Source organism: Xanthomonas sp. WHRI 7945 (assembly GCF_035026585.1).
In genome coordinates this window covers 1-57671 of record NZ_JAYIQP010000009.1, presented here as the reverse complement: position 1 = coordinate 57671, position 57671 = coordinate 1, and the positions used below count along the sequence as shown (strand labels likewise).

General features: G+C 66.8%; 27 protein-coding genes and 5 tRNA genes (1 of these 32 running past the window's edge). 22 read left to right on the top strand and 10 right to left on the bottom strand.

The genetic code is table 11. The annotated features are described in order from the left end of the window. The 6 genes in view from VDQ83_RS09295 to VDQ83_RS09270 are tightly spaced (at most 45 nt apart) and all read left to right on the top strand, a layout consistent with a single transcriptional unit that may run on beyond the window. A protein-coding gene (locus VDQ83_RS09295) for a CDP-alcohol phosphatidyltransferase family protein (protein WP_263394623.1) crosses the window boundary here: on the top strand, positions 1–106 show its end. It extends 509 nt beyond the left edge of the window; only the last 106 of its 615 coding nucleotides appear in the window; the start codon falls outside the window, past its left edge; it ends in the stop codon at positions 104–106. A gap of 45 nt (positions 107–151) precedes the next feature. Continuing rightward, on the top strand, positions 152–1333 hold the full coding sequence (phaE, locus tag VDQ83_RS09290) for a class III poly(R)-hydroxyalkanoic acid synthase subunit PhaE (protein ID WP_455434697.1): 1182 nt from the start codon (positions 152–154) through the stop codon (positions 1331–1333). Next, the gene (locus VDQ83_RS09285; RefSeq protein WP_455434696.1) at positions 1330–2406 is read left to right on the top strand and encodes a class III poly(R)-hydroxyalkanoic acid synthase subunit PhaC; all 1077 of its coding nucleotides are present in this window, start codon (positions 1330–1332) and stop codon (positions 2404–2406) included. Before phaE ends, VDQ83_RS09285 begins: the two co-directional genes overlap by 4 nt. A 43-nt stretch (positions 2407–2449) precedes the next feature. Then, positions 2450–2833 (top strand): DUF5329 domain-containing protein, encoded by a 384-nt coding sequence (locus tag VDQ83_RS09280; RefSeq protein ID WP_455434767.1) that lies wholly within the window; start codon positions 2450–2452, stop codon positions 2831–2833. A gap of 28 nt (positions 2834–2861) precedes the next feature. Further along, the gene (locus tag VDQ83_RS09275; RefSeq protein ID WP_455434695.1) at positions 2862–3071 is read left to right on the top strand and encodes a PspC domain-containing protein; all 210 of its coding nucleotides are present in this window, start codon (positions 2862–2864) and stop codon (positions 3069–3071) included. Beyond that, the gene (locus tag VDQ83_RS09270; RefSeq protein ID WP_455434694.1) at positions 3068–3520 is read left to right on the top strand and encodes a hypothetical protein; all 453 of its coding nucleotides are present in this window, start codon (positions 3068–3070) and stop codon (positions 3518–3520) included. Before VDQ83_RS09275 ends, VDQ83_RS09270 begins: the two co-directional genes overlap by 4 nt. Positions 3521–3522: 2 nt before the next feature. On the opposite strand, the gene VDQ83_RS09265 is transcribed toward VDQ83_RS09270, so the two are convergent. Further along, complete coding sequence (locus VDQ83_RS09265; protein ID WP_455434693.1) at positions 3523–4734, bottom strand: NAD(P)/FAD-dependent oxidoreductase; 1212 nt, start codon at positions 4732–4734, stop codon at positions 3523–3525. Between the two features lie 175 nt (positions 4735–4909). On the opposite strand from VDQ83_RS09265, the gene VDQ83_RS09260 reads away from it, so the two are divergent. From VDQ83_RS09260 to VDQ83_RS09250, 3 genes are all read left to right on the top strand, one after another. Next, positions 4910–5125, top strand: a complete 216-nt coding sequence (locus tag VDQ83_RS09260) for a hypothetical protein (protein WP_263394618.1) — start codon at positions 4910–4912, stop codon at positions 5123–5125. Positions 5126–5200: 75 nt separating this feature from the next. After that, the gene (locus VDQ83_RS09255) at positions 5201–6829 is read left to right on the top strand and encodes a hybrid sensor histidine kinase/response regulator (RefSeq protein ID WP_455434692.1); all 1629 of its coding nucleotides are present in this window, start codon (positions 5201–5203) and stop codon (positions 6827–6829) included. Between the two features lie 96 nt (positions 6830–6925). Then, complete coding sequence (locus tag VDQ83_RS09250) at positions 6926–9304, top strand: Tex family protein (RefSeq protein ID WP_263394616.1); 2379 nt, start codon at positions 6926–6928, stop codon at positions 9302–9304. Positions 9305–9376: 72 nt separating this feature from the next. Here VDQ83_RS09250 and VDQ83_RS09245 read toward each other — a convergent pair whose 3' ends face one another. Both VDQ83_RS09245 and VDQ83_RS09240 read right to left on the bottom strand, forming a co-directional pair. Continuing rightward, the gene (locus tag VDQ83_RS09245; RefSeq protein ID WP_455434691.1) at positions 9377–13222 is read right to left on the bottom strand and encodes a PAS domain-containing protein; all 3846 of its coding nucleotides are present in this window, start codon (positions 13220–13222) and stop codon (positions 9377–9379) included. A 118-nt stretch (positions 13223–13340) separates the two neighbouring features. Beyond that, the gene (locus VDQ83_RS09240; RefSeq protein WP_263394614.1) at positions 13341–13721 is read right to left on the bottom strand and encodes a response regulator; all 381 of its coding nucleotides are present in this window, start codon (positions 13719–13721) and stop codon (positions 13341–13343) included. Positions 13722–13855: 134 nt separating this feature from the next. Here VDQ83_RS09240 and VDQ83_RS09235 point away from each other — a divergent pair. The 5 genes from VDQ83_RS09235 (at position 13856) to VDQ83_RS09215 (ending at position 14974) form a co-directional block, all read left to right on the top strand. Further along, positions 13856–13942, top strand: a tRNA-Leu gene (locus tag VDQ83_RS09235). Positions 13943–14472: 530 nt separating this feature from the next. Then, positions 14473–14548: transfer RNA gene (locus tag VDQ83_RS09230), tRNA-Ala, on the top strand. Between the two features lie 48 nt (positions 14549–14596). Next, positions 14597–14672, top strand: a tRNA-Glu gene (locus VDQ83_RS09225). 105 nt (positions 14673–14777) lie between these two features. Then, positions 14778–14853 (top strand) — tRNA-Ala (locus VDQ83_RS09220). A gap of 45 nt (positions 14854–14898) precedes the next feature. Further along, a tRNA-Glu gene (locus VDQ83_RS09215) sits at positions 14899–14974 on the top strand. A 64-nt stretch (positions 14975–15038) separates the two neighbouring features. Here VDQ83_RS09215 and VDQ83_RS09210 read toward each other — a convergent pair. From VDQ83_RS09210 to VDQ83_RS09190, 5 genes are read right to left on the bottom strand one after another with little or no spacing between them, the layout of a single operon-like run. Further along, positions 15039–16916: an esterase/lipase family protein gene (locus tag VDQ83_RS09210; RefSeq protein ID WP_455434766.1), complete on the bottom strand. Its 1878-nt coding sequence runs from the start codon at positions 16914–16916 to the stop codon at positions 15039–15041. Next, a complete protein-coding gene (locus VDQ83_RS09205) occupies positions 16916–19996 on the bottom strand; it encodes an efflux RND transporter permease subunit (RefSeq protein ID WP_455434690.1) in 3081 nt (1026 codons plus the stop codon). The genes VDQ83_RS09210 and VDQ83_RS09205 overlap by 1 nt, the downstream gene beginning before the upstream one ends. Next, the gene (locus VDQ83_RS09200; RefSeq protein ID WP_455434689.1) at positions 19993–21108 is read right to left on the bottom strand and encodes an efflux RND transporter periplasmic adaptor subunit; all 1116 of its coding nucleotides are present in this window, start codon (positions 21106–21108) and stop codon (positions 19993–19995) included. The genes VDQ83_RS09205 and VDQ83_RS09200 overlap by 4 nt, the downstream gene beginning before the upstream one ends. Before the next feature lie 20 nt (positions 21109–21128). Further along, positions 21129–21932, bottom strand: a complete 804-nt coding sequence (locus tag VDQ83_RS09195) for a MipA/OmpV family protein (RefSeq protein WP_455434688.1) — start codon at positions 21930–21932, stop codon at positions 21129–21131. A 23-nt stretch (positions 21933–21955) separates the two neighbouring features. Then, complete coding sequence (locus tag VDQ83_RS09190; protein WP_455434687.1) at positions 21956–23407, bottom strand: efflux transporter outer membrane subunit; 1452 nt, start codon at positions 23405–23407, stop codon at positions 21956–21958. A 111-nt stretch (positions 23408–23518) separates the two neighbouring features. Between VDQ83_RS09190 and VDQ83_RS09185 the strand changes: the two genes are divergently transcribed. The 5 genes from VDQ83_RS09185 (at position 23519) to VDQ83_RS09165 (ending at position 29506) form a co-directional block, all read left to right on the top strand. Continuing rightward, positions 23519–24208, top strand: coding sequence for a response regulator (locus tag VDQ83_RS09185; RefSeq protein ID WP_263394608.1), 690 nt, complete (start codon positions 23519–23521; stop codon positions 24206–24208). Then, positions 24205–25392, top strand: a complete 1188-nt coding sequence (locus VDQ83_RS09180; protein WP_455434686.1) for a sensor histidine kinase — start codon at positions 24205–24207, stop codon at positions 25390–25392. Before VDQ83_RS09185 ends, VDQ83_RS09180 begins: the two co-directional genes overlap by 4 nt. Positions 25393–26073: 681 nt before the next feature. Continuing rightward, positions 26074–26790 carry an ABC transporter ATP-binding protein gene (locus VDQ83_RS09175; RefSeq protein WP_455434685.1) on the top strand — a complete coding sequence of 239 codons (717 nt, stop codon included), beginning with the start codon at positions 26074–26076 and terminating at the stop codon, positions 26788–26790. Positions 26791–26876: 86 nt separating this feature from the next. Next, positions 26877–28193 carry an ABC transporter permease gene (locus VDQ83_RS09170; RefSeq protein ID WP_455434684.1) on the top strand — a complete coding sequence of 439 codons (1317 nt, stop codon included), beginning with the start codon at positions 26877–26879 and terminating at the stop codon, positions 28191–28193. 95 nt (positions 28194–28288) lie between these two features. Further along, positions 28289–29506, top strand: a complete 1218-nt coding sequence (locus tag VDQ83_RS09165; RefSeq protein ID WP_263394604.1) for an ABC transporter permease — start codon at positions 28289–28291, stop codon at positions 29504–29506. A gap of 178 nt (positions 29507–29684) precedes the next feature. Here the strand turns inward: VDQ83_RS09165 and VDQ83_RS09160 are convergent, their stop codons facing one another. Continuing rightward, positions 29685–31415 (bottom strand): cyclic peptide export ABC transporter, encoded by a 1731-nt coding sequence (locus VDQ83_RS09160; RefSeq protein ID WP_455434683.1) that lies wholly within the window; start codon positions 31413–31415, stop codon positions 29685–29687. A 42-nt stretch (positions 31416–31457) separates the two neighbouring features. After that, positions 31458–33896 carry a penicillin acylase family protein gene (locus VDQ83_RS09155; protein WP_455434682.1) on the bottom strand — a complete coding sequence of 813 codons (2439 nt, stop codon included), beginning with the start codon at positions 33894–33896 and terminating at the stop codon, positions 31458–31460. Between the two features lie 485 nt (positions 33897–34381). On the opposite strand from VDQ83_RS09155, the gene VDQ83_RS09150 reads away from it, so the two are divergent. The 3 genes from VDQ83_RS09150 to VDQ83_RS09140 form a co-directional block, all read left to right on the top strand. Continuing rightward, entirely contained in the window at positions 34382–36037 is a 1656-nt protein-coding gene (locus VDQ83_RS09150; protein WP_455434681.1) for a fatty acyl-AMP ligase, read from the top strand. 117 nt (positions 36038–36154) lie between these two features. Beyond that, positions 36155–36439, top strand: a complete 285-nt coding sequence (locus VDQ83_RS09145; RefSeq protein ID WP_455434680.1) for an acyl carrier protein — start codon at positions 36155–36157, stop codon at positions 36437–36439. Beyond that, positions 36436–57671: non-ribosomal peptide synthase/polyketide synthase (locus tag VDQ83_RS09140; protein ID WP_455434679.1), on the top strand; the 21236-nt coding region annotated here is incomplete at its 3' end. The genes VDQ83_RS09145 and VDQ83_RS09140, both read left to right, overlap by 4 nt.

Here is a 57671-nt window from a genome sequence, read left to right as displayed (position 1 = left end):
GGGCCAATGGCGGCTGGGGCCGTGGCTGCTGCACCCGCTGGTGCTGCTGTTCGCGCTGTCCGGTTCGCTGATGATCAGCAAGACCCTGCGTATTCCCAAGCCCTGACCGGGTGCAGTTGCTATCATCCCCGTCTGACCTGGGAGGGTGGCGATGAAGGCTAGCGGCGGCAACGATGCCGGCGATTTCGAGGCGTTGGCGCGGCAGTACTGGGGCGCGTGGAGCGAGGCGCTGCGCCAGGGCGGGGCTGCGCCCGCAGCGCCCGCCGATGGCGCCGCTGGTCCGTGGCGCGAGGCGATCGACACCTGGGCGCAATGGCTGCCGCGCGGCACCGCGCCTCAGACCGAGGATGCGGTGGCGCAGCTGCAGCGACAGGCCGGCGACTGGTTCGGCGCGATGCAGCAGGTGGCCGCGCAGTTCGCCGGGCGCGATGCGGGCAGCGCGGACGTGGCCGCGGCCTGGAAGCAGCAGGTGCAGGGCCAGCGCGAGCAGATGCTGCAATGGCTGCTCGGCACCGCCCGCGGCGCCGGCCAGGCCGGCGTGGATCCGTGGCTGCAGCAGGCGGCGCAATGGCTGCAGGGCTGGCAGCGCGACAGCGGGCCGTGGCTGCAGATGCCGGGCTTCGGCCCGGGCCGCAACCACCATGCGCGCTGGCGCGCGCTGGCCAAGGCGCAGCAGGACTACCAGGCGCAGCTGCAGGCGTACATGGGCCAGTTGCAGGGCGCGATCGACAACGCCTTCGGCGTGTTCGAGGCCAAGCTGCGCGAGCACGAGGATCCCGGCCGCCAGCTGACCAACGCGCGGGCGATGTTCGACCTGTGGATCGACGCCGCCGAGGAAGCCTATGCGGCCTCGGCGTTGTCGGAGGAGTTCCGCGAGGTCTATGCCGGCTTCGCCAACGCGCAGATGCGCCTGCGTTCGCTGCTGCAGCGCGAGACCGAGCAGCTGTGCGAGCAATTGGGCCTGCCGACCCGCAGCGAGCTGGATGCGGCGCATCGGCACATCGCCGATCTGGAGCGGCGGCTGCGGCGGCTGGAGCGCGGTGCCGCGCCGGTCGCGGCGACGGCGAACCCCCAGTCCACCGAGAACGCCGCACCCGCATCGCGTCCGCAGTCGCGCGGCCGGCCTGCCGCTGCTCCCGCGTCCAAGGCGGCGCCAGCCGGCACGCCGGTCAAGGCCGCCGCTAAGCAGCCCACCAAGCGCGCCGCTTCCGCGTCCAAACCGCCGGTCAAGTCCAAACCTGTCGCGCCGTCCAGGTCCGCCGCGGCGTCCAAGCCCGCCGCCAGGCCGGCGCGCGGCAAGCCGGGCGCGGCGCCGCACCGGGGCCGCGCATGAAAGGGCCGTTGAGCTTCAGCAGCGACGACCTGCTGCAGGAAACCCTGGAGCTGCAGCGCAAGCTCATGGAAGGGCTGCGCGTGCTGCCCGGGCTGGACGAGGTGCAGTACGGCGTCACCGAGCGGCAGGAGGTGTGGCGCGACGGCAAGGTGGTGCTGTACCGCTTCGTCGGCAACAAGCCGCCGACCGCGAAGGTGCCGCTGCTGATCGTCTATGCGCTGGTCAACCGCCCGTACATGGTCGACCTGCAGGCCGACCGCTCGCTGGTGCAGGGCCTGCTGGCGCTGGGCGAGGACGTCTACGTGCTGGACTGGGGCTATCCGGACCGGTCCGAGCGCTACCTGACCCTGGAAGACTATCTGCTGCGCTACATCGACGGCGCGGTCGACCACCTGCGCGCGGCCACGGCCGGCGCGCCGGTCAACGTGCTCGGCATCTGCCAGGGCGGCACCTTCTCGCTGTGCTATGCGGCGCTGCAGCCGGCGAAGGTGCGCAACCTGGTGACGATGGTGACCCCGGTGGATTTCCATACCCCGGACAACATGCTGTCCAACTGGGCGCGCCAGGTGGACGTGGATCTGTTCGTGGACACGCTGGGCAACGTGCCGGCGGATCTGATGAACGCCAGCTACCTGATGCTCAAACCGTTCCGGTTGAACCTGCAGAAATACGTCGGGCTGCTGGACATCCTCGACGATCCGCGCGCGCTGGAAGACTTCCTGCGTATGGAAAAATGGATCTTCGATTCGCCCGACCTGGCCGGCGAGACGTTCCGCGAGTTCGTCAAGCAGTTCTACCAGGACAACGCGCTGATGCATGGCCGCGCGCGCATCGGCGACCACGCCGTGGACCTGGCCCGGGTCGACATGCCGGTGCTCAATGTCTATGCCGAGCAGGACCACCTGGTGCCGCCGGACGCATCGCGCGCGCTGCGCGGCCTGGTCGGGAGCGAGGACTACGCCGAGCTCAGCTTCCGTGGCGGCCACATCGGCATCTACGTGTCCGGCCGCGCGCAGCGCGAAGTGCCGGCGGCGCTGCACCGCTGGCTGGCCGAGCGCGATGGCGGAGAATAGACGCATGATGAAACCCACCACGCGATCCGCGCAGCGGCTTGGCATGCGCCTGTTCGCGTTCGGCCTGGCCTGCGTTTGCACGGTCGCGGCCGCAGCCGCGCCGTCGCCGGTCGCCGAGCGCGAGATCAACGCACTGCTGGCGGCCTTGCAGGCCTCGCCGTGCCGGTTCCAGCGCAACGGCAGCTGGTATCCGGCGGCGGAGGCCAAGGCGCACCTGCAGCGCAAGTACGACTACCTGCGCAAGCGCGAGATGGCCGCCACCGCCGAGCAGTTCATCGAGCGCGGCGCCAGCCAAAGCAGTAGCAGCGGGAAGGCTTACCGGGTGGCGTGTCCGGGCCAGCCGGAGCAGGATGCGGCGGCCTGGTTCGCGCAACAGCTGGCGGCGCTGCGCCGTCACGCCCCGTCCGCGGCGGCGCGCCCAGACTGAACGCGCATTTGCCGCAGGAGCCGCCGCCATGTCCCAGCCCAAACCCACCCGTACGCTGTCGCGCTCGCTCGACGAGCGCATGATCGCCGGCGTGATCGGCGGCATCGCGCATCGCTTCGGCTGGAGCGCGACGCTGCTGCGCGTGGTCTACGTGATCGGCTCGATCGCCTCGGCCGCGTTCCCCGGCATCCTGGTCTACCTGATCCTGTGGCTGCTGATTCCCAACGAAGCCGATTGACGCAGCCGGCGACGGCGCTGCGCCGGGCCGGGTTCGTGCTGGGCGCGCTGTGGACCTTGCCCAATACGTTGCTGGGCCTGATCGCCGGACTCGCCGCGATGCTGGTCGGTGCCCGTGCACGCGTCAGCCGGCGCGAGCTGGCACTGGTGTTCGACCGGTTTCCCTGGGGGCCGCGCGGCGCATTGACGCTCGGCAACGTGATCCTGGTCAGCGCCGACGACCTGGACGTGGCCTGCGCCACCTACGAACACGCCGCCGGCCGCTGCCGGCACCCGAACGTACGCCTGGGCGATCACGAGCGCGCGCACGTGCTGCAGTACTTGGTGCTGGGGCCACTGTTCCTGCCGGTGTACTTCGCCTGCGGCGGCGTCCATGTACGCAACCCGCTTGAGCGCGCCGCCGACCGCTACGCGATGCTCGGCCACGGCTGGTGGCCGGGGCGGCGCTGAGTTCAGTCCAATCGCGCGAAACCGAACAGTTGCTTGAGCGGATGCGCGCGGCGCTCGATGTGCGCACGCAGCAGGCTGGCGCCGAGCATGCTGTAGGTGATGCCATTGCCGCCGTAGGCCATCGCGAACTGCATGCGCGGCCCGCGCTGTGGATGCGGGCCGAAGAAGGGCAGGCCGTCTTCGGTTTCGGCGAAGGTGCCGGCCCAGGCGAAGGTGGGCTTCAGGTCCAGGCCCGGCATCGCCTTGGCGATCTTGCGCGACAGCGTGCGCGCCTTGCCGTCGACGCGGGCGTCGCGGCGCAGCGGGATGTCCACGCCGTCGTCCTCGCCGCCGGCGACGATGCGCCCGTTGCCGGTGGTGCGCAGGTACAGGTAGGGGCGCGCGCTTTCCCATACCATCGTGTGCTTCAGCGCGCCGAGCATCGCGTCGTCCAGCGGGTCGCTGACGAATGCGTAGCTGCTGCGGTTGCGGGCCACGCGCGGGTCCAGCCAGCGCTGGCTGGCGTAGCCGGCGGCGATCACCACATGCCCGGCGCGGACCTGCAGGCCCTGCTCGGTATGCAGGGTGGCGCCGCGGCGGCTCAGGTCGATGCGCTCGACGCGGGTGCGGTCGTAGACCCCGACGCCGCGCTTGTGCGCGCGGCCGAGCAGGCGGTAGGTCAGGCGGTAGGGATCCACCCGCGCCGCCTGGCGGCTGAGGATCGCGCCGTGGGCGTCGATGCCGTAGTCGGCGCGCAGCGCCTGCGCATCCAGCCACTCCACCTCGAGCCCGTGGCGCGCGCGCAGCTGCAGTTCCTGCTGCAGTACGCGCACGTGACGGCGGCGGCTGGCGTAGTACAGGCTGTCGTTCCAGCCGAAGTCGACATCGCGCAGCGGCCGCGCCAGCGCCCGCAACTGCTCCACCGCCTGCGCGCAGGAGCGGTAGGCGAGGGCGGCGGCGTCCTCGTCGTAGCGCTTGGCCAGGTCGATCATGTGGGTGTCGATCTCGTACTGCAGCAATGCGGTGCTGGCGGCGGTACTGCCCCAGCCGACGTCGCGTTGTTCCAGCACGACGACCTCGTGGCCGTGCGCGGACAGTTCGTCGGCGATCAGCGCGGCGGTGATGCCGCCGCCGACGATCGCCACATCGCAGCGCAGGTCGCTGCGCAGTTGCGGGAAGGCCTGGATCAGGCCGTTGCGCACGGACCAGAAGGGGTAGCCGCTCTTGAGATCCATGCATGTCCGCCAGGAAGGGGTGCGCGACTACCGGGCATGGGCAGTTAAGCCGGTGTGAGAAAGAAGTAAGTCATCTGCGGGCAAACAGCGACGATTAACCTGCGTGGAGAATCCCCTCACGTGGCGCTGTGTAGGCTGCGCGCCAGTTCCACGAATTCCCAACAGAGGAAGCGTCATGTCGGTCGTTCTGTATATCGGTGGCAGCAAGGATGGCGAGAAGGGCGTGATGCCCTACGGCTTCAGCAAGTCGATGAAGGAAACCGCCTCAGGGCCGGAGATCTACGTCGAACGCGTGCTAGCGGTGAGCGATCGGCAGGTGCGGATCATGGCGCTGGAATCGTTGCAGGACGAAATCGTCGTGGAACGGCTGCACAAGTACTATTCGCGTTGACGCCGGCGTGCGGACCCCGGCGTGGTCGCCCGCATAGGCGGGCCAGCAACGGTTCGCATGGAACTACGATCGACCATGCCAGCACCCGATACCCGTAAGCCATCGCGCGTCACCGTCCACGAAAACACCACCGCCGACCTGTCCGACCACCGCAGCGACATCTTCTTCGCCGCGGTGGAAACCACGCGCATGCCGATGATCGTCACCGATCCCAGGCAGGCGGACAACCCGATCGTGTTCGTCAACCGCGCGTTCGTGGAGATGACCGGCTACAGCAGCGACGAACTGCTCGGCAACAACTGCCGCTTCCTGCAGGGACCGGACACCGATCGCGATACCGTGGACAGCGTGCGCGAGGCGATCGCCACACGCAGCGAAGTCGCCGTGGAGATCCTCAATTACCGCAAGGACGGTTCCAGTTTCTGGAACGCGCTGTTCATCTCGCCGGTCTACAACGAGCACGGCGAGCTGGTCTACTTCTTCGGCTCGCAGCTGGACGTCAGCCGCCGCCGCGATACCGAGGACGCCTTGCGCCAGGCGCAGAAGATGGAGGCGCTGGGCCAGCTGACCGGCGGCATCGCGCACGATTTCAACAACCTGTTGCAGGTCATGTCCGGCTATCTGGAACTGATCGAGCATGCGGTGGAGCGCGAGCCGCTGGATCCGGCGCGGCTGCGCAAGAGCGTGGAGCGCGCGCGCGACGCCGCCGGCCAGGCCGCGCGGCTGACCCAGCAATTGCTGGCCTTCGCGCGCAAGCAGAAACTGGAAGGCCGCGTGCTCAACCTCAATGCGCTGGTCGCCGGCATGAGCGACGTGGCCGAGCGCACGCTGGGCGACGGCATCACCTTCGCGCTGGACCTGGCGGCCGACCTGCGCAACTGCCGGATCGATCCGACCCAGGCCGAGGTGGCGCTGCTCAACATCCTGATCAACGCGCGCGACGCGATGGCCGCGCAGCCTGCGCCGCGCCTGGTCATCCAGACCCGCAACGTGTCGATCCGCGCCGACGAACCCACCACCTACGACAACCTGTTGCCCGGCCACTACGTCTGCGTCTCGGTCACCGACAACGGCAGCGGCATGTCGCCGGACGTGCTGGCCCACGTGCTGGATCCGTTCTTCACCACCAAGGACGAGGGCAAGGGCACCGGCCTGGGCCTGTCGATGGTGTACGGCTTCGCCAAGCAGTCCGGCGGCGCGGTGCGGCTGTATTCGGAAGAGGGCCACGGCACCACGGTGCGGCTGTACTTCCCGATCGACGACAACGTCGAGAACGTCTCGCCGCGCGATTCGCGCACCCGCCGCGCGTTCGACCGGCAGGGCGACGAGACGATCCTGATCGTGGAGGACCGGCCGGACATCGCCGAACTGGCGCGCCTGTTCCTGGAGGACCAGGGCTACGCCACCCATGTCGTGCACAACGCGCGCGAGGCGTTGGAACTGCTCGACACCGGCGTGCACGTGGACCTGCTGTATTCGGACCTGATCATGCCCGGCGGGCTCAACGGGGTGATGCTGGCGCGCGAGGCGCGGCGGCGCCGGCCCAAGCTCAAGGTGTTGCTGACCACCGGCTACGCCGAGTCCTCGATCGAGCGCACCGATGCCGGCGGCGCCGAGTTCGAGGTGCTGTCCAAGCCCTACAACCGGCAGGAGCTGACCCGCAAGGTGCGCATCGTGCTGGACGGGCCGACCGGTGTGAGCTGACGCCGACAGGTCGGCGTGCGCCTGTCAACGGGTTCCCCGATGGCCCGGGCGCTGCGAAAATGCCGGTTTTCCGCAAGGCGGCTCCGGCCGGACGCAATGCACGACACTCAGCTCGCCCAGCAGATCGCCCGTACCATCGCCGAGGAAATCGGCGCCCAGCCCGCGCAGGCGCGCGCCGCGATCGCCTTGCTCGACGAAGGCGCCAGCGTCCCGTTCATCGCGCGCTACCGCAAGGAAGTCACCGGCGGCCTCGACGACACCCAGTTGCGCAACCTGGAAACCCGCCTGACCTATCTGCGCGAGCTGGAAGACCGCCGCGCCGCGGTGCTGGCCAGCATCGACGAACAGGGCAAGCTCAGCGACGAACTGCGCGCGGAGATCGTCGCCGCCGATACCAAGTCGCGGCTGGAAGACCTGTACCTGCCGTACAAGCCCAAGCGCCGCACGCGTGCGCAGATCGCGCGCGAAGCGGGCCTGGAACCGCTGGCCGATGGCCTGCTGGCCGACCCGTCGCTGACGCCGGACAGCTTCGCCGCGAGCTTCGTCGACGCCGACAAGGGCGTGGCCGACGTCAAGGCGGCGCTGGAGGGCGCGCGCGCGATCCTGATGGAGCGCTGGGGCGAAGACGCGGCGTTGGTCGGCGAACTGCGCGGCTGGCTCGGCGACGTCGGCGTGATCCGCGCGCGCGTGGCCGAGGGCAAGGAGCAGGAAGGCGCCAAGTACCGCGACTACTTCGACCATGCCGAAGCGCTGGCCAAGATTCCCTCGCACCGGCTGCTGGCGCTGTTCCGCGCGCGCCGCGAGGAAATCGTGTACCTGGAACTGGATCCGGGCAGCGACGCCGAGGCCGGTCACCAGTACGCCGAGGGCCGTGTCGCGCTGCGCGCCGGCATCGCCAACCAGGGCCGCCCGGGCGACCGCTGGCTGCTCGATGCGTGCCGCCTGACCTGGCGCGCCAAGCTGCACATGCACCTGCTGCTGGACCTGTTCAACCAGGCGCGCGAGAAGGCCGAAGCCGAGGCGATCGCGGTGTTCGGCGACAACCTGCAGGACCTGATGCTGGCCGCGCCGGCCGGCGCGCGGGTGACCCTGGGCCTGGATCCGGGCATCCGCACCGGCTGCAAGATCGCGGTGGTCGATGCCACCGGCAAGCTGCTCGCCACCGACACCATCTATCCGCACGAGCCGCGCAAGCAGTGGGACCAGTCGCTGCACACGCTCAGGCAGCTGTGCACGCAACATGGCGTGGAACTGATCGCGATCGGCAACGGCACCGCCAGCCGCGAGACCGACAGGCTCGCCGCCGACCTGATCAAGCAGAACCCGCAGCTGAAGCTGGAGAAGATCGTGGTCAGCGAGGCCGGCGCGTCGGTGTATTCGGCGTCCGAATTCGCGGCCAAGGAGTTCCCGCAGCTGGACGTGTCGCTGCGCGGCGCGGTGTCAATCGCGCGGCGCCTGCAGGATCCGCTGGCCGAGCTGGTCAAGATCGAGCCGAAGGCGATCGGCGTGGGCCAGTACCAGCACGACGTGGACCAGTACCGCCTGGCGCGGGCGCTGGACGCGCGCGTGGAGGACTGCGTCAACGCGGTCGGCGTCCACGTCAACACCGCCTCGGCGGCGCTGCTGTCGCGCGTGTCCGGGCTGTCGGCCAGCGTGGCCGAGAACATCGTCCGTCACCGCGACGACAACGGCCCGTTCAAGCGCCGCAAGGAGCTGCTGAAGGTGCCGCGGCTGGGCGAGAAGACCTTCGAGCAATGCGCCGGCTTCCTGCGCATCGCCGACGGCGACGAGCCGTTGGACGCCTCGGCGGTGCACCCGGAAGCGTATCCGGTGGTGGAGCGCATCGTCGGCGCCACCGGCAAGCCGATCAAGGCGCTGATCGGCGACGGCGGCTTCCTGCGCGCGCTCAAGCCGGACCAGTTCACCGACGAAAAGTTCGGCGTGCCGACCGTGCGCGACATCCTCAAGGAACTGGAGAAGCCGGGCCGCGATCCGCGTCCGGAGTTCAAGGCCGCGCGCTTCGCCGACGGGGTGGAGGACATCAAGGACCTCAAGCCGGGCATGGTGCTGGAGGGCGTGGTCAGCAACGTCGCCGCGTTCGGTGCGTTCGTCGACATCGGCGTGCACCAGGACGGGCTGGTGCACATCTCCGCGCTGTCCGATAGCTACGTCAAGGATCCGCGTGACGTGGTCAAGGCCGGCGACATCGTCAAGGTCAAGGTGCTGGAAGTGGACGTGGCGCGCAAGCGCATCGCGTTGACCCGGCGCCTGGACGATACGCCGGCGCCGGCGTCGGCGCGCGCCGGCGAGCGCGACGGCGGCGCGCGTCCGGCGGCAGGCGCGCCGCGTCGCGAACGCGATGCGCGCGGCGGCAATGGCGGCAATGGCGGAGGTAACGGCAAGCCGCGCGCCGCGGCCGCGCCGCCGCAGAACAGCGCCCTGGCCGACGCGTTCGCACGCGCCAAGCGCAGCTGAGCGGGCACAGGCGCAGCCGCGTGCCGCTGGCCGGGCCGCGGGACGCACGGCGCGCAGCGTTGCCGCGCCGGCTCAGGCCGGTTCGGTGTGCGCGTTCGGATCCTGCTCGGCGGCGATCTGCGGCTGGGTCAGCGAGGCCGCCAGCGCGATCAGCTTGGCCGGGTCCACCGGCTTGCCCAGATGCGCGTTGAAGCCGGCTTCCAGCGCCAGCGAGCGGTCCTCGCCGCGCACGTACGCGGTCAACGCGATCGCCGGGATGCGGCTGGCCGCACCGGCACCGCGGGCGCGCACGCTGCGGATCAGGCTGTGCCCGTCGCGGCGCGGCATGCCGACGTCGCTGACCAGCAGGTCGTAAGGACGCTCGCGCAGCAGGGATTCGGCGTCGTCGGCGGACACCGCGGCGTCGACCACCGCGCCGACTTGCTGCAGGAAGCGCTGGGTGACGCCGCGCGAATCCATGTCGTCGTCGACGACCAGCACGCGCAGCCCGTTCAGGCGGATCCTGCCGCGCTGCATCGCCGCGGCGGCGAGCGCCGCGCTGTCGCTGCGCCGCGCCGGATCCAGGCCTGGCAGGTCGTTGCGCGGCAGCAGCAGGGTAAAGGTGGCGCCGAGGCCGACCCCTTCGCTGCTGACCGACAGCTGGCCGTGGTGCATTTCCGTCAGTTGCTTGGCGATCGCCAGGCCCAGGCCCAGGCCGCCGGCGCTGCGCGTGCTGCTGGCGTCGGCCTGGCGGAAACGGTCGAATACGTGCGGCAGGAACAGCGGGTCGATGCCGGCGCCGCTGTCGCTGACGCTGATGCGCAGATGGGTGGCGCTATGGTCGAGCGTCACCGTGACCTTGCCCCCGCTAGGGGTGAACTTGATCGCATTGCCGATCAGGTTGGTCAGCACCTGCTGCAGGCGCACCGCGTCGCCGAGATAGGGCAGGGTGGCGCTGTCGCTGCACGGGGTCAGGACGATGTCGATGCCTTTGCGCTCGGCACCGGGCCGAGCCGTATCGATCGCTTCGCCCGCCAGCGCACACAGGTCCAGCTCGGCGGGTTCCAGGCGCACCTTGCCGGACAGGATGGCGCTCATGTCCAGCAGGTCGTCGATGATCTGCGCCTGCGCATGGGCGCTGCGCTCGATCACCTCCAGGCCCCGGGTCAGGTCCTTCTCGCGTACCGCCTCGCCCTGCATCAGCCGCGACCAGCCCAGGATCGCGTTGAGCGGGGTGCGCAGTTCGTGGCTCAGCGTGGCCAGGAATTCGTCCTTCATGCGGCTGGCGCGCTCGGCCTCGCCGCGCGCGCTCTGCTCGGCGGCAAGCAGCTGCTGCAGGCGCAGGTCGGTCTCGCGGCGTTCGATGATGATGCCGGCCAGGTGCGAGGCCGAGCGCGCCAGGTCCTGCTCGTGCGCGGTCGGGTAGTGCACGAACGGGTAGTACAGCGCGACCACGCCCAGGACCTGGCCGTCGCTGGCCAGGATCGGGGTGGAGCAACAGGCGACGATGTCCGCTTCGGCCGCCATCACCAGATACTGCTGCCAGTTCGCGTCCACCCGCACATCGCTGCACAGCACCTGCCGGCGCAGGAACGCGGCGCGTCCGCAGCTGCCGCTGTGCTCGCCGATCGGCAGGCGCTGCACCGTCTTGCGGAACACCGCGGGCATGCTCGGCGCGGCGCCTTCCAGCAGGCATTGGCGGTGTTCGTCGACCAGCATGATGGTGCAGCGCAGGCCCACGTCGCTCTGCGCCTCGATGCCGCGCGCGATGGCTTCGAGCACCGCGGTCAGCGGCTTGCCGGTGGTGATCATCTCCAGCGCCGCGCGTTCGGCGGCGGTGGCGTTCTCGATCCGCTTGCGCTCGGCGATGTCCATCAGCGAGCCGATGAAGCCGAGGAACTGGCCGGCGGCGCTGAAGCGCGGCGTGGCGGTGTCCACGCACCAACGGTATTCGCCGTCGTGGCGGCGCAGCCGGTATTCGATGGTGAACGCGCGGCGATCGGCGGCGGCGCGGGTCAGCGCATGGCCGACGGCGGCGACATCGTCGGCATGGATCTTCTCCATCCAGCCCGAGCCCATCGCCTCCTGCTCGGTCTGCCCAGTGAACAGGAACCACTGGCGGCTGACGTACTCGCAATCGCCGTCGGCGTTGGCCATCCAGATCAGCACCGGCGCGTTGTCGCACAGGTTGCGGAAGCGCAGTTCGCTTTCCTGCAGCCGTTGTTCGACCACGCGCCGATCGTGGATGTCGGTATTGGTGCCGATCCAGCGCACGATCCGGCCGTCGCCGTCGCGGATGGGCAGCGCACGGCCCAGATGCCAGCGGTAGCTGCCGTCGTGGCGGCGCAACGGGTACTCGATCTCGTACGGCCGGCCGCTGTGTACGGCCTCCGGCCAGGCCTGCATCACCCGCGCCAGGCCTTCCTCGGTATGCACGGCGCGCCAGCTGTCGGGGCCGCGGTCGCCGGGCGGCAGCCCGGTGTACTCGTACCAGCGCCGGTTGAAGTAGTCGACATCGCCCTCGGGCGTGGCGGTGAACACGATCTGCGGCATCGCGTCGGCCAGCTCACGCAGGCGCGCCTCGCTGCGTGCCAGGTCCGACTGCGCGCCGGCGCGCTCCATCGATTCCCAGCAGCGCGCCGCGACCAGCCGCACCAGTTCGATTTCCGCCGAGGTCCAGACCCGCGGCTGCACCTGATGCACGCCGATCGCCGCCACCAGGCGGCCGGCCTTGTGCAACGGTGCGGTCAGGATCGCGCGCATGCCCAGGCGCCTGTAGCCGGGATCGTCGAAGCGCAGCGGCGGCGAATGCGCCTCGGTGTCCTGCACCACCCACGGCCGATTCTCGCGCACGCAGTCGAGCAGGTCGCTGCCGAAATCGCTGAAACGCGAGCGGCCGGTCAGGTGCGCGGTACCGTCGACGTAGTCGGCGCGCACGTCGAAGGCGTCCTCGTCGGTGTCGACGATCGCATAGGCGCAGCGGTTCGCCTGCAAGTGCTGGCCGAGCAGCGCGGCACCGGTTTCGCAGATGGCCTCGACGCTGTCAAGGTTCTGCAGCGCATCCTCGAGCATCAGCAGGAAGCTGTCGTGGGCCTGCGCGCGCGCCTGCTCGGTGCGGTCGATCCCGTGCACCAGCACGCCGGTGACGTTGCCCTCGGCGTCGCGCATCGGCTGGTACACGCACTCCAGCGTAGTCTCCGAGACCGCCTCGTGCGGCGTTCGGCGCAGGTTGAAGGTCATCGATTCGCCGGTGAACGGCTGGCCGCTGGTGCGCACGTTGTCGAGCAGGTCGATGAAGCCCTGCTGCAGGATCTCCGGGATCGCCTCGGCCAGCGGCTTGCCGACGACCTCGCGCGGCCCGACCAGTTGCTGGTAGCGCCGATTGACGCTCTCGACCACGTAGTCCGGGCCGCGCAGGATCGCCAGCGCCGCCGGCGACTGCTCGAACGCGTCGGCCATCTGCGTGCGCTGCGCGTCCAGCGCCTTCAACAGCGCATCGCGCTCGCGTTCCAGCCTGATCTGCGCGGTGTCCTCGGTACACACGCACAGCACGCCGCCAATGCCGCCGTGGTCGTCGAAGATCGGGCTATAGGAAAAAGTGAAATACGCCTCTTCGTCGTAGCCGTTGCGCGTCAGCACGAACGGCACGTGCGCGTTCCAGGTCGGCTCGCCGGTCGCCAGCACGCGTTCGGCCTGCAACCCGACCGTGGGCCACACGTCCGGCCACACCTCGGCCGAGGCGCGCCCGAACGCGAAGGGATGGCGCATCCCGAGGATCGGAATGTAGGCGTCGTTGTACAGGTTGATCATCCGCTGGCCCCAGCGGATCACCATCGGGAAGCGCGAGTTCAGGCACAGCGACAGCGCCGAGCGCAGGCTCTGCGGCCATTCCTGCAGCGGCCCCAGTTCGTGGCCGGACCAATCGGTGGCGCACAGCAACGCTCCCGTGGCGCTGTTGGCGGGCAGCCAGACAGGTGGGGCCGAGCGGTCATGGGCGTCGATGGCGGTGTTCCTTGAGTCTATCCCTGCCGTGGGGCAGGCTCCCGACCCGGGATTGTCAAGGCCGCGCGGTCATTTTCGCGTGAGCATCGAGCAGCGCCTTGATCAGCTGTTCCGACAGGTAAGGCTTGGTCAGCACGACCCCGGCGGCGAAGCCGGCAGGCAGCGATTCGGCGGCGACGCCGGTGGCCAGCACATAGGGGATCGCATGCTCGGTGAGCGTGCGTGCGACCGCTTCGCTGGTTTCGCCGGCGGCCAGGCGGAAATCGAGCACCGCGCGGTCCGGTCGCTCCTGCTCGATCAGCGCAAGCGCCTGCCGTACCGACTCGGCCGGGCCCAGCACTTCGGCGCCGGCCTGAGCGAGCTGCAGTTCCAGCAGCGTGGCGTTCATTTCGTCGTTCTCGACCACCAGGATGCGCAGGCCCTGCAATGCCGACATCGCTTGCTCGTTAAGGTTTGGGAACAGAAATTATAGCGGCAGCGGCGACGGCCTCGGCTAGACCCCGATCCCGGCGAAGATGAAGGATTTACCCCTGTCGCAGGCCGATACGGTCGGCTATACTTCGCGGCCGCGCCGAAGTGGCGGAATCGGTAGACGCAGCGGACTCAAAATCCGCCGCCCTTAAAAGCGTGTGGGTTCGAGTCCCACCTTCGGCACCAGGACCTACGGCAGCTTCGGCTGCCGTTTGTTTTTTCGCCGCACGTGTTGCGGCGCCTGCGGCGCTGCCAGGCAGCCCCGGCCACGCAGGACAAGATGGCTTCCGAGTTTCCTTGAGCCGAACCTTCTGCGTGGGAGCCGGGCGATCGTTCGCGCTTGCCGCGCGCGATCGCGTGCAGACGTACGCCGCTTGCAGCTACGGAACCCGCTGTCGCTGCGGATGCGTGTTCGCGCGCGGATGCATTCCTGCGCCGCAGGACCAGGGCCATATGCAGGACCGAAACGGCAGTTGGCCAGCTGCTTGGAATGCGGCGCGCCTGTGCGTCTTCGGTCCGGCGCATGGGTACAACGCATGCGGCATCCGGGTTTTCCAAGGCCGCAATGGATCGCGTTCGACTTGTCGAGCAGGGCGCGATCGACGCTTGCGCCTGCGCACGCGCCGATCGCGCGGCTCGCCACAGTGAAGAAACTTCAAAAAACGCTTGCGCGTGCCGGGCGCCATCGCTAATATTCCGCTCCTCGCAGCACACGTGGGGCCATAGCTCAGCTGGGAGAGCGCTTGCATGGCATGCAAGAGGTCGCCGGTTCGATCCCGGCTGGCTCCACCAACTTTTTCGGGCACTAGGCCTGTCCGCAAAAGCTACATCGTTATCAGCGTCCCCATCGTCTAGAGGCCTAGGACATCACCCTTTCACGGTGGCGACCGGGGTTCGAATCCCCGTGGGGACGCCATTTTATTTGCAAGACATCTGAAGTCCGGCGCTGCCGGACTTTTTTTGTGCGGGATTTGTACATTCCGCGGGAATCGGGTACGATTCCGCTTCTGCCAGTACACGTGGGGCCATAGCTCAGCTGGGAGAGCGCTTGCATGGCATGCAAGAGGTCGCCGGTTCGATCCCGGCTGGCTCCACCAAGTTTTCGGACATAGGCCTGTCCGCAAAGCGGCAACACCATCAGCGTCCCCATCGTCTAGAGGCCTAGGACATCACCCTTTCACGGTGGCGACCGGGGTTCGAATCCCCGTGGGGACGCCATTTCGCAAGAAGACACCCGGCACTGCCGGGTGTTTTTTTGTCTGCGACGCGCCGTGCGTTTTCTTCAACGCAGCAGCTTGCGGATTTCCAGGATGGCTTGCGGAGTTTCCTGCACGCTGTGCCCGGAGGTGATGACGGTTTCCGACGCCGCGCCGTCCAGATGCGCGCTCCAGTAGGGCACGAAGCCGTCGTCGGATCGCGCCAGCGGCACGCGCGGATCGCGGCGGGCGATGATCGAGTGAAAGGTCACCTTCGGCGAGATCTTCAGGTCCGCCGCGGCCTGGACGAAGTCGTCGTGGTCGCTGAGGTTGTCCATGCTGGTCGGCAGCTTGCCGACCAGACCGGTGCCGGCGATGTCCTTGAACTGGTCGAGGATGCGCGCGGGCATGCCGATCAGGCCGCCCACCAGGCTGCCGAGCATGCCGCTCGCTTGCGGGGTTCCGCGATGCGGCGAGGCAAGGAAGATCGCCTCGGAGACTTCCGCCATCGGCTCGAAATGCAGCATCGGCGACAGCCTGTTTCGCAGTGCCTGCTGCGCCTGCGGGTCGAGCGCACCGTCGCCGAACAGGCGCTGCCACAGATGGTCGCCGCCGCTGGAGGACACTATCAACCGCGCCAGCACGCCGCCCATGCTGTGCCCGACCAGCACCATGCCGTGCGCCGAGGCGCTGCGCCGGTGCGGATCGAAATGGTCCAGCGCCTGCTGCAGGCCCTTGCGGATCTCGATGTGGTTGTAGGCGATCGGCAGGTTGGTCGGGTAGTAGACCAGCCAGATCTGATAGCGGGCGCGCAGTTGTTCGTCGCCGAGCAGCTCGTTGGCCAGGTTCACCCAGGCCTCGGGGCTGCTGGCCAGGCCATGCAGCAGCACCAGCACGCGGCGGTTGGGATCGTAGGGCTGGGTCAGGAAGATGTGCGGCCGGTCGATGCCACGGGCCATGCCGAACAGCGTGCGCAACGACTGCGCGGCGAAACCGGAGCGCGCCATCCACACGCCGTGGCCGGCGCTGAAGTTGCCGGCCAGCGGAACGGCGTGGCCGCCCAACGTGGCGTCGGCGCTCAGGTACGGATCGTAGGCTTCCACCCGCACGGCGCGACTGGCCAGCACCTTGGCCAGGCTGTCGCCATCGAAGCGCAGCAGCACGGTCAGGCTCGGCGTCGGCATTTCGCTGTAGGCCGGGCTCGTCTCGTCAGGCGCGCTTGCCGCGTCGCGCAACGAGGCCGCGTTCGGCAGTACCGCGACCATCTCCGCACCGAACCCGTCGCGTCGGTAGACGCTGCGCAGCCCGGTGAAGCGCAGGCCGCTGGCCGGCAACATCGTGTCCGGCATCCGCATTTCCTGCAACGCGCCCAGATGGCCTACATCCAGCATGATTCTCCAGCCGGGCAGGGCCGACAATTCCGCCGCGCTGTCGGCGAGCTGGCCCTGTTGCCGATAGCGCACGAACAGCGCCGACACTGCCTGTTGCACCGCGTAGTTGTAGTAGTCGCGTACCTGGGTCTGGCGATCCTCGAAGGCGCGTTCGCTGGGCGCGCGAGCGCTGAAGAACAGGTAGGCATAGGCGTAGCGCGCGGTTTCCAGCCATGCGCTCAGTTCGGCGTCGCTACGCGGCTGGCGCTTGGCCAGATGCAGCGACGCCTGCAACCACAGTTCGGCGACGGTCGCCAGCGTGCGCTCCTGCGCTACGCCATCGTTGTCGAGCAACTGCTCGGCGCAGTAGCGGGTCCGGGCGCTGCAGGCGCTTTCGCTCAGGCCGAGCATGGCGAGTGTCTCGATCGCCGGGGCGCTGAGATGGCCGGTGGTGAGCGGGTCGCCGCGCTTGGCCTGGATGTACTCGGCTGCGCTCACCGACTTCAGCTTGACCATGGCGCAGCCGCTTGCGCCCAGCGCCAGGCACAGCACGGCGAGCAGGCGCCAGGCCCGGCCGGGCTTGCGCTGGCCGATCACGCCGCGGCCGCCCGTGCCGCGCTGCGGCCGGTGCGCAGCGCGAACAGCAGTTCGTACAGCACCGGGATCACGCCGAGCGTGACCAGCGTGCCCAGCGCCAGGCCGCCGATCATGGTGATCGCCATGCCGGTCCACAACGGGCCGGCGAACAGCATCAGCGGGACCAGCCCGACGATGCACGTCAGCTTGGTCATCACGATCGGGCGCAGGCGCTTGACCGCCGCCGCGACCACCGCGTCATGCAGGCTCAGGCCGTCCGCAAGTTCGGCATCGATGCGTTCCAGCAGCAGCACCGCGTTGTTGACGATGATGCCGGCCAGCGCGAGCAGGCCGAAGGTGGCCATGAAGCCGAACGGATAGCCGGTGAGCAGCAGCGCGAGGGCGGCGCCGATCAGCACGAACGGCACGCTGGAGACGACGATGAACAGCTTGCGGAACGAATTGAATTGCCAGATGAACAACAGCAGGATCGCGCCAAGCGCATGCGGCATGTACTGCAGCAAGGCCTGGTTGGCCTCGGCCGAATCCTCCAGTTCGCCGCCCATTTCGATACGGTAGCCGGGCGGCAGGCGCAGCGCGGCGACCTTGTCGGCCAGGGCGGTCACGACTTCGTCGGTGGTCATGCCCGGGTTGTGCCCGGTGACGGTGATGGCGCGGCTCAGGTTACGGCGCTGGATCGCCGACGGTTCGGAGAACAGGGCGATCTCGGCGATCGCCGACAACGGCACGGCGGCACCACCGGATGGTGGGTAGAGCAGGGTGCTGCCCGGATCGCTGGCCGCGTCGCGTTCGCCGGCGCCGCCGCGCAGCACGATCGGCACGTTGACGCTGTCGTCGCGGATCGCCGAGGCATCGATGCCGCTGTAGCGCAGTTGCAGCGCCTGGGCGATGTCGTCGCTGCCGACTCCGGCGCGGCGCGCCTTGACCTGGTCGACGCGGACGTCGACGCGGGGAATGCGGATCTCCCAGTCGTCGCTGACGTCGATGGTCCCGGGCAGCTGCCGCAAGGCCTGGGCGATGCCGGCGGCGATCCGGCGCAACTGCGCTTCGTCCGGCCCGACCACACGGTAGATCGCCACGCCGGATTCGGTCGAGCCCATCGAGAAGCGCTTGGGCTCGGCGCGCACGGCAGGATAGCCCTGGCGCATGTGCTGGCGGACGCGGGCGATGAGCGCGTCGAGGTCGGTGCCGGGACGAACGCTGACGGTGAAGTAGGCGATGTTGGCCGCGGCCTGTGGCGGGTTCAGGCCCAGCACGATGCGCGGCCCGCCGTCGGCCACGTAGCCGATGCTGTCCACGATCTCGGGGTTGCGTTCGCGATCGGCCAGCCAGCGGCTGATCGATTGCACGGTGCGCAAGGTTTCGCGCGCATCGCTGCCCGGTTGCAGGGTCACCGGCATCTGGAACTGCAGGCGGTCGGACTTGGGCAGGAAGCTGTAGGGAATCGCGCCCAGGATGGTGGCGGCCACCGCCAACAGCAGCAGCATGCTGCCGAGGAACAGCGCCTTGTGTCCGAGCAGGGTTTCGATGATGCGCCGGTAGCCGCGGTACAGCCTGGAGTCGTAGTGGTCGGCGCCTTCCGCATGCGCAGTGCCGTGTGCGCGCGCGAAGTACATGCACAGCAGCGGGGTCACGGTGACGCTGAGCAGCCACGAGCCGAGCAGGGTCACCGCCAGCACGATCGCCAACGAACGCATGTATTCGTTGGTGCTGGTCTGGCCGAAGAAGAACGGCGAGAACGCGAGCACGATGACCAGCGAGGAGGTCAGCAACGGCAGCGCCAGCGTGCGCCCGGCTGCTTCGCAGGCGTGCCGGCGCTCCTCGCCGGCTGCGAGGCGGCGCTCGATGTCCTCGGCGATGACAATGCCGTTGTCCACCAGCAGCCCCAGCGCGAGGATGATCGCGGCGATGGACACCGTCTGCAGTTCCACGCTCAGCGCACGCATCACGATCAGTGTGCCGAGGATGGTCAGCGGCACGATCGCACCGACGATCAGGCCGGTGCGCCAGCCCAGGAACAGCATCACCACCGCCATCACGATGAGCACGGTCTCGCCCATGACGTGATGCATCTTGCCCATCTCGCGCTCGACCACGTCGGCCTGGAACGTGACCACGTGCTGGGCAAAGCCGACCGGCAGCATCCGCGCGGTCTCGCCGAGCTTCTGCCGCAGCGCCTGGCCCACTTGCGCGACGTTGTAGCCGGGCGCCATCGACACCGCCACCACCACCGCCGGTCGGCCCTGGTAGATGGCGGCGCTCTCCGGTGGATCGGCCGGCATCAGCTCGACGCGGGCCAGCTGCGACAGCGGGATCTGGCGTGCGCCGTCGGCGCCGGGCACCGAGATCAGCGTGTCGCGCAGTTCCTCCAGGCTACGGATCTCGCCGGAGGCGGTGACGGTCATCGCCAGGCCGGAGGCGGCGATCTGGCCGCCGCTGGCGACCACGTTCTGCGTGCGCAGCTGTTGCGCCACCGCGCTGGGCGTCACCCCGGCCTCGCTCAGCCGGGTGCGCTCGAAGGCGACGTAGATGCGGTCCTCGCGCAGTCCGTGGAAGCTGACGCGCTCCACGCCGGGCACGGTGTACAGCTGCTCGCGCATCTGCCGCAGCGGCGCGCGCATCTCGCTGGTGGTGAAGCCCGGCGCGGTCACCGCGATCGAGGCGATCGCGACGCGGCCGAAATCGTCGTCGACGAACGGCCCCTGCGTGCCCGGCGGCAACTCGGCGCTCGCGTCGGTGGCCTTGGTGCGCACCCGCTGCCATAGGGCGGGCAGGTCGTCGACGTCGTCGCGCGCGGTCAGTTGCACGATCGCGCTGCCCGGCCGCACCGTGGTGACGATCTTCTTGATGCCGCTCAGTTCGCGCAGGTGTTCCTCGAGCGGGCGCGCGATCATATTCTCGACGCGCTCGCTGGGCATGCCCGGAAACGCGACCTGCACCACCGCGTCGCGCACGGTGACGCTGGGCTCCTCCTGCGAAGGGAAGCCGAGGAAGGTGACGATGCCGCCGATCAGGATCAGCACGGCGGTGAACAGCGCGAAGCGGCTCGAAGCGAGGGTGGCGCGGGTCAGGTTCATGGCGAGGCGTTGCCGGTCAGGCGGGTAGCGGGGCGGAAAGGGACGACGCGTTGTCCGTCGCTGAGGAAGGCCGCGCCCGCAGCGACAATGCGCTCGCCGGCGTCGAGGCCCTGATGGATCTGCACACGGCCGCCTTCGGCATTCCCGGTCACCACCTGGCGGCGGCGCACGGTGGCGTTGCCGTCCTGGTAGACGAACACCATCGGCTTGCCGTTGCCCATGCTCGGCACCACCGCGCTGAGCGGTACGCTCAATGGCGGTGTCCGCTCCTGCGGCAGTGCAAGCAGCAGGTTCTCGCCGCTGCGCAGGCGGGTGCTGTCGTCGGCGCTTTCGAACAGCGCCTGCACGGTGGCGCCACCGTCCAGGCGATCGGATACGCTGCGCAGTCGCAACGGCAGCGCCTGCCCGGGCCCGTCGGCCCGATACGCGGCCGCCGCCTGGCCGGGACGCAGCGCCGCTGCCAGCGCCGCCGGCAGCGCGACCGTCACCTGCGCATGCCCGCGGCCTTCCAGTTGCAGCACCGGCTGGCCCGAGGCCACGTTGGCATCGGGCTGCTGCAGCCGCGCCACCACGCTGCCGTCGAACGGCGCACGTAGATCGGCCTGGCGCAAGCCGCGGCGTGCCAGCGCCAGGTCCGATCGCGCACTGCGCAGGCGCGCTTGCGCACTGGCGAACGCGGTCTTGGCGGCGGTCAAGGTGGTCGCGGATGCGGCGCCGTCCTCGAACATGGCCTGCTGCTGGGCCAGCTGGGTCTGCTGCTGTTGCAGGTCGGCGGCCGCGATATGGACGTTGGCCTCGGCCTGCTCGGCGCGCAAGCGGTTCGGCTCCGGATCCAGCCGCGCCAGGATCTGGCCCTGGCGCACCGTGTCGCCGACGTCCACCTCGACAGAGGCGATGCGGCCGCCGCCTTCGAAGCCGAGCTCGGCACGCTGCGCCTGGCGCACCTGGGCCACGAAGCGATGACCGTCGGTGTCGTCGCGGCTGCCGACGGCCTCCAGCTTCACCGCGCGCGGCGCTTCCGCAGGCGGCGGCGTGTCGCGGCTGCAGGCGGTCAACGACACTGCAGCCAATGGCACGCAGACGCAAAGGAACATCGCAAGACTCGGTTTCATGGGCGTTCTACGTGGGCGGGTCAGAAGGTGTAGGTCACGGCGCCGATGGCGCTGGCGAAGGCGCGGCGCTGCACGATCGGGCTGCCGTCGGCGTTGTCGACATAGCGCGTGCCGGCGACCGTCAGCGAGGTACTCCAGTGCCTGGACAGCGCGTGGTCCCAGTTGGCCTCGACCGAATAGGCGTACAGGCCGGAGCCGGCGTTGTAGGCGGCCAACCCGCTACGCGCGCTCTGCGCATCGGTCACCCCGAAATAGGCCTGGTTGTAGCGGCGGTCGCCCCAGTGCGCGTCCAGGTTCATGGTCAGCGTGTCGCTGTCGTTCTGCAGCAGGGTGAACTTGGCCCCGGCGCGATAGTTGTTGCGGCGCGCGCCGTCCTTCACGGCGAATTCGGCTTCGGCGTCCAGCATCAGATACGGGGTGAACTGCTGCGCGACCATGGTGCGGCTGGTGATCGAGCCGGGCACGTCGCCCATGCCGGCCAGGGTCCTGGAACCCGGGCGCCAGCTGCTGTTGCGGTCCAGCCGGCCCAGGTCGTAGCCGAACGACTGGCTGACGTAGAAGCCGCCATCGCTCTGGAATTGCGCGCCGAGGCCACGCACGCTGTCGAAGAACAGCACGCCGCTCTGCGCCGCGATCAGCGGGGCGAATTGCACGCGATCGTCCCTGGAGCCGAAGTAGCGCGGCGCCGCCACTGCGGCGACACCCACGCTGAGTTCGGTCTGGTGGCCGAACAGGCGGAAGCCGGATGCGTCCGCATCTGCGGCGTTGGCCGCCAGCGGTGATGCGGCGCAGGCCAGGAGCGGGAGCAAGGCGATGGTTTTCATGAGCGGTCTCTTCGACGTGGGGATCAGGATGCGTGCGGCAGTTGCACGCCATAGAACGCGCGGAACAGCGCGATGCGGTTGAGGATCAGGTCTTGGCGAGCTTGCAGGTGATCCAGTGCGGCCTGCTCGGCGGCGATGCGTTCGCCGAGCAGCGCGGGCCGATCCTGCAGGCCTTGCGCGACGCGCCGGCCCATGCGCTCGATGCGTTGCCGTTCGCGATCGCGATTGGCCTGCTCGCGCTGTTCGCGTTGCTGCAAGGCAGGGCCGGCATCGAGCGCATCGGCCACTTCGCGGAAGGCGGATTCGATCGCCTTCTCGTAGTCGGCGACGCCGGCCTGCTTGCGCAGCTGCGCGATGTCCAGGTTGGCCCGATTGCGGCCGAAGTCGAAGAGCGGCATGGTCAACTGCGGAACGAAACTCCAGGTGCGGCTGCCGGCCTCGAACAGGCCGCTGAGGGTGTCGCTGGCGGTCCCCAGCGAGGTGCTCAGGCGGATCGACGGGAAGAACGCGGCACGCGCGGCGCCGATGTCGGCATTGCGCGCGCGCAACTCGGCTTCGGCCCGCTGGATGTCCGGACGCTGCAGCAGTACCGCCGAATCTAGGTCACGCAGGGCCATGCCGCCCGCGTCGGTCGGCAGCAATTCCTCGATATCGCCGGCGCCGGCCGGCGCGTCGTAGCCGGCGACCAGTTGCAGGGCGCGGCGTGCGGCGGCGTGGTCGCTGGCCGCCTGCAGGGCGCGGACCCGGGCCTGATCGGCCTGGTGGCGTTGGCGGTCGAGCGTGTCGGTGGAGATCAGCCCGACATCGTGCTGGTCGCTGGCGAATGCGAGCAGCGCTTTACTGTCGTCGGCAATGGCCTGGAAGCGCGCCTGCGCCTGCGCGGCGGCGCGTTCCAGCGTATAGGTGCGCAGCAGCTCGGCGACCAGCGCGCCGCGCGCGGCTTGCTGGCCGGCGCTGGACGCCAGATAGCGCTGCTGTGCGGCAGCGGACAACGAGGCCAGCTTGCCGAACAGGTCCAGTTCGAAATCGTCGACGCCGACCGCCGCGGTGACCAGCTTCTGCCCGTAGCGCTCCTGCTGTTGCGAAGCGTCGTAGCTCTGCCGGGCCTGCTGTGCGTCGATCCCGATCTGCGGCAGCCGCTGCGCGCGCTCGATCCGGTATTGCGCGCGCGCCTGCCGCACCTGCAGCACAGTGTTGCGGAAATCCGGATTGTGCGCCAGCGCCTGGAGCACCAATGGCGCCAGGTCGTGGTTCGGCGAGAACGCATGCAGGAACCGCTGTTCCTGTTCCGACAGGGGTGCCGTGGCGGCCGCTGCCTGCGGCGCCGGCGCGGACACGCCACCCAGCGTGCGCGGCACTACGGCCTGCGGGCGCTCGTAGACCGGCGCCAGCGAGCAGCCGCCGAGCAGTGCGACCAGCGCGGCGAGGAGGAGGCGAGGGCGGTGCGGACCCTTGCCTGCGGGCGATAGAATCATGGTGGTCAGTCGGTGGCCAATCTCGAGTGATAGAGTCGGCCGGCCAGTTCAAGCTGGCTTCTAGGAATCTTCAAGATTTCGTCAAGACGCACGACAAGGGCTGCACCGGGCATGAGTTCCAAGAAGATTCTCGTCGTCGAAGACGACGCCGACAGCGCCAGCATCCTCGAGGCGTACCTGCGCCGCGACGGATTCGACGTCGCCATTGCCGGCGATGGCGAGCGCGCGATCCAGCTGCACGCGCAGTGGAAACCGGACCTGGTGCTGCTGGACGTGATGCTGCCCAGGCTGAGTGGCACCGAAGTGCTGTCGAGCATCCGCCGCAGCAGCGATACGCCGGTGATCATGGTGACCGCGATGGGCGACGAGCCGGAAAAACTCGGCGCGCTGCGCTACGGCGCCGACGACTACGTGGTCAAGCCCTACAGTCCAAAGGAAGTGGTCGCGCGGGTGTATGCGGTGCTACGCCGCGCCGGCCCGGCCAGGACGAGCGAGGAGCCGCTGAAATACGAACGACTCACGGTCGACACCAATGCGGTCCTGGCCACAGTGCAGGACGGCGACGGCAACCCGGTGCCGCTGGACCTGACCCCGACCGAATTCAACATCCTGGCCACCTTGCTGAAGACGCCGTTCAAGGCCTATACGCGCAGCGAGCTGCTGGAAATCTGCCTGCCGGAAAGCGACGCGCTGGAGCGGGTGGTGGACGCCCACGTGCACAACCTGCGCAAGAAGCTGGAAGGCGAACGCATCACCGGCGTGCTGGTGACGGTGCGCGCGATCGGCTACCGCTTCCGATGAAATGGCCATTCGCTCGCCGCACCGCGCACGCGCCGCTGTGGCAGTGGGTCGGCCTGCGCATGAGCGCGTTGGCGGTGGTCACGGTGCTGGCCATCGTGTTCGGCATGTGGCTGCGCTTTGCGATCTGGGACATCGTGACGCTGAACAAGCTGCCGCCGGCGGCACGCCAGGAAATGATGGAGCTGCGCCAGGACCCGCACAGCAACGAGCAGCGCCTGTGGCAACTGTTCGAACGCTACTACGACGTGGCCGACTTCCTGCCCGGCCTGGCCAGCCGCGACTGGCTGCTGCTGGCGGTGCTGGTGATCTCGTCGATCCCGGTCATCGTGGTATGCGGGCTGCTGGCTTCGCGGCCGTTGTCGCGCCAGTTCTCCAACGTGGCGGAGGCGGCCCGTCGCATCAGCGACGGCGACTTCTCCGCGCGCGCCAAGGTGATCGCGCGTGCGCCGGACGAACTGGCCAGCTTCGCGATGGACTTCAACGGCATGACCGCGCAGCTGCAGCAATACGAGCGCGAGATCCGCGATTCCAGCGCGATGCTCGCGCACGAACTGCGCACGCCATTGAACGCGGCGATGGGCCGAGTGCAGGGCATGCTGGACCGGGTCTTCCCGTGCAGCGACGAACAATTGCAGATGGTCCATCGCCAGCTGGAGCAGATCAATCGCCTGGTCGGCGACCTGCACCTGCTGTCGATGGCCCGCGCCAACCAGTTGATGCTGGAGCCGCACAGCTTCCCGATCGACATCCTGATCCGCGAGCGTCTGGCCTGGCTGGCGCAGCCGCTGCAGGCCGCGCAGATGGAGGTGGAGCTGCGCGTGCCGGCCGGACTGTCGATCAGCGCCGACCGCGACCGTATCGGCCAGGTGCTGTCGGTGCTGGTCGACAACGCCCTGCGCTATGGCGCTGCCGGCAAGCGCCTGCTGATCGAAGTGAGCGTCGAGTCCAGCGAGGTGCTGGTCTGCGTCTGCGATCGCGGCCCCGGCGTGGCCCCCGAGGTATTGCCGCGGATGCTCGACCGCTTCTGGCGGGCCGAGGACTCGCGTGCGCGACATTCGGGCGGCAGCGGCCTGGGCCTGTCCATCGCCGCGGCGATCTGCCAGGCGCATGGCGGCGCGCTGGAATTCAGCAACCGCGAGGGTGGCGGCTTGTGCGCGCTGGTGCGCTTGCCGCGGATGGTTTAGTCGAACTAGGCGGCCGGGGAAGGAGCGGTCGAAGGTATCGCGTCGCACCCTACAGGTGTCCGGAAAGTGTCCGGCGGACACCCGAAGTGTCCGGCCGGACACTTTCGAGGCGTATCCCACCGTTCAAATCGTCTACCTGTTGAGGGCATGGATATTGCTTAATGTCAGTCCGCCAATTCAACGCAACGACGGCATACGCATGGACGACCAACGCCGCATCCGCGACCTTTCAGTTTCCGATATCTGCTTCGACGTGCCGGCCGCTGCCGGATGATCGGCACGGCAATGGCCACGGCGTGCGATCCGCAAGGATTCGGGGATCTGCGTAGACGCCGCAATCCACGGGGCGGCATCGAGTCTGGTATGGGCGCAATCGAGAGTATCGCCGCGTCAGCGTCCGAACCGGAAACTTGGCAAGACGCGGTTCAAGACGCGGTTGCTGCCGATGAACGCCTAAACGCCGTTTTCCGCGGCTCGGCAGGAGCAGTCGGCGACCGAGCTTGCCCGGGCGCTATCCGCGGCTGTCGGCATGCAGCCAAGAAGGCACGGTGTCCGCGGCATGTCCTGTCTTCAAGCGCTGGTCGCTGGAACCGGCTATCGAGCGAGATCATGCAGAAATTGCGGCGTAGCGCCTCGTTCCGCGACCGAATGCCTTGTTACGCCCACAGATAGGACCTCCATATGCTTGAAATGCGCCAGGTCAGCAAGGTCTATCGCACGGAGATGGTCGAGACGCACGCGCTGCGCCTGCTCGACTTGCACGTCAGGCAGGGGGAGTTCGTCGCTGTCACTGGTCCTTCTGGTTCCGGCAAGACGACTTTCCTCAATATCGCCGGTCTACTGGAAACATTCGGCGGAGGCGAGTTCAGGTTGGATGGCGTCGACGTGAAGGGCATGTCCGATCGCCAGCGCAGCAAGCTGCGCAACGAAAAAATCGGTTTCATCTTCCAGAGCTTCAACCTGATCGCCGATCTTGACCTGTTCGACAACTGCGACGTGCCACTGCGTTACCGCGGCATGACAGCCAAGGAACGCAAGCTGCGCATCGAGGCAGCCCTCGATCAGGTTGGACTGGCCTCGCGCATGCGCCATTACCCCGCCGAGTTGTCCGGCGGCCAGCAGCAACGCGCGGCGATCGCCCGTGCATTGGCAGGCAGCCCAGGCTTGCTGTTGGCCGACGAGCCTACAGGCAACCTGGATACGCAAATGGCGCAAAGCATTCTGGAGCTGATCGAACAGATCAATGCGCAAGGTACAACGGTCATCATGGTGACGCACGATTCCGAGCTTGCTGCGCGTGCGAAACGCAATGTTCATATCGTCGATGGTATCGCCACGGACCTGTCGGGAAAGCCTCGCAACGAAAATTCCCTGACACAAGACAACACAGCCACATAGAACGACAACACCGCTCCCTCTTCATTGGATTGCCGCAGAGCCGCGTAACTCGCTCCGCTTCTACGGATAGCGCTAAGAGAGAACACATGTTCGGATACTACTTCGACCTGGCACTGCGCAGCTTCAAACGCAACCGGGTGTTGACCGCACTGATGGTGCTGGCGATCGCGCTTGGTATCGGTGCCAGCATGACAACCTTGACGGTGTTCTACATCCTGTCAGGCGATCCGCTGCCGGGCCGAAGCCAAACGCTGTTCTATCCGCAGTTGGATCCGGGCGACATGGAGAATTTCACCCCGGGCGAAGAGCCCGAGGACCAGATGACGCGGTACGACGCCGAAACACTGCTGCGACAGCGCCGCGCTGATCGTCAGGCGGTGATGAAACGCGGCAGCGTGGTGGTCAAGCCGCAGCGCGCCGAGTTCGGTTCGTTTTCGGTCGATGCCCGCTACACATCCGGCGACTTCTTTCCGATGTTCGCCACGCCTTTCTTGTACGGCAACGCCTGGGGCAACGCCGAGGACGACGGGCGCAGCCGTATCGCGGTGATCTCGAAGCCGCTCAACGACAAGCTCTTTGGCGGGGAGAATAGCGTAGGCAAATCGCTGTGGCTGAGTCAGAACGAGTTCCGCATCGTCGGCGTCCTCGACGACTGGCGTCCAATCCCTAAGTTTTACGATCCATACGGTGGACTCTACGGCGAGATAGAGCAGGTATTCGTTCCATTCTCGACCTCGCGCGATCTCAAGATGGACGTGTCGGGCCGCATGCATTGCTGGGGTGCCGACGATATGGAGGACGATCCCGATGGCACCACCGGCGTCAGTGCGCCATGCGCCTGGTTGCAATACTGGGTCCAGCTCGACACGCCAGAGAAAGTGGCCGCCTATCGGCAATACCTCACCAATTACTCCAATCAGCAGCGTGCCGCTGGCCGCTTCCAGCGACCGACCAACATCCGCCTGCGCAGCTTGATGGAATGGCTGGACTACAAGAAGGTGGTGCCGAGCGACGTCCGCTTGCAGGTTTGGCTGGCATTCGGATTCCTTGTCGTGTGCCTGCTCAATACCAGCGGTCTGCTGCTGGCGAAGTTCCTGCGCCGTTCCAGCGAAATCGGCGTTCGGCGTGCGCTCGGTGCCTCCCACCGCGCGATCTTCACGCAGTACCTCGTCGAAGCCGGCGTGATCGGGCTGGCCGGCGGCATCCTAGGGCTGGGCTTCGCGCTACTGGGGCTGTGGGCGGTGCGCCAGCGCTCGACCAGCTATGCGGAACTGGCGCAGCTGGATCCCGCCATGCTGATCGTCACCTTCGTGCTCGCAGTCGGTGCCAGCGTCCTCGCCGGGCTGCTGCCTGCGTTCCGCGCATGCCAGGTTGCTCCAGCGATCCAGCTCAAGACGGATTAGTGGCCTGCACCTAGATCGCGCCGACCTGAACGTTGCGCGTTACTTCCAATCGCCCCCGGGCCAGTCGGGGGAACGCGCCATTACCGAGGAACGACATGGACATCCGCCCCATTTTCTCCGCACTGCGCCGGCACAAGACCGCTGCGATACTGATCGTGCTGGAGATCGCCGTGAGTTGCGCGATCCTGTGCAATGCGGTGTTCCTGATCCATAGCCGCCTGCAGCTGATGGATCGCACCACCGGCCTGGCGGAAAGCGAACTCGTGCGCATCCAGTTGGCGAAGAACGACAACAATGATCAGGCCGCAGCACGGGCCAAGGAAGATCTGGCTGCGCTGCGTGCATTGCCAGGGGTCAAAGTCGCAGCGGTTTCCAACTCGGTGCCGCTCGGCTTGCTTGGCAGAAGCCTGGACGTCAAGCTGACGCCGGATCAGACGCCGCTGTTCGAGACCGCCTACTATATTGGCGACAAGCAGTTGCTCGATGCGATGGGGCTGAACCTGGTGGCGGGGCGCCGTTTCCTGGCAGACGAATTCGTCGACTGGGCAGCGCTCGACGCACCCAACAGCAACGTCGGGATCCCCTCGGCCATCATCACGCGCGCGATGGCCAACAAGCTGTTTTCTGACCAGGATCCCCTCGGCAAATCCTTCTACGCCTGGAACGATGCGCCGATCAAGGTGGTCGGTGTTGTCGAGCACCTGGTGCAGCCGCATGGCTTTAATGATCCATCCTCCTACGAATACGCGATCCTATTGCCGGTGGAGGGGGGGTTCTCCACCTATCTGCTGCGCGTCGCGGACCCGTCGCGCCGCGCCGAGGTGCTGAAGCGTGCCGTGGACAGCTTGAAGCGCATCGATCCGAACCGGATCATCCTTGAGCAGGATACCGTCGAGGAGATGCGCGATAGCTACTACCGGCAGGATCGCGAGATGGCATGGCTGCTGGTCGTCGTCTGCGTCGCATTGCTGGTGATCACGGCGCTTGGCATCGTCGGCCTTGCCAGTTTCTGGGTGCAGCAGCGTACCCGGCAGATCGGTGTCAGGCGCGCGCTTGGCGCAACGCGCACGCAGATCCTGCGTTACTTTCAGACCGAGAACTTCCTGCTCGCCACTGCTGGCATCGTGCTCGGGATGTTCTTGGCTTACGCCATCAATCTGCTGCTGATGAGCAAATACGAGTTGCCGCGGCTTCCGTTGACCTATCTGCCGATCGGGGCGATCGTGCTGTGGCTGTTGGGCCAGTTGGCGGTACTTGCGCCTGCGCGGCATGCTGCGTCGATCTCGCCTGCGGCGGCGACGCGTTCGATCTGAGCAAACTCGCTTGCGGGACGACCGGTGCGCACTCAGCAGCCATACCGGGATGGGCTTGCTGCAGCATGCGGCCAATGACGGCCGTCACGTGGTGATGGCGCCGCCGACCAACCGCCATGCCGAGCGGCGTGGCGCGACTGCGGGTCTCGGTCCGAGGCTGGACCGTTGCTGTGACGATCTAGACCGTTTTCAACGTGGCAGGTTCATCGGCCGCATCCGCGTGCGGCGTCGGCCTGTCTTCGGCTTGCCCGTATTGCCGCTCGACGCGGGTGACGACCCCTTCGCCGAGTACGACGAGTTGGTCGGCGAGATGGAAATAGCGGTCATCGTGGGTGATTACCACGATTGCCTTGCCCTTTGCCTTTAGCGCCGGAAGTATCTCGTCGTAGAACACCGACTTGAAGGTCGGATCCTGATCGGCTGCCCATTCGTCGAACAGGTACAGCTGCTTGTCGTCGATCATGGCGACGAGCAGCGCCATGCGGCGCCGCTGCCCATCCGACAGCGACAGGGTCGAGAACTTGCCCTGTTCGTACTTCACCTTGCCATCCAACTGGAGCGCATGCAGGTAGTGATCGACCATCGCCGCAAGGCCTTCGTCGGTCACGCCCAGGATCTGGTCGAACAGGTGATAATCGGAGTAGATCGCGCTGATGGCCTGCCGATAGGTGCCGATCGACGTGCTGCCGATGGCCTGGTCGCCAAAGTAGATGGTTCCGCTGTCGGCACGGTAGTGCAGGGTCAGCAGCTTGCCGAGCGTCGATTTTCCAGAGCCATTGCCGCCGACGATGAACGTGATCTCGCCCTTGCGGAATTCCAGATCCAAGGGGCCGACCTCGAAGCCGTTTCCGGTGCCGTTGTAATGGTAGCGAACGCCTTCGAATCGAACATGCTCCCAGGGCCGCGGCGCCTCCTGCTGCGTAGCGATGTCCTCGCTCGGGATATCGCGAAACAGCTTGTCGACCCGCTGCATCGACACGCGCGAGATGGCGAGTTGCGGAATGTAGTTGAGAATGATCGAAACCGGGCCGGTTACGTACAGCAAGGCCATGATGACCCCGATCAGTTCCTGGTTGCTGACCACGCGATAGTTGACGAAGACGAAGATGATCGAGCCGATCACGAAGAAGCTGAGCAGATCGCCATAGTTGCTGGCGGTGCGAACGATTGTATGGCCGGCCTTTTCGTTGCGCTGCACCTCGCTTTCGTAAGACATCAGTACCGATTCGAAATATGCCTGGCGCTTGCCGTCGTTGAGCTTGAGTTCCTTGATGCCGCGCAACAGCCCGTTGATCGATTCCTGCAGGCCATCGAAACCACGGCGCGCACGGATGAAGTAGTGGCGGCCGATCATCATCGGCACCTGATAGGTCAGCACACCGAAAGCGATGCATCCGAGCACGAACCAGAACACATCGGAATTGAGGATCAGCAGGAAACCGAGCATGCCGATCAGGGTGACCATGTTGATCAGCAGGTCGGGCAGCATGCGCGCTCCGATCACAATGCGCGGAACGTCGGTGGTCAATGCGGTAAGCAGGCGTGCGGACCCGATGCGCTCCAGGGCGGATATTGGAGCGCCGGCAATCTGCCGGTACAGCCCGGTGCGCAGCTGCGAGGCCACATCGATCGCGACCCGGCTCAGCATTACCTGCGACAGCGTTCTGCTGACCAGGATGAACACGCACACCGCGATGAAGATCAGCGCAAACGGCGCATTGGCGATCTCCAGCGAAAACAGGCGTGTGGGCGAGGCCGCGATTTCGTCCAGGCGCGTATCACCTGGCTTGAGCACGCTCAGGATCAACGGAATCAGCAAGGAGTAGCACACGCCCGATAGGCCGCCGAGCACGATCGACAGGAACACCTTGTTGGGCGCCTTGCGGGAAAACTCGGCAAACATGTTCATCTCGCGGCTCCTGAGAGTCTTCAACGTTCCTGCCGCCCCGATTCAAGGCGCGTCGGAAGTCCGACCCTTGTCGAAGGTGCTGTCCAGCGTCTGGTAGCGCACGTCGCGAAACGGCTCGACCATATCGTCGTAGTGCGGACTCAGCGCATTGCCGGACTGACCGGTCGAGTTCATGTAATAGTGTTCGGCGTGGACCCTACGTAAGGCGACCACCTGCCTGAACCCCGCGCCGAACTTTTGCAGGTAGCCATCGGCACCGGCGAAATCGGAGGAGGCGACGTTGATCGTGTTTTCAGAGCCCCCGTTGCCGATCCGGCGTTCGAACACTTTGTCCAGTGGCTTCCATTGGCTGAAGGGAAGATGCGTGTACACGGTGCTCTGGATTTCGCCCCAGCGCCAACTGGCCATGCTCCAGTCGCCCTTCAGCTTGTACAGCTCCCACAGCGCGCTGTTCTGCGCCGCGGCCAACTCGGCGTCGCAGGTCTTGCGCGCGGAAGTCGCGCTGTCGTCACACCAGGCAGGGTCATTGCGCTGCAGCATTTCGCGCAGATACGCCAGGGACACTTCGCTTTGTAGGCTACGCAGGATCTTCGAGGCCTGCTGGTTGTTCCAGGTCCCATGCAATTCGTCGCTGAAAACACGCTGGCGAAAGTGCAGCATCCACACGGTGAAGATGGCGGCGGCCTGGCTGTCCGCGCGCATGTCTCCATTCCATGTCTTCAGGTACGCGGCGGCTTGGGCGCCGTGCTCTCCCTGCGGCAGGCGGTGCTTCAGCTCCGCCATCAGCTCGGCCGCGTCCAGATCAGTGGTATCTGCCTGGATCCGCTGCATGTCGCCGACCGTTAAGAGCTTTCCTGCATCGGTACGCTGCCGCAGCAATTGCTCGATACGGCGCGCGCGCGCCGGCGACGCCCAGTCGTGCGAGATCAGGTAAGGATAATCGTTATCGACGATCTTGTTGTTGGCATTGACGATGTAACCGGAAGGCGGGTTGTAGCTTTGCGGCCAGGCAGCCTCTGGTATGTGCCCAGACCAGTCGTGGGAGTCGTCCCACCCGGGCGAGGGCAGCGTTCCCTGGCCCTGTTTGCGGATAGGGATCCGCCCTGCGCCGAGATAGCCTATGTTGCCGCCGCGATCGATGTAGAGGATGTTCATCGCCGGCGCGACATGGCTTGCGAGGGCAGCCTTGAAGCTCTTCCAGTCGGTGGCGTAGTTCAGGCGGAAAAAAGCCTCGTAGCTAGTGTCGCCCGGATCAAGCGCAGTCCAGCGCAGCGCGACGGGTTGGTCGAACACCCCGTAATAATCGCTGATGATGGGGCCATGCCGGGTCTGGCGAACCTTAAGCGTCACTGGTGCGTACTGCTTGCGCAACTGCTGCGGAAAATCCGCGCGGACCTGCAGTGTCTCGGTACGCGTCTGGAAGGGCTGCCATGCGCCGTTGATTTCGTAGCGCTCGCCGCTCCGATCAGGTCGTTCGAGAAATAGGTCCTGTGCGTCGGCCATCATGTTGGTGCCGCCCCAGGCGATATGCGCATTACGCCCGAGGACGGTCACGGGCAGGCCGACGAGGCTCATGCCCGAAACCTTGTAAGTCGGCGCATCGACGCTGACTACATACCACAGTGAAGGAATCTGCAGGCCCAAGTGCGGATCGTTTGCGAGCAATGCCATGCCGTCCTTGGAATGCCGGCCAGCGACGGCCCATGCGTTGCTGCCGACGTTGCGTCCGCCGAGCGCGTAGGCGCTTTCGAGGCCTCGCTGGAAAGCGGCCAGGGCTAGCAGCCGTTGCGCGTCGTGGCTGGTGGGTGGGAAGGCAGCGGCCGTCGTCGGTGCATCGGATGGATAGGAAGGGAAAAAGGCGGCGAGTTGCGCGTCCGTCAGCGTCTGGCTGGCGACGTAGCGATCGATTTCACGGCGGAAGTTTCCGCCAAGATCAAGTGCGAACACCTTGATCCATGCCAGCGAATCCAATTCGGTCCAAGGCGCGGGGGTGACGCCCAGCGCCCGGAACTCTGGCGGCAGGGGATGCTTTTCCGCTATCCAGGCGTTGATGCCGGCCGAATAGGCAGTCAGCGATCGCTGCGCTTCCGGGCTGAGAGCGGGCCAGGCCGACTTCGCCGAATCATAGAGTCCCAAGGTGCGGAACCAGACGTCCGTCTCGATGCTGGCCTTGCCGAATATCTCGCTCAGGCGGCCGCGCGCCATGCGCCGTTGCAGCTCCAGTTGCCACAGTCGGTCCTGCGCATGCACGTAGCCGATAGCAAAAAAAGCATCGGTGTCGCTGTCGGCCCGTATGTGAGGCACGCCGTTGGGGTCGCGCGCGATCGCCACGGGCGCGGAGACTCCGTGTTCGAGGCGCAGCGTGCCATCGGCAGGCAGACTGGCGTGCAGCGAGAAAAACAGCCACCCCGCACCGGCGAGTAGTGGCAGCACGACGAGCGCGACCAGGCGCGCCGCCAGAGGAAACGATCGTGGCGTCATCAGGCGACGAGGGTCGATGGCGAGTCGCTGCGCGCGATGCCGGCGGTCTGTCGGATACCCGGAGCGAGGCTGAAGAACAGCGTATGGAGAAAGGAATCCAGCTCTACGTGCACCGCTGCGGATTCGCTAACTGCTTCAGCAAGCACGCCCGGACACAACCGAGTGCAAGGTCCATGCAGGCCCGCGTGGCTCGTCCAGTCGAGAGTTCGTTTGAAAGAGCAACGCGTAGAGCATGGCATGTTCCAGTCCGTCCATGTGATTCCGTCGCGGATATATACACGGACTGGGCTTGACTAATCAAGATATCGGTGGAAAAGTAAATCGGAGTGATGGGCTGGCCCCTCGATATTCTGCGGGCCGCCCCGGGGGAAGACCTCTTCAGCCAGTTTGGAACCTAGCGTTGCAGCTACTGCTGCCGCTGTTTGTCCAATGCCCTAGCTCAAGATGCGTCAGGAAAATGAAGCGTACTCAAGGAGAGGGTGGTCGTGCAGAGTTTTCCCGAGATCGTGCTCCAGCGTGCGCAGTTGAAATCGGACGACGTCGCCTGCCGCTTTTTCAAGGGGCCTGCGCTTGCGCATGAGCTCATGACGTTTGGTGCGCTATGGGAGCGCGCGTCGGGCTGGGCCCGCAAGTTTCAGGCGCAGGGCCTTGCGCAGCAGCGTGCTGTGCTCGTATGCAAATCGCAACAGAACTTCGTTGTCGCCTTCTATGCGTGCCTGCTTGCGGGCGTCGTCGCCGTTCCCGCCTCTCCGCCACGCCGGCAGAATTCGCAAAATCGTCTACAAATCATCGTCCATGATGCCGGCGCGCATGCGATCATCTTCGATTCCGACGAGTTTCTACAGGCGGAGTTGGCGGTGGGGGATGAGGCGCTGCTCAGAATCGATATGCGCGAACCTGTGGAAACGTTCGCGGACCCAGTGTGCGCCGCACAATGGGAGCCTGCGCGCGTGGAAGCATCGACACCTGCTTTTCTTCAATATACCTCCGGCTCCACCGGAGATCCGAAAGGTGTCGTCGTCACCCATGGAAATCTCGTAGACAATTGTGCTGCGATCCAAGGTGGGATGGAAATCACAGGGGAATCACGATTATTTACTGCGCTACCGTTGTTTCACGACATGGGGCTGGTTGGCGGCGTCCTGCAATTCATGTATTCCGGATGTTCGGCGAGCTTCCTGTCGCCTGCCGAGTTCGTGCAGTATCCGGAGCGCTGGTTGCACGTCATCTCCGAGTTTCGCATCACTGTCAGTGGTGGTCCGAACTTCATGTACGATCTGGCCGCACGCACGGTTAGGGGCGAAGCCATCGCTGGGGTCGATCTGTCTTCATGGGGTGTGGCGTTCTGCGGAGCCGAGCCCATCCGCGCCGGCGTCATTGACCGATTCACGCAGCGATTTGCTGCACATGGCTTCCGCGCAGAGGCGTTCTATCCCTGCTATGGCATGGCGGAATCGACGTTGCTGATCACCGGCGTGCAGGTCGGCGCTGCGCCGACGCTACGTCGGCATGGCGGCGCAGAGGTGGTGGGCTGCGGGTCGCCGCGTGGCGATGCGCGCATCGAGATCGTCGATCCCGAGACCTCGTCAAGGATGGCGGAAGGGCAGGAGGGGGAGATATGGGTCAGGGGTGGCAGCGTCGCGCACGGTTATTGGATGCGGCCGGAGTTGAGCCAGCGTGTTTTCCACGCGCGGATAGACGGTGCGGGCCCCGGTCACCTGCGTACCGGTGATCTCGGCTTCATGCTCGATGGCCAGTTGTACGTGACCGGACGCCTCAAGGATCTGATCATCGTCAACGGCAGGAAGTACGCACCTCAGGACATCGAAGACAGGTGCGAGCAAAGCCACGAAGCCTTGCGCCAAGCCGGCGGTGCCGCCTTCGGCATAAGCGACGTGGAGGGGGAACGGCTGGTGGTGGTGTTCGAACTCAAGCGTGAATGGCTGCGGCGCCGTCCCGACTTGCCCGCTGTGGTCGGTTCGATGCGCGCATCAGTCAATGCCGAATACGGGTTGCCGGTAGCGGATATCGTGCTGCTCAAGCCTGGTGCGTTGCCGCGGACCTCGAGCGGCAAGGTGCGACGGATGCAATGCCGGATGGACTACCTGTCTGGTGAGTTGGAGCGCGTCGCGGCGCATTGATATCGGCAGCTGATCGACCGCGTGTACGCGGTCATGCGAGTGCATCTCAAAGGATTTGCTGTTTGTCACGTCGTGGGTGGCTTTGGCGTTTTTCTCAAGGTTGAGGAGCGGTGATTGATGAATGCGCGCGAGCTGTGGCTGAAGGATGCGTTGTCGGAATTGATGGAGGTCGATGTGGCGCAGATCTCGGCGACACGGACCTTCGCCGAGCAAGGGGTCGATTCGCTGATCGGTTTGCGCCTGACCCGCAAGCTCGAAGAGTCGCTAGGCTTGGAGGTCGACCTTGAATGGCTGTTCGACCATCCCAGCATTCGCGAACTGGCGCAGTTCCTTGACTCGCATTTTGGCGTGCTCGATGCCATGCCGGCCCGGCCGAACCATGATCGCAGGATCGATGCATGAAGCACGATGCGCAGGCAGGGCCATGGATGCCGCTGTCGGCTGCGCAACGTAGCCGTTGGTTCCTCTATCGGCTCAATCCTGATGCACAGGGTACCCACAACAACGCCTTCGCTGCGGCTGTCCACGGAGTACTCGCGCCGGACCAGCTTGCGCGCGCTTTACGGCAGCTTGCCCTGCGCCATCCAATGCTGCGGGTCCGCTTTCGCGAGCAAGCCGGGGAAGTCGAGCAGTCGGTCGCGCATTCCGCGGATGTGCCGCTGATCCTCGATGACGTCGCGTCGCTCGACGAGGCGGCTTTGTTGCAGCGCGTGCGGGACGATGCCGCGCAGGCCTTCGATCTTTTCCGGCAGCCGCCGGTCCGGGCGGGTTTATACCGCCGCGCGGACGAAACGCAGATCCTGCTGCTGACGTTCGACCATATCGCCGTCGATGGCTGGTCCTACTGGCGCTTGCTGGAGGAGCTGGGGGGGCTGCTTGGCAGCGGCGCGGTCGAGTGGGAGGCGCCGGATGCCGAGGCAGACTACGAGGACTATGTTCGCTGGCAAGCGCAATGGTTGCAAGGCCCCGCAGCGCAGGCGCAGCGTGCCTACTGGAAAGACGCGTTGCATGGCGCGGCACAGAGCCTGCAGCTTCCGGCGGATCGGCCATTGGCAGCCGCCTCGGGCCAGCTGGGCGAGATCGTATTGACGATCCCACTTTCGTTGAGTCTTGGCCTCCATGCGTTGGGGAGGCGTCATGCAGGCACGCTTTACACGACGCTGCTTGCCGCCTACACGATCCTGTTGCATCGCTATTGCGGCCAGGACGACATTTCGATTGGCTCGCCGATGCCTGGACGTAGCCGTTCCGAGTGGGATGGCGTGGTCGGCGACTTCGTCAATCCGATCGTATTGCGCTCCTCGTTGCCGCAGGACGCGAGCGTTGCGGATGCGCTGCGCACGGTGCGCAATACCGCGTTGCGCGGGATGAAGAACCAGGACTATCCCTTCGCATTGCTGGTCGAAGACCTGCATCCCCTGCGGATCGCAGGGCAGCATTCCTTCTACCAGACCATGTTCGTGTTCCAGAACGCCAGGCACGGCGGCGGCCTGCGCAGCTTGTGGGGCGGAATGGAGGCCGGTGGCCCGGTCGCGTGGGGTGGCGTCGGGCTGGCCTCCTATCCCGCGTGCCGCAGCGGCGCCAACGACGCCATTCCCCTGCTGCTGGAGACGATCGAGTTGGAAGAAGGCATCCGATGCGCCTTCAAGTTCGATCAGGCGTTGTTCGAACAACAGACGGTCGAGCGCCTGAGCCGCGCGTGGCTGACCCTGCTGCAGGGGTTGGTCGCCGATGATGCGCAGCTGGTTGCGCGCTTGCCGCTGCTGCCCGAAGCGGAACGCGAATTGGTGCTGCATGGGTTCAACGCTACGCAGGCGGAGTACCCGGAGGTGCCGATCCACACGCTGTTCGAGGCGCAGGCAGCGCAGCAGCCGCAGGCGCTCGCGCTGGAGTGCGGAGACCGGCGGCTGAGCTATGGCGAGTTGAACGCGCGTGCCAACCAGCTGGCGCACCGGCTGATCGCGTTGGGGATCACGCCTGACGATCGTGTCGCGATCTGCATGCAACGCAGTGCGGACATGGTGGTGGGGCTGCTGGGCATCCTCAAGGCGGGCGGCGCCTACGTGCCGTTGGATCCTGCCTATCCCGCCGAACGGCTGTCCTACATGCTGGCCGACAGCGCACCGGTGGCGCTGCTGACCCAGGCGGCACTGGTGGAAATGGTCCGCGCGCTCGATCCCGCAGGCACCGCGCTGGCGGTGGTGGCGCTGGATGACGACATCACCCTGGATGCGCAGCCCGTCCATGATCCGAGCATCGCGGAGCTGACATCGCGACACCTGGCCTATGTGATCTACACCTCCGGTTCCACCGGGCGGCCGAAGGGGGTGATGATCGAGCACGCCAACGCAGCCAATCTGTTGGCGTGGGCGCAGGCAAACTTTTCGGTCGAACAATTGGCGACGACGCTGCTGGCGACCTCGATCAATTTCGATCTAGCGGTGTTCGAACTGTTCGTGCCGCTGAGCACGGGCCGGACGGTTCGGCTGGTCGCGGATCTGGTGTCGGCAGGTCCCGCGCTGGTCGGAACGACGCTGGTCAATACGGTGCCCTCGGCGATCGCGGCGGTGCTGGACGGCAATGGGCTGCCGGCGACGGTGACGGCGGTGAACCTGGCCGGCGAGCCGCTGAAGCGGGCGTTGGTGGAGCGGGTGTTCGCCGCGAGCCAGGCACAGATGGTGGCCAACCTGTACGGCCCGTCGGAGACGACGACCTATTCGACGTGGACGGCGATGACGCGGGCCGGCGGGTTCGTGGGCCATATCGGTCGCCCGATCGCCAATACCCGGGTGTATGCGCTCGGCGCGCATGGCGAGCCGGTGCCGATCGGTGTGGCCGGGGAACTCCATATCGGTGGTGCGGGCGTGGCGCGTGGCTACTTGAACCGGGCCGACCTGACCGCCGAGCGGTTCCTGGTCGACCCGTTCGTGGACGACGCGAACGCGCGGATGTACCGCACTGGCGACCTGGGCCGTTGGTTGCCTGACGGCAATATCGAATACCTGGGGCGCAACGACTTCCAGGTAAAAGTGCGCGGCTTCCGGATCGAGCTGGGCGAGATCGAGGCCCGGCTGTCCGAATGCGACGGGGTACGCGAGGCAGCGGTGTTGGCGCGCGAGGACGCGCCGGGCGAAAAACGACTCGTCGCCTACCTGGTGGCGGAAGAAGGCGCCGAACCGTCGGCCGTAGCGCTGCGCGACGCGCTATCGCAGGCGCTGCCGGAGTACATGCTGCCGAGTGCATTCGTGATCTTGCCAGCGTTGCCGTTGACGCCCAACGGCAAGTTGGACCGCCAAGCGTTGCCGGCGCCGGATCGGGACGCAGTGGCGAGCCGCGCCTACGCAGCACCGGAAGGCGAGGCCGAGCAGGCGATCGCGACGATCTGGCAGGATCTGCTGGGCCTGGAGCGGGTGGGGCGTCACGACCATTTCTTCGATCTGGGCGGACATTCGTTGCTGGCGGTGCGGCTGGTGACGCGCGTGCGTGCGGCGCTAGGGGTGGAACTGGCGTTGCGCGAGGTGTTCGCGCAGCCGGTGCTGGCAGCGCTGGCCAAGAGCGTGTCCGTGGCAGTGGCTTCCCTGCATGAGGCGATCGTGCCGGTGGACCGTGCGGGCTCGTTGCCGCTGTCCTGGGCGCAGCAACGGCTGTGGTTCCTCGATCGGCTCGACCATGCGGCAGGCGCGGCGTACCACATCCCCGCAGCGCTGCGGTTGAGTGGCGGCTTGGACCGTATCGCGTTGCAGAAGAGCCTGGATCGCGTGGTGGCGAGGCACGAGAGCCTGCGCACGACCTTCGTCAGCGTCGAGGGCGAGCCGCAACAGGCCGTCGCAGCGGCGGACAGCGGGTTCGCGCTGACCGTGCATGACCTGCACGCGTTGGACGCCATAGCGCAGGAACGGGCGGTGGCCGAACTGAGCATCGCCGAAGCGCGCGCTCCGTTCGATCTGGCGCGGGGCCCGCTGATCCGTGGACGCCTGCTGGTACTGTCCGCACAACAGCACGTGCTGCTGGTGACCCAGCACCACATCGTCTCCGATGGCTGGTCGATCGGGATCCTGGTGCGCGAAATCAGCGCACTGTATACCGCCTTCCTGCAGGGCGAAGCGGATCCGTTGCCGGCGCTGCCGGTCCAGTACGCGGACTATGCAGCGTGGCAGCGGCGTTGGCTGCAGGGCACCGCGTTGCAGGAGCAGCTCGCATTCTGGAAGAACCAGTTGCGCGACGCGCCTGCGCTGCTCGAACTGCCGACCGATCGGCCGCGGCCGATGTCGATGAGCTATCGCGGCGGCAGCCTGCCCGTGCGGTTGCCGGCTGAAGCGGTCGACGCGGTCCGTTCATTGTCGCAACGCCACGGCACGACGCTGTTCATGACGTTGCTGGCCAGCTGGTCGGCGTTGCTGGCGCGGCTGAGCGGCCAGGACCAGGTGGTGATCGGCAGCCCGGTGGCGAACCGGCAGCGGGCCGAGGTCGAGCCGCTGATCGGCTTCTTCGTCAACACGCTGGCGCTGCGCGTGGACCTGCGTGCCGATCCGAGCGTGGCCGAGTTGCTGGCGCAGGTCCGCACGACCCTGCTGGACGCCTATGCGCACCAGGACCTGCCGTTCGAGCAGGTGGTGGAAGCGGTGCAACCGGTGCGCAGCCTGAGTCATAGCCCGGTGTTTCAGGCGATGCTGAGCTTGAACAACACGCCAAGCGATGGCGGCTTGCGATTGCCTGGACTCGCCGTTGCGATGGTAGAGACGGGCACGCCTAGCGCGCAATTCGATTTGTCCTTGTCGCTGAACGAGACGACGGACGGACTGGTGGGCGCGCTGGTGTATGCGCAGGACCTTTTCGAGCCCGCCACCGTGGAACGGCTGTTGGGGCATTGGCAGACGCTGTTGATCGCAATGGCGGCCGACGCGGTGCAGCCGGTCAGCCGGCTGCCCTTGCTGTCGGCGGACGAGCGCAAGCAGGTGCTGGCCGGCTTCAACGCTACCGAAATCGACTATCCGCGGCATGCGCTGATCCACACGCTGTTCGAAGCGCAGGCCGCGCAGCAGCCCCAGGCGCTCGCGCTGGAGTGCGGGGACCAGCGGCTGAGCTATGGCGAGTTGAACGCGCGTGCCAACCAGTTGGCGCACCGCCTGATCGGGTTGGGCGTCACGCCCGACGACCGCGTCGCGATCTGCATGCAACGCAGTGCGGACATGGTGGTGGGGCTGCTGGGCATCCTCAAGGCCGGTGGCGCCTACGTGCCGCTGGATCCGGCCTATCCCGCCGAACGGCTGGCCTACATGCTGGCCGACAGCGCACCGGTGGCGTTGCTGACCCAGGTCGCACTGGTGGAGACGGTCCGCGGGCTCCGTCCCGCCGGGGCCGCGCTGGCGGTGGTGGCGCTGGATGACGACGCCGCGCTGGATGCGCAACCCGTCCATGATCCGAGCGTCGCGGGGCTGACACCGCGACACCTGGCCTATGTGATCTACACCTCAGGTTCCACCGGGCGGCCGAAAGGGGTGATGATCGAACACGCGCCCGTGGTGAATTTGTGGACAGAACTGGAGCACTCGGTCTTCGGCATGCTGTGCGCCGAAGAGCGTGTCGCGTTGAACTCGTCGTTATCGTTCGACGCCTCTGTTCAAACATTGACCCAACTCCTGTCCGGCCGCTGCGTCGTCGTGATTCCGGAAGCTGTCCGGATCGATACCGGCGCGTTGCTGCAATTCCTCAGCCGGCAGCGGATCGGAGCGTTCGACTGCACGCCGGCGCAACTGCGATTATTGCTGGACGCCGGCCTGCTTGAAGGATCCGTCGCGTCATTGAAAGCCGTGCTGGTCGGCGGTGAAGCCATTGCGCCAGGCATGTGGAGGACACTGAGCCAGTCCGCATCGATCCGCATCTTCAATGCCTACGGCCCGACGGAGTGTACGGTCGAAAGCACCATTGCCGTCGTCAACGGAGCCGGAGAATTCCCGCACATCGGCCGCCCGATCGCCAATGCACGGGTCTACATTCTCGATGCACGAGCACAGCCAGTACCTGTCGGGGTAGCCGGGGAACTCCACATCGGTGGTACAGGCGTGGGACGCGGCTACCTGAACCGGCCCGACCTGACCGCCGAGCGGTTCCTGTCCGACCCGTTCGTAGACGACACGGACGCGCGGATGTACCGCACTGGCGACCTGGGCCGTTGGTTGCCTGACGGCAGCATCGAATACCTGGGACGCAACGACTTCCAGGTGAAGGTGCGTGGCTTCCGGATCGAGCTGGGCGAGATCGAGTCTGCGCTGACTGCGTGCGCCGGGGTAGGCGAGGCCGTGGTATTGGCGCGCGAGGACGTGCCGGGGGAAAAACGGCTCGTCGCCTACCTGGTGGCGGAAGAAGGCGCCGAACCGTCGGCCGTGGCCCTGCGCGACGCGCTGTCCCAGGCACTGCCGGAGTACATGCTGCCGAGTGCGTTCGTGATCTTGCCAGCGTTGCCGCTGACGCCCAGCGGCAAGCTGGACCGCCAAGCGTTACCGGTGCCGGATCGGGCCGCAGTGGCGAGCCGAAGCTACGCAGCGCCGGAAGGCGAGGCCGAGCAGGCGATCGCGGCGATCTGGCGGGAGCTGCTGGGCTTGGAGCGGGTGGGGCGGAACGACCATTTCTTCGAACTGGGCGGGCACTCGTTGCTGGCGGTGCGGCTGGTGACGCGCGTGCGTGCGGCGCTGGGGGTGGAACTGGCCTTGCGCGAAGTGTTCGCGCAGCCGGTGCTGTCGTCGTTGGCATGTGCGATTGCCGCGGCCGCGGCGACGGCGCAGAGCGCAATCGTGCCGGTGGATCGCACAGGCGTCCTGCCGTTGTCCTGGGCGCAGCAGCGGCTGTGGTTCCTGGACCAGTTGGATCATGCGGCGGGCGCGGCGTACCACATGCCGGCGGCGCTGCGTTTGAGCGGAACGTTGGACCGCGCCGTGTTGCAAGCGAGTCTGGATCGCGTTGTGGCGAGACACGAGAGCCTGCGCACGACCTTCGCCAACGTCGAGGGCGAGCCGCAGCAGATGATCGCCCCGGTAGGCAGCGGGTTTTCGCTGGCTGCGCGGGATCTGCGGGAACTGGACGCCGTGGCGCAGGAAGCGGCGATCGCCGAACTGAGTAGCGCCGAAGCGCGCGCGCCGTTCGACCTGGCACGCGGCCCCTTGATCCGTGGCCAGCTTTTGCAGTTGTCAGAGCGCGAACACGTGTTGCTGGTGACCCAACACCACATCGTCTCAGATGGCTGGTCGATCGGGGTGTTGGTGCGCGAAGTGAGCGCACTGTATGCCGCCTTCCGCCAGGGTACTCCCGACCCGTTGCCTGCATTGCCGGTCCAGTATGCAGACTACGCCGCATGGCAGCGGCGCTGGCTGCAGGGCGCCGCCCTGCAGGAACAGCTCGCGTTCTGGAAAAGCCAGTTGGGCGATGCGCCGGCATTGCTGGCGCTGCCGGCCGATCGAGCGCGGCCGGCGGTCCAGAGCTACAGGGGCGAACATATCGCAGTGTGCCTGCCGCAGGCATTGAGCGAGAAGCTGTACGGCCTGTCGCAGCGCCATGGTACGACCTTGTTCATGACGCTGCTGGCCAGTTGGTCCGTGCTGTTGTCGCGGCTGAGCGGCCAGGACCAGGTGGTGATCGGAAGCCCAGTGGCGAACCGGCAGCGGGCCGAGGTTGAGCCGCTGATCGGCTTCTTCGTCAATACATTGGCGTTGCGCGTGGACCTCAGTGCCGACCCGAGCGTGGCCGAGTTGCTGGCGCGGGTCCGCGCCATGACCCTGGGCGCGTACGCGAACCAGGATCTGCCGTTCGAGCAGATCGTCGAAGCGCTGCAGCCAGAACGTAGCCTCAGCCACAGTCCGATTTTCCAGACGCTGTTGACGCTGAACAACACTGGCTCCGATGCACTCAGCTTGCCGGGACTGCTGCTCTCCACGATGGCTGCGGCGCAACAGACCGCGCAGTTCGACCTTGCGCTGTCTTTGGCCGAGACGACAGACGGCCTGGTCGGCAGCTTGGTCTATGCCGTCGATCTGTTCGACCACGGAACCGTGGAGCGAATGCTTGGATACTGGACGACGCTGCTCGAAGCCATGGTGGAGAACGACGCGCAAACCGTTGCGCGTTTGCCGCTGCTGTCGGGCGAAGAGCGCGCGCAGGTGCTGTACGCATTCAATGCGACGCAGGCCGCGTATCCGCAAGACGGATTGATTCATGGCGCATTCGAAGCGCAGGCGCAGGCACGGCCCGATGCGGTCGCGATCGAGTTCGGCGGAGAGTTCCTGAACTACGGCGAGTTGAACCGACGGGCGAATCACGTGGCATACCGCTTGATTGCCCTGGGAGTGGAACCAGACGACCGTGTCGCGATCTGCGCCGAGCGCAGCATCGAGATGGTGATCGGTCTGCTCGGCATCCTGAAGGCGGGCGGCGCCTATGTTCCGCTCGATCCGGTTTACCCGAGCGAACGCCTGGCGTACATGTTGTCCGACAGCGCGCCGAAGGCGGTACTGACGCAATCGGCGTTGAACGACCGGTTGCCGCTGTTGGCATCGATGCAGTGTCCGGCGATTGCGCTGGACGATTGCGATACGCTGGCCACGCAAGCCTCGCACGATCCATCGGTATCCGGCCTGACGTCGCGGCATCTGGCCTACGTGATCTATACCTCGGGTTCGACCGGGCTTCCTAAGGGCGTGATGATCGAGCACGCGAATGCGGCGAACCTGCTGGCATGGGCGCAGGCGAGCTTCACGCAAGCGCAGCTGTCGACGACGCTGCTGTCGACATCGATCAACTTCGACCTGGCGGTATTCGAGCTGTTCGTCCCATTGAGCGTCGGCGCGACGGTGCGGCTGGTGCGCGACCTGGTGTCGGCGACGCCGATGTTGGCGGGCACGACGCTGGTGAACACCGTGCCGTCTGCGATCGCGGCGGTGCTCGAATCGTCGCAGTTGCCGGCAACGGTGCGGACGGTGAATCTGGCCGGCGAACCGTTGAAGCGGACGCTGGTCGATAAAATTTTTGCATCGAGCCAGGCGCAATCGGTGGCCAACCTGTACGGCCCATCGGAGACGACGACATACTCGACATGGGTGGAGATGGCGCGTGCGGACGGCTTCGCGCCGCACATCGGCCGGCCGATCGCCAATACGCAGATCTACATCCTGGACGGGGAGGGCGAGGCGGTGCCGATCGGTGTGGCCGGCGAGATCCACATCGGCGGTGCCGGTGTTGCGCGCGGCTATTTGAACCGCCCGGACCTGACCGCCGAACGCTTCCTGGCCGATCCGTTCGCGCCAGACACCGGTGCGCGCATGTACAAGACCGGCGACCTCGGTCGCTGGCGACCGGACGGCACCATCGAGTACCTGGGCCGCAACGACTTCCAGGTGAAGATCCGCGGCTTCCGGATCGAGCTGGGCGAGGTCGAGGCCAGGCTCGCCGCCTGTGCGAACGTGCGCGAGGCGGTGGTGGTCGCGCGCGAGGACCTGGCCGGCGACAAGCGGCTGGTGGCGTATGTGGTGGCGCAGGACGGCGCCAGTGCACCCTCGATCGCCGCGTTGCGCGAGCAACTGGCGCAGGACCTGCCCGAGTACATGATCCCCAGCGCGTTCGTGCAGCTGCAGGCGTTGCCGCTGACGCCCAACGGCAAGCTCGATCGCAGGGCCTTGCCGGCCCCCGACCTGGACGCGGTCGCGAGCCGGGCCTACGAGGCGCCCGTCGGCGCGACCGAACAGGCGATCGCCGAGGCCTGGCAGGAACTGCTGGGACTCGAACGTGTCGGCCGCCACGATCACTTCTTCGAACTGGGCGGACACTCGCTGCTGGCGGTGCGGCTGGTGACGCGCCTGCGCGGCGCGCTGGGCGTGGACCTGGCGTTGCGCGACGTGTTCGCGCAGCCGACCCTGTCCGGGCTGGCGCGGGTCGCCTCCAGCGCGGAGGCGTCGACGCATGGCGCGATCGTGCCGGTGGACCGCAGCGCACCGCTGCCGCTCTCGTGGGCACAGCAACGGCTGTGGTTCCTGGACCAGCTAGATCATGCCGCGGCGGAGGCCTACCACATTCCCGCCGCGTTGCGGTTGACCGGGGAGCTGCACCGCACCGCCTTGCGCGCGAGCCTGGACCGGATCGTGGTGCGGCACGAGAGCCTGCGCACGATCTTCGCCAGTGCCGATGGCGCGCCGCACCAGGTCATCGTCTCTGAAGGCATCGGCTTCGCCCTGCTCGAACACGACCTGCGTGCGATGGAGGCATCGGCGCAGGCCGCGACGCTGGCCGAGCTGAGCGCCGAAGAGGCACGCGCGCCGTTCGACCTGGCGGCCGGCCCGCTGATCCGCGGCCGGCTGCTGCAGCTGGCCGACGATGACCACGTGCTGCTGGTCACCCAGCACCACATCGTCTCCGACGGCTGGTCGATCGCGCTGCTGATCCGGGAACTCGGCGCGCTGTATGCGGCCTTCAGCCAGGGCGAGGCCGATCCGCTGGCGCCGCTGCCGATCCAGTACGCCGACTATGCGGCATGGCAACGGCAGTGGCTGCAGGGCGATGTGCTGCAGCGGCAGATCGCCTTCTGGCGCGAGCACCTGGCCGGGGCGCCAGCCTTGCTCGAACTGCCGAGCGACCGGCCGCGCCCGGCCACGCAAAGCTACCGGGGCGATGCGGTGGAGGTACGCCTGGGGCAGGAACTGACGGGGGCATTGCATGCCTTGTCGCAGCGCCACGGCGTGACCCTGTTCATGACGCTGCTGGCGGGGTGGTCGGCGCTGCTGTCGCGCATGAGTGGGCAGGACGAGGTGGTGATCGGCAGCCCGATCGCGAACCGGCAGCGCGCCGAGGTCGAGCCGATGGTCGGCTTCTTCGTCAACACGCTGGCGTTGCGCGTGAAGCTGGATGCGGACCCGAGCGTGGCCGAGTTGCTGGCGCAGATCAAGGCGACGACGCTGGGCGCGTACGCGCACCAGGACCTGCCGTTCGAACAGGTGGTCGAAGCGCTGCAACCCGCGCGCAGCCTCAGTCACAGTCCACTGTTCCAGGCACTGCTGGCGCTGAACAACACCAGCGCCGATGCGCTGCGCCTGCCGGGGCTGATGCTATCCACGATCGATGTCGCGCAACGGACCACGCAGTTCGATCTCACCTTGTCCCTAGTCGAGACGGCAGACGGACTGGTCGGCAGCTTGGCCTATGCGGTCGATCTGTTCGACCAGGTCACCGTGCAACGGATGTTCGGGCATTGGACGACGCTGCTCGAAGCGATGGTTACCGACGATGCGCAAAGCCTGAGCCGCCTGTCGCTGCTGTCGCTGGGCGAACGCCAGCGCATCCTGGCGGGATTCAACGCTACACGGGTCGAGCATCCGCACGACAAGACGATCCACGCCTTGTTTGAAGCGCAAGCCGCACGGCATCCGGATGCCGTCGCGGTCGAGTGCGGCGATGGACGGCTGAGCTACGGCGAACTGAACCATCGCGCGAACCGACTGGCGCACCATCTGGCGGCGCTCGGCGTGCGATGCGACGAACGCATCGCGTTGTGCATGGAGCGTGGTATCGAGATGGTGGTCGGCGTGCTCGGCATCCTGAAGGCAGGTGCGGCCTACGTGCCGCTGGACCCAGACTACCCGCCCGAGCGGCTAGCCTTCATGTTGAGCGACAGTGCGCCGGTCGCGCTGCTGACCGATACGGTGCACGCGGAGCGGCTCTCTGTGCTGAATCCGCCACGCATGGTGGTGCTGGATGGTGCGGACGATCGGAGTGCGATCGCGAAGTATCCACAACACGATCCGCAGGTGAAAGAGCTTGCGCCACATCATCTTGCCTACGTCATCTATACCTCGGGTTCGACCGGGCGGCCGAAGGGTGTCATGGTCGAACACCGGCAGCTCGTGGCTTCGACGCTGGCGCGCACGCATGCGTACTCGAAGTACGAGCGTTTTCTGCTGCTGTCCTCGATCGCGTTCGACAGTTCGGTTGCCGGAATCTTCGGCACCTTGGCCAGCGCGGGCACCTTGCTGATTCCGGAGGAGGTATCCGCGCGGGACCTGGACGCGATCGCGGCTCTGGTCGAACGACTCCAGGCCACGACGCTGCTTTGCGTGCCTTCGCTCGCGCGCTTGATCCTGGAACATCTTAGCCGGCATACAGAGCGAAGCTTGCGGGAGATCATCGTCGCTGGCGAGACCTGTCCGCCTGCGTTACGGGACATGGCCGCAAGCTTCGTGCCGACGTTGACGCTCTACAACGAATACGGCCCGACCGAAGCCACCGTGTGGGCGACGCTGTATCGCGCCAGCGCAGGCGATGGCGGTCCTGTGCCGATCGGCCGACCTGTCGCGAACACGCGCATCTATGTGCTCGATCGGCATGGCGCGTTGCTGCCGGTCGGCGTCGCAGGCGAACTCCATATCGGCGGCGCCGGCGTGGCCCGTGGCTATCTGGGGCGCCCGGACCTGACCGCTGAACGCTTCCTTGCCGATCCGTTCTCCAACGATGCCGATGCCCGCATGTACAGGACAGGCGACATGGGCCGCTGGTTGGCGGACGGCAACCTCCAGTATCTCGGCCGCAACGACTTCCAGGTAAAGATCCGCGGATTCCGCGTCGAACTCGGCGAAATCGAGGCGAAACTCTCTGCTTGCGCAGGCGTGCGCGAAGCGGCTGTGATCGTCCGCGAGGATGTAGCGGACGACCGGCGCCTGGTGGCCTATGTTGTGGCGCAGCCGGGCATGGCGCCGTCGGCCGCGGAGTTGCGCATGCAACTGTCGCAGGACTTGCCGGAGTACATGATCCCGAGTGCCTTCGTCGGCCTGGATGCGCTGCCGCTGACGCCCAACGGCAAGCTCGATCGCAAGGCCTTGCCCGCGCCCGACCAAAGCGCGATCGCCAGCCGCGACTATCAGGCGCCAGTCGGCGACAGCGAGCAGATGCTTGCCGGGCTCTGGCAGGAATTGCTCGGCCTGAAGCAGATCGGTCGCGCCGATCACTTCTTCGAACTCGGCGGCCACTCGCTGCTGGCGGTTCGCCTGGTGGCGCGCCTGCGCGCGATGCTCGGCATCGATGTGCCGCTGCGCGACGTATTCGCGCGGCCGATCTTGTCGGAGCTGGCGCAACTTGTCTCTGGTGCGACCGTATCGTCGCAGGCTGCGATCGTGCCGGTACAGCGCGACATGGCGTTGCCGTTGTCGTGGGCGCAGCAACGGCTGTGGTTCCTCGATCAGCTCGATGACGGCGCCGGCGCGGCGTATCACATCCCGACCGCTTTGCGGCTGAGTGGGGTGCTCGATCAGGCTGCATTGCAGGCGAGCCTGGACCGGGTCGTGGCGCGGCACGAAAGCCTGCGTACGACATTCGTCAGCGTCGACGGAGAGCCGCGGCAAACGATCGCGCCAGCGGATTCAGGTTTCGCTTTGACTCGGCATGATTTGCGCGAATTGGAGATAGTCGCGCAAGCCATTGCCGTCGCCGAACTGAGCGAAAGCGAAGCGCGCGCACACTTCGACCTTGCGTGTGGTCCGCTGATCCGTGGACGCCTGCTGCAATTGGCCGAGCGCGAGCACCTGTTGCTGGTGACGCAGCATCACATTGTGTCGGACGGCTGGTCGATCGGCGTGCTGGTGCGAGAAGTCAGCGCCCTCTATGCCGCCTTTAGCCAGGGCCACGCCGACCCATTGCCCGCGTTGCAGCTGCAATATGCGGATTACGCGGCGTGGCAGCGGCAATGGCTGCAGGGTGATGCGCTGCAGACGCAGATCGGCTTCTGGCGCGACCATTTGCGCGGCGTGCCGACACTGCTGGAATTGCCGACCGATCGGCCGCGGCCCGCGCTGCAGCGCTACATCGGCGATCGTGCCCAGGTGCGTGTGCCCGAAGCGCTGACGGCCGCGCTGCGCACGCTGTCGGCGCGTCACGGCGCCACCTTGTTCATGACGCTGCTGGCCGGCTGGTCGACGTTGCTGTCGCGGCTGAGCGGCCAGCACGATGTCGTGATCGGCACGCCGGTGGCCAATCGCCAGCGCGCCGAAATCGAACCGCTGATCGGGTTCTTCGTCAACACGCTGGCACTGCGCGTCGACCTGTCGTCGGCTCCGAGCGTGGCCGAGTTGTTGGCGCAGATCAAGTCGACCACGCTCGGGGCCTACGCGCACCAGGATCTGCCATTCGAGCAGGTCGTCGAAATCCTGCAGCCCGAGCGCAGCCTGAGCCACAGTCCGGTGTTCCAGGTGCTATTGGCCTTGAACAACGTGCCTGCCGGCGAGGCTGCAACGCTTCCCGACTTGGCGCTGTCGGTCGTCGACGCTGCGCAGCAGACCGCGCAGTTCGATCTCGCGCTGTCGCTGACCGAAACAGCGGAGGGCCTGGTCGGCGGCCTGACGTATGCCGTCGACCTGTTCGACCGCGGCACCGTCGAGCGCATGCTGGACTGCTGGAAGACACTGCTCGAAGCGATGGTCGCAGGCGAGAATCAGTCCGTCGCGCGCTTGCCGCTGCTGTCGGCATCGGCGCGCGCGCAGGTGCTGACGGCGTTCAATGCGACGCAGTCGGCCTATCCATCGCACGAGACGATCCATGCCCAGTTCGAGGCGCAGGCGGCGCGAAACCCGGACGTCATCGCGGTGGAGTTCGACGGCGAGCAGTTGAGTTATGGCGAATTGAACCGCCGTGCGAACCGGCTTGCGCATCGCCTGATGCTGCTCGGGGTCGAACCCGACGCCCGGGTTGCGATCTGCGTCGAACGCAGCCTGGAGATGGTGGTAGGCGTGCTGGGTACGCTGAAAGCGGGAGCCGCCTACGTCCCGCTCGATCCCGCGTATCCGAACGAACGTCTCGCCTATGTCCTGGAAGACTGTGCGCCTGTGGCTGTGTTGACGCAGACGGCGTTGCGCGAACGCCTGCTTTCGCTGCATCTTGCGTCGTCGTCGGCAACCTGGCTGACACTGGACGACGCCGCGGTGCTGGCGGGCCAGCCTGATCATGACCCGTGCCCGCAGGGCTTGGCCTCGGATCATCTGGCCTACGTGATCTACACATCAGGCTCGACCGGCCGGCCGAAGGGTGTGGCGATGCCGCATCGGGCGCTGCGTAACCTGCTGGAATGGCAAGGTCTGCAGAGGTCTGAGGTTGTCGAGCATGAGCGCGTACTGCAGTTCTCCGCGCTCGGATTCGATGTCGCGTTCCAGGAGATGTTCTATACCCTGGGCTCGGGCGGATGCCTGATCCTGGTGAACGAAGCGATCCGGCAGGATCCGTTCGGACTGATCGGCTTCATCCAGGCTCATGCGGTGCAGCGCATCTTCCTGCCATTCGTGGCGCTGCAGGGGCTCGCGGCTGCCGTCGAGCATGCGCAAGTGGCCTTGCCGTCGCTGCGGGACGTGGTCACCGCCGGCGAGCAGCTGTTCGCCAATCCGGTGGTCAAGGCGTTCTTTGCAACGAATCCGGCCTGTCGGTTGCACAACCAATATGGCCCTACCGAAACCCACGTCGTCACTGCGTTGACGCTCTCCGGCGCGCCGGAGCAGTGGCCGGCGCTGCCGCCGATCGGCCGGCCGATCGCCAATACGCAGATCTACATTCTGGACGGGGCGGGGGAGGCAGTGCCGATCGGCGTGGCGGGCGAGATCCACATCGGCGGTGCCGGTGTTGCGCGCGGCTATTTGAACCGCCCGGACCTGACCGCCGAACGCTTCCTGGCCGATCCGTTCGCGCCAGACACCGGTGCGCGCATGTACAAGACCGGCGACCTCGGTCGCTGGCGGCCGGACGGCACCATCGAGTACCTGGGCCGCAACGACTTCCAGGTGAAGATCCGCGGCTTCCGGATCGAGCTGGGCGAGGTCGAGGCCAGGCTTGCCGCCTGTGCGAGCGTGCGCGAAGCGGTGGTCGTCGCGCGCGAGGACCTGGCCGGCGACAAGCGGCTGGTGGCGTATGTGGTGGCGCAGGATGGCGACAGTGCGCCCTCGATCGCCGCGTTGCGCGAGCAGCTGGCGCAGGACCTGCCCGAGTACATGATCCCCAGCGCGTTCGTGCACCTGCAGGCGCTGCCGCTGACGCCCAACGGCAAGCTCGATCGCAAGGCCTTGCCGGCCCCGGACCTGGACGCGGTCGCGAGCCGGGCCTACGAGGCGCCTGTCGGGGCGACCGAACAGGCGATCGCCGAGGTCTGGCAGGAACTGCTGGGACTCGAACGTGTCGGTCGCCACGATCACTTCTTCGAACTGGGCGGACACTCGCTGCTGGCGGTGCGGCTGGTGACGCGCCTGCGCGGCGCGCTGGGCGTGGACCTGGCGTTGCGCGACGTGTTCGCGCAGCCGACCCTGTCCGGGCTGGCGCGGGTCGCTTCCAGCGCGGAGGCGCCGACGCATGGCGCGATCGAGTCGGTGGACCGCAGCGCACCGCTGCCGCTCTCTTGGGCACAGCAGCGGCTGTGGTTCCTGGACCAGCTCGATCATGCCGCGGCGGCGGCCTACCATATCCCCGCCGCGTTGCGGTTGAGCGGGAAGCTGCACCGCGCCGCCTTGTGCGCGAGCCTGGACCGGATCGTGGCGCGGCACGAGAGCCTGCGCACGATCTTCGCCAGTGCCGATGGCCAGCCGCATCAGGTCATCGTCTCCGAAGACATCGGCTTCGCCCTGCTCGAACACGACCTGCGCGCGATGCCGGCATCGGCGCAGGCCGCGACGCTCGCCGAGCTGAGCGCCGAAGAGGCGCACGCGCCGTTCGACCTGGCGGCCGGTCCGCTGATCCGCGGCCGGCTGCTGCAGCTGGCCGACGATGACCACGTGCTGCTGGTCACCCAGCACCACATCGTCTCCGACGGGTGGTCGATTGCAGTGCTGATCCGGGAGCTCGGCGCGCTGTATGCGGCCTTCAGCCAGGGCGAGGCCGATCCGCTGGCGCCGCTGCCGATCCAGTACGCTGACTATGCGGCATGGCAGCGGCAGTGGCTGCAGGGCGACGTGCTGCAGCGGCAGATCGGCTTCTGGCGCGACCATCTGGCGGGGGCGCCGGCCTTGCTCGAACTGCCGACCGACCGGCCACGCCCGGCCACGCAGAGCTATCGCGGCGATGCGGTGGAGGTCCGCCTGGGGCAGGAGCTGACGGCAGCGTTGCACGCCTTGTCGCAGCGCCACGGCGTGACCCTGTTCATGACGCTGCTGGCGGGGTGGTCGGCGCTGCTGTCGCGCTTGAGCGGGCAGGACGAGGTGGTGATCGGCAGCCCGATCGCGAATCGGCAGCGCGCCGAGGTGGAACCGATGGTCGGCTTCTTCGTCAACACGCTGGCGTTGCGCGTGAAGCTGGATGCGGACCCGAGCGTGGCCGAGTTGCTGGCGCAGATCAAGGCGACGACGCTGGGCGCGTACGCGCACCAGGACCTGCCGTTCGAACAGGTGGTCGAAGCGCTGCAACCCGCGCGCAGCCTCAGTCACAGTCCGCTGTTCCAGGCTTCGCTAGATCTGCAGAATACGCCGCAAGGCGAGTTGCGGATGTCGGGGCTGATGTTGGCCATGCAGGAAACGCCAAGCCCGACGTCCCAGTTCGATCTGACCTTGTCACTGACCGAGCTGGATGGCGCGCTGTGCGGCGTGTTGAAGTACGCGACCGATCTGTTCGACCGTGCACGCATCGAGCGCCTGGCGGGCCATTTCGAGTTCCTGTTGCGGGCACTGGCGTCCGATCCGGCGCAGCGTGTCAGCGCATTGCCGCTGTTGAGCGACGCCGAGCGCCATCAATTGCTGGTGGCTTTCAACGCGACGGATGCCGATTATCCACGCGACGCATGCATCCACGCCTTGTTCGAAGCCCAGGTGCGGGAACGCCCGGACGCTGTGGCGGTCGCGTTCGAAGGCGAGCGCCTGAGCTATGACGAACTGAACCGGCGCGCGAACCGGCTGGCGCATCGACTAATCGCGCTCGGTGTGGCGCCGGGCAACCGCGTTGCGATCTGCGCCGAGCGCAATTCGGCGATGGTGATCGGCGTGCTGGGCATACTCAAGGCCGGCGGCGCCTATGTGCCACTGGACCCGGCGTATCCGGCCGATCGCCTGGCCTTCATGCTCGACGACAGCGCGCCGGTGGCACTGCTGGCGCAGTCCAACCTGTCAGGCCTGGCTGCCGCGTCACATGCTAACGGGGCCGCGCTTCCGGTGATTCTGCTGGATCGCGAGGAAACGCCGGCCGAGCATCCCACGTACGATCCGGTCGTGCCGGGCCTGACCTCGCACCATCTTGCCTACGTCATCTATACCTCGGGTACCACCGGGCAGCCCAAGGGCGTGATGGTGGAGCACCGCAGCCTGGTCAACTACGTCGTCGATGCGATGCGCCTGTTCGGCATCGTGCCTGGCGACATGGTGTTGCAGCAGAACTCCTTGAACTTCGACATATCGGTCGAAGAAATGCTGCCGGCCCTGTGCGGCGGCGCAGCCCTGGCGCCGACCAGCCGGATCTTCGGCAGCGACGACGAAGCAGCGCTGCCGCTCACCTTCGTGCACATCACCGCAGCGCATTGGCATACGCTGGTGACCCAATGGCAACGTGATCCGGGCCGAGCGCAGCGCCAGTTGCAGGGGCTGCGGCTGATCAACGTCACCGGCGACGCGCTGTCGACGCAGAAGCTGCAGGTCTGGGACGCGCTGCGCCCGCCCGCGTTGAAGCTCATCAACACCTACGGTCCCACCGAGACCACGGTCTCGTGCACGGCGGCGTACGTGCGCTACGATGAGTTCAACCAAGCGATGGCCAGCGCCACCATCGGGCGGCCACTGGCGAATACCCGGATTTATATCCTCGATGCGCATCTGCAGCCGGTGCCGCTGGGCGTCGCTGGCGAAATCTACATCGGTGGCGACGGCGTGACCCGCGGCTATCTGAACCGCCCGCAACTCACTGCCGAACGTTTCCTGCGCGATCCGTTCAGTGCGAACCCCACGGCACGCTTGTACAGGAGCGGCGATCGCGCACGTTATCGCGAAGACGGCAACATCGAATATCTGGGGCGCAACGACTTCCAGGTAAAGATCCGTGGATTCCGGGTCGAACCGGGCGAGATCGAAGCCAGGCTCGCGGCGTGCGCTGGCGTGCGCGAAGCGGTGGTGATCGCACGCGTGGGCCCGGCGGGCGACAGGCGTCTGCTCGCCTACGTCGTGCCGCACGACGGTGCGGCAGTGCCGGTGGCGGCATTGCGCGAGGAACTGCTGCAGGACCTGCCCGACTACATGGTTCCGAGCGCATTCGTGAGGCTGGATGCGTTGCCGCTGACACCGAACGGCAAGCTCGACCGCAAGGCGTTGCCGGAGCCCGATCAGGCCGCGCTGGCCAGCCGCGAGTACGAGGCACCGGTTGGCGATGCCGAATCCGCCGTGGCCGAGGTGTGGCAAGCGTTGCTGGGCGTGGAGCGCGTGGGACGTCAGGACCATTTCTTCGAACTCGGCGGGCATTCGCTGTTGGTGATCGGCCTGATCGAGCAGTTGCGCCGGCGCGGCTTCGGTACGGATGTGCGCACAGTGTTCATGGCGCCGACGCTGAGCGGCATGACGGCGCGGTTGTCTGGCGCTGTACCGGCACGGCGTACGGATGTACCCGCGAATCCGATTACCCAGGCGACCACGCGGATCACGCCGGAGCTGTTGCCGCTGGCACGCCTGACCCAGGACGAGATCGATGCCTTCGTCGCCGCCGTGCCCGGCGGGGTGGGAAACATCCAGGACGCCTATCCGCTGGCGCCGCTGCAGCAAGGCATCTTGTTCCATCATCTGCTCGAACGCGAAACCGGCGGCGACACCTATCTGTTGTGCACGGTCGCGGAATTCGACGAGCGCGCGCAGTTGGACGCGTTCCTGGCCGCGTTGCAGCGGGTGATCGATCGCCACGACATCCTGCGAAGCGCTGTGCATTGGGAAGGTCTAAGCAAGCCGGTGCAGGTCGTACAGCGGCGTGCGTCGCTGCCGGTGCACGAACTGGCGCTATCGGCGGACACGCCGGCATTGGCGCAGTTGCTGGCGCACACCGATCCGGGCCGGATCCGAGTGGATTTGCGGCGGGCGCCGCTCCTGGCTGCGCATGTCGTTCGCGACCCGGCCACTGGCCGTTGGCTGCTGGCGCTGCTGAACCACCACATGGTCTGCGATCATATCGCCCAGGATCTGATCCTGGCGGAAATCCAGACGCTGCTGGAAGGGCGCGAGGACGCATTGCCGCCGCCAATGCCGTATCGCGACTTCATCGCACGCACGATGGCGGTGCCGGAAGCCGAGCATGAGGCGTATTTCCGTGAGCGACTGGGGGACGTCGACGAGCCGACCGCGCCGTTCGGCGTGTTGAACGTGCAGGCTGACAGCGGCGGCAAGGTGGAAGAAGGGCGCCTGCGTCTCGACGACGCGCTGGCGAAGCGGATCCGCGACAGCGCACGGCGCGAGGGCGTGACGTCGTCGGTCCTGTTCCACGTCGCGTGGGCACAGGTGTTGGCGCAGTGCAGCGGCCGCGACGATGTGGTGTTCGGCACGGTGCTGTCCGGCCGCCTGCAGGAGACCGAAAGCACCGAACACGTGGTCGGCATGTTTATCAATACGTTGCCGATCCGCATCCGTCTGGCGGAGGCCAGCGTAGTCGACACTGTGCGCGAGACGTACCGGCAGCTGGGCGCCTTGCTGTCGCACGAACAGTCACCGCTGGCGCTCGCGCAGCGTTGCAGCGGCATCCAGGTGCCGCTGCCGCTGTTCACGGCGCTGTTCAACTACCGCCACAACCTCGACGACGCCGGTACGGTCGCGCCCGCGTGGGACGGCATGCGCGTGATCAGCGACGAGGTGCGCACCAACTATCCGTTGACGATGTCGGTGGACGATTTCGGGCAGGCCTTCGCGCTGGTGGTGCAATGCGGTGCGGGGATCGATCCGGAGCGGATGGTCGGGTATCTGGCCAAGGCTATCGAGGGGTTGGTGGATGCGCTCGAAGCCTCGCCGGCATTGCCGGTCCGTTCTGTGACGGCGCTGCCGGCATTCGAGCGCCAGCAGATGCTGTTTGCTTTCAACGCGACCGATACGGCATATCCGCATTTGGCGACGATCCACGGCCTGTTCGAAGCGCAGGCGGCGCGGCAGCCGGACGCGGACGCGCTGGAGTACGCCGGTGACCGGCTGAGCTACGCGGCGCTGAACCGACGCGCGAACGCGGTGGCGCATCGCCTGATCGCCATGGGCGTGACCCCCGGCGACCGGGTCGCGATCTGTGCCGAGCGCAGCCTGGCGATGGTGGTGGGCGTGCTCGGCGTGCTCAAGGCCGGGGCTGCCTACGTGCCGCTGGACCCGGCCTATCCGGCCGATCGGCTGGCCTACATGCTCGCCGACAGCGCACCGATGGCGGTGCTGACGCAAGCGGCGCTGCGCGCGCGGCTGCCGATGCTGGATGGACTCGACGTGCCGGCGATTGTGCTCGACGCGGAGGTCGACGACGCGGTGCTGGATGCCCCCAATCCCGTGGTCCCGAACCTGACCTCGCGCGAGGTGGCCTACGTGATCTACACGTCGGGCTCGACCGGCCAGCCGAAGGGGGTGATGGTCGAACACCGTTCGGCGGTGAACTTCTGGCAGGCGATGACGCGCACCACCCACCGCAGTTGCGGGCCGAACGCGCGGGTGGCCTTGAA

Bases quoted from the DNA above. Each gene is read 5' to 3' on its own strand.
- phaE (WP_455434697.1), top strand. From the start codon at position 152: ATGAAGGCTAGCGGCGGCAACGATGCCGGCGATTTCGAGGCGTTGGCG.
- VDQ83_RS09285 (WP_455434696.1), top strand. From the start codon at position 1,330: ATGAAAGGGCCGTTGAGCTTCAGCAGCGACGACCTGCTGCAGGAAACC.
- VDQ83_RS09280 (WP_455434767.1), top strand. From the start codon at position 2,450: ATGCGCCTGTTCGCGTTCGGCCTGGCCTGCGTTTGCACGGTCGCGGCC.
- VDQ83_RS09275 (WP_455434695.1), top strand. From the start codon at position 2,862: ATGTCCCAGCCCAAACCCACCCGTACGCTGTCGCGCTCGCTCGACGAG.
- VDQ83_RS09265 (WP_455434693.1), bottom strand. From the start codon at position 4,734: ATGGATCTCAAGAGCGGCTACCCCTTCTGGTCCGTGCGCAACGGCCTG.
- VDQ83_RS09260 (WP_263394618.1), top strand. From the start codon at position 4,910: ATGTCGGTCGTTCTGTATATCGGTGGCAGCAAGGATGGCGAGAAGGGC.
- VDQ83_RS09255 (WP_455434692.1), top strand. From the start codon at position 5,201: ATGCCAGCACCCGATACCCGTAAGCCATCGCGCGTCACCGTCCACGAA.
- VDQ83_RS09250 (WP_263394616.1), top strand. From the start codon at position 6,926: ATGCACGACACTCAGCTCGCCCAGCAGATCGCCCGTACCATCGCCGAG.
- VDQ83_RS09240 (WP_263394614.1), bottom strand. From the start codon at position 13,721: ATGTCGGCATTGCAGGGCCTGCGCATCCTGGTGGTCGAGAACGACGAA.
- VDQ83_RS09205 (WP_455434690.1), bottom strand. From the start codon at position 19,996: ATGAACCTGACCCGCGCCACCCTCGCTTCGAGCCGCTTCGCGCTGTTC.
- VDQ83_RS09200 (WP_455434689.1), bottom strand. From the start codon at position 21,108: ATGAAACCGAGTCTTGCGATGTTCCTTTGCGTCTGCGTGCCATTGGCT.
- VDQ83_RS09195 (WP_455434688.1), bottom strand. From the start codon at position 21,932: ATGAAAACCATCGCCTTGCTCCCGCTCCTGGCCTGCGCCGCATCACCG.
- VDQ83_RS09190 (WP_455434687.1), bottom strand. From the start codon at position 23,407: ATGATTCTATCGCCCGCAGGCAAGGGTCCGCACCGCCCTCGCCTCCTC.
- VDQ83_RS09185 (WP_263394608.1), top strand. From the start codon at position 23,519: ATGAGTTCCAAGAAGATTCTCGTCGTCGAAGACGACGCCGACAGCGCC.
- VDQ83_RS09180 (WP_455434686.1), top strand. From the start codon at position 24,205: ATGAAATGGCCATTCGCTCGCCGCACCGCGCACGCGCCGCTGTGGCAG.
- VDQ83_RS09175 (WP_455434685.1), top strand. From the start codon at position 26,074: ATGCTTGAAATGCGCCAGGTCAGCAAGGTCTATCGCACGGAGATGGTC.
- VDQ83_RS09170 (WP_455434684.1), top strand. From the start codon at position 26,877: ATGTTCGGATACTACTTCGACCTGGCACTGCGCAGCTTCAAACGCAAC.
- VDQ83_RS09165 (WP_263394604.1), top strand. From the start codon at position 28,289: ATGGACATCCGCCCCATTTTCTCCGCACTGCGCCGGCACAAGACCGCT.
- VDQ83_RS09160 (WP_455434683.1), bottom strand. From the start codon at position 31,415: ATGAACATGTTTGCCGAGTTTTCCCGCAAGGCGCCCAACAAGGTGTTC.
- VDQ83_RS09155 (WP_455434682.1), bottom strand. From the start codon at position 33,896: ATGACGCCACGATCGTTTCCTCTGGCGGCGCGCCTGGTCGCGCTCGTC.
- VDQ83_RS09145 (WP_455434680.1), top strand. From the start codon at position 36,155: ATGAATGCGCGCGAGCTGTGGCTGAAGGATGCGTTGTCGGAATTGATG.